Here is a 57671-nt window from a genome sequence, read left to right as displayed (position 1 = left end):
TTGTAATCGCCTTCCTGCGCGGCGATCAGATCGCCATTGCCCTCGACACCGCGGCTCTGCTCGTACCGCGAATAGGCGTACACGGCGGCGGCAAGCAACGCGACGCCGAGCGCCACCAGCAGGACGATGCGCAACACTGCGGGGCCCTGGTCGTAATCGGCCTCGACCGTTTCCAGCCACGGCAGACGATCCTCGTCGCGCGTGTCATAGTCGCCAGAATTGGCCATCCGTCACATCTCCTGGACCGCCTGCACCCCCATGATGCCGAGTCCGTTGCGGATAACCTGCCCGATCGCGTCGGCCAAGAAAAGGCGCGCGCACGTCAAGGCGGCATCGTCGGCGATCAGGAATCGCCGTGCGGGATCATCCTTGCCCATGTTCCACGCGGCATGCAACATCGCCGCCAAGTCATAGAGATAAAAGGCAATCCGGTGCGGCTCGCGCGCCGTTGCGGCAGTCTCGACGATGCGCGGGAACTGCGCGCAGAGCTTCACCAGTGCCAGTTCCTGCGTGTCAAGTTGGGACAGATCGATCGAAGTGCAGGAGATCCCCGCTTCCGCCACCTTGCGTTTCAGCGAGGCGATCCGGGCATGGGCATATTGCACGTAGAATACCGGATTGTCCTTGGACGCCTCCACCACCTTGGCGAAGTCGAAATCCATCTGCGCATCGGCCTTGCGCGTCAGCATGGTGAAGCGGACGACATCCTTCCCGACTTCGATCACGACATCGGCAAGCGTGACGAAGTTGCCCGACCGCTTCGACATTTTCACCGGCTCGCCGGCGCGCAGCAGCCGCACCATCTGCACCAGCTTGACGTCGAAGCGGGTCTTGCCGCCGGTCAGCGCCTGCACCGCGGCGACGATGCGCTTCACCGTCCCGGCATGATCCGCGCCCCAGATGTCGATCAGCGCGTCCGCGCTTTGCGCCTTCTGGTAATGATAGGCGAGATCGGCGCCGAAATACGTCCAGTCGCCGCTCGACTTGCGGATCGGCCGATCCTGATCGTCGCCGAATTGCGTCGAGCGGAACAGCGGCAGCACCACTGGCTCCCAATCCTCTAGCTCCTGCCCCTTGGGCGCCTCCAGCACGCCATCATAGATCAGGTTGCGCGCGCGCAATTCCTTTTCGGCCGCTTCGGGCTTGCCCGCGGCCTGCAATTCGGCTTCCGACGAGAACAGATCGTGATGGATACCGAGCAGCGCCAGATCCTGCTTGATCAGCACCAGCATTGCCGCGACCGCCGCCTTGCGGAACGGCACCAGCCAGTCGCTCTCCGGCGCCTCGACATAGCGGTCGCCGAATTCCTGCGCCAACGCCTGCCCGACCGGTACGAGGTAATCGCCCGGGTACAGCCCTTCCGGAATCTCGATCGTCGCGCCCAGTGCCTCGCGGTAGCGCAGGTGCACCGAGCGGGCGAGCGTATCCACCTGGCCGCCGGCATCGTTGACGTAATATTCGCGGATCACCTTGCTGCCGGCAAATTCCAGCAGGCTGGCCAGCGCATCGCCGACCACCGCGCCGCGGCAATGCCCCATGTGCATTGGTCCTGTCGGATTGGCGGAGACATATTCGATGTTGACGGTCGTCCCCCGCCCCTGAGTCGACCGCCCGTAATCGTCGCCCGCATCGGTGATCGCCGACAATTCGGTGCGCCAGATATCCTCCACCAGCACCATGTTGATGAAGCCCGGCCCGGCGACCGATACGCGTTCGACCTCGTCCAGTTTGGCCAGTTCAGCGGCAATCTTGTCGGCCAGCGCACGCGGATTGGTGCCGGCAGGCTTGGCCAGCACCATCGCGGCGTTGGTAGCCAGATCGCCATGCGTCACGTCGCGCGGCGGCTCCACCGTCACTGCGGCACGGCTGAGCCCGGCCGGCAGGTCACCCGCGGCGACGAGCGTGTCGAGCACGGTCTCCAGATGCGCGGTAAAACGGGTGTACAGGGTCATGATGGGTCCGGTCGATTGAAGCGAGCGCGGCCTTTAGCCGAATGGACCGGCGGACTCAAATAACTGCCCGTGACGCATGCGTTTGCTGCAACTGGTCGCGCGCACTTTGCGATTGGCGGCTATGCTGCACTGCAATATTCGTGGCTCAACAAGCATAGCAGCGGCTGAGGATGCTGATCCGGCTTTCGACCCAATCGAAAGGACCCAAGATCATGACCAAGCTGTTCGCCGCCTTCGCGCTTGCCGCCACCATCGCCGCCCCCGCTTTTGCCCAGGAAGCGTCGCCCGAGCGCAGCTTCACGCGCGACGGTGTCACCTATGTCTACACCGCGACCAAGGTTGGTGACACGACAGTGCTCGCCGGCCGCGCCTCACCCGTCGGTGGGCCGTTCAAGCTGACCGTGCGCGGCAAGCAGGTCAACGGTCGCGCCGGTGGCGTTCCAGTGTCGTTCGCGGTCGACCGGCCACTGGCCCGCTCCGCCACGACGCTCGCGGCGCGCTAAAGTGATAACTTAAAACCTCTACCCGTTCGTGCTGAGTAGAGACCGAGTAGGCCGAAGGCCGTATCGAGGGCTCGTATCGAAGCACCTTGGAGCGCGCGGGCGCGTGGCCTTCGACACGTCCTCTCAATGCGCGATTGGCGCTACTCGATCGCTAGTCAGGACGAACGGGGGGTGAGCGTACCCCAAGTCATCACGCGCTAGAACCCTTCGGGCAGATCGACCGGACCGACCGCCTCGCGATAGCGGGTGACGGCGTACCGGTCGGTCATGCCGGCGATGAAGTCGGCGATGTGACGGCTGCGGTCCGGCTCCTGCCGTGGCAGGCGGGACCAATCATCGGGCATCAGTGCTGGATCGGCGTGGTAGGCGGTGAACAACCCCGCTACCACGCCGTGCGCCGCATCGGCCGCTGCCAGCTGCCGCGGATGGTGGTACAGATTGTCGTACATGAAGCGCTTCAGCAGCCGCTCGTCCTCGCGCATCGCGGGGGAGAAGCCGACCAGCTGACCCGCCGCCCGGACATCCTCGGCATTGGCGATGCCCGCGGCGGCTATGCGGCGCCTGGTCTCGTCGATCACGTCGTTGACCATGGCGCCGATCTGGCTGCGGATCAGTTCGCCGACCAGCCGCTGGGGCGCGATATCGTCGTTGCTGCGGCACACGGCCTTCCAGCCGCCGGCGACGAACGGCACGGCCATCAATTGCTGCACGTCGAGCAGCCCGGCGCGCAGGCCATCGTCGATGTCGTGATTGTCATAGGCGATATCGTCGGCGATCGCGGCGACCTGCGCCTCCAGGCTCGGCCAATGCGTCAGGTCGAGCGGGAACGCCGCATCGGCTGCCGCCAGTGCCCAGCGCGGCTCGCGAATCGGGCCGTTATGCTTGGCCAGCCCCTCCAGCGTCTCCCAGGTCAGGTTCAGTCCGGGCCAGCGCGGATAAGGCGAGTCGATCGTCATCAGCGCGCGCAGCGTGTTACCGTTGTGATCGAACCCGCCATGTCCAGCGAGCGCCGCCTGCAGCGCATCCTCGCCGGCATGGCCGAAGGGCGGATGGCCGATATCGTGCGCCAGGCACAGCGCCTCAGTCAGGTCCTCGTTCAGCCCAAGCACGCGCGCGATGGTGCGCCCGATCTGCGCCACTTCCAGACTATGCGTCAGGCGAACGCGAAAATGATCGCCGTCGGGCGCCATGAACACCTGCGTCTTGTGGCGCAGGCGACGGAAGCTGATCGAATGGATGATGCGATCGCGGTCGCGCTGAAAGGCATCGCGCGGGCCGCGCTGGGTCTCGCTTTGTTCTTTATGCAGGCGACCGCGGCTGCGCTCCGGGACGGATGCCCAGGGCGCAGGGTACGTCAAACCCATACCTCACGGCCGTCATCCCGGACTTGGTCCGGGAACCAGGGTCCCGCAAACGCCGCACCGGTTACCTGTGCAGCACGTTGGATCCCGGACCAGGTCCGGGATGACAGGTCGAAATGGGCAATCACTTTGCGCCCAGCCGCGAAACCTTCTGGCCTGCCTCGCTGGTGACTGAGAAGCCGGACAGCCCCTCCTTCGTCAGTGCATTGACGAACGCGCGCGCCTCGCTGTCGGTCTTGAACGGCCCGGCGAGCACGCGATTGGTCGCGCGCAGGGGTGTCGTCCAGCCGCTCTTGCCCTTGAAGGCTGCCGGTGCCTTGTTCTTCACCCGCGTCCATTCTTTGGCCAGGTCACCCTGGTTCGCGCCGCCCGCCACCTGCACCCAGATCCGCGCCGGCTCGAGCAGCTTGGGATCCTTCTTCTTCAGCTCCTCGGCCTTCTTGGCGTCTGCCAGCTTCTTGGCCTCGGCCGCCTTCTTGGTATCGGCACCTTTCTTGGTGGCCGCGAGCGTCTTGGCGTCGGCCAGCTTCTTGTCGGCAAGCTTCTTGTCCGCGAGCTTTTTGTCCAACGCGGCCTTGTCGTTGTGGCGCGTATCCGCTGCCCGCTCGTCCGCATCCGGCGCATCGGCGCGCGGCGGCTGACGCCGCGCAGCGACGGACGCGTCGACGATCGGTGCCGGCCCGGTGGGTGCCGCAGCAGCCGTCTCGACCGGCGCGGGTGCAGGATCCACCGGTGCGACATCCAGCTCGGAACCTGGAACAGTGATGTTGGCGATGATCTTCGCCAGGATCGAATCCTCCCCGCGTGCCGGTCCGGGCGCCGGCGGCAGCGTTGCCGATGGCGCGGTCAACGGTGGCGACGGCGGCGTCACCGCGGCGACCGACATGGACGGGATCGGCTGCGGTGCCGGGGAGCTGCTCGGCGTCGAGACCTGAGGCGGAGTCGATACCGCCGCGCTGACGACCGGCGCCGTCGGGACAAAGGCAGGCGACGCTTGCTTCGCAACGGCATCGACACGCGCCGGCTGGAGCACGGGCGTGACCGCCGGCGTGGGCGTCACGGTGGCGGCCGCGCCCGGCGTTACCGCGGAAGGCACCAGCACTGGCGCCGGCCGCGGCTCGACCACCACGGGGCGCGGCGTAACGACGGCGCTTGCCGAGGCGGCTGGCGGCACCGCCCTGATCGGTGCTTCGCTGATGATGCGCGGCGTTTCTACCACCCGCGTGTTCGTCTCGGGCACCGGACGGACCGGCACCGCCGACATCGTCATTGCCGGCACGATCCGATTGTTCGACGCGAGCGACACGGACGGCAGCGCACGCGCCGGCGCCGTGGGCACGTAAGCCGGGCGTCGCACCTGCTGCACGTAGACCGGTGCCGGCAACGCCCCGGTCGAGGCAAGCGCCGACCCTTGATAGGCGGGCGGCTGCGGCAACGGCACGGGCGCCGGGGCCGAGGCGAGTTCGATCTTCTCGCGCCGTCCGCGGCGGCGCTCCTTCTTGCGGTCCGCCTTGCTCGGCTGCGCGGCAGCCAAGACTGCTACCGGTGGGGCACGTCCGGGCTCGGGTGCCAGCGCCGGCAAGCGCGGCGCGAGCCGCGCGTCCGCCAGTCGCGCCGGCGACGGGCGCACTTCGCCGAAATGCACCGCAAAGGCGCGATCCACCGGCCCGAGGCGCGGTAGGCGATCGAAGAACGGCTGGAGCCCCTGCGCCATGCCGCCGGGCATCATGCTCGTCGCGATCTTGGTCGCGCCAGCCGCATCGCCCGTCATGGCCAGGATGAAGGCACGCGTGCGCCACGCGCCGCGGTCGCTGCGGCGGAGCAACGGATCGATCACCGCCAGCGCTTCCTCGCGCTTGGCCGAAATGCCCAGCGACAGCGCATAACGCCGCAGCGTCTCGTCCGCCGGGCCGTCGCGCAGCGCCAGCCGGTAATCGCGCTGCGCCCTCTCCTGCTCCCCGAGCAAATCATAGGCCAAGCCGCGGTCGGACGCGAACCGTCGCACGTCGCCGCGCAATTGCTCGGCTTGGCCGAATTGCAGCAGTGCCTCACCCGGCCGGCCAGATTGCACCAGCAGGCTACCCTTACCGGCCTTGATCCTGGGATTGCTCGGGTCGATTCGCTCGGCACGCGCAAAGAAGCCGGCGGCGGCGGTGGTATCGCCGAGTTTCAGCGTCAGTTCGCCCGCGCGCACCATCGCCGCCACATCGCGTGGATTGGCGCCGAGCAGGCGCATCTCGGCGGCAAGCTCGTCCGCATCCGGCGTTGCCTGCTGCACGAAGCCCTGCGCCCAGGCGGACATGGGTGCCACGGCCGCCAGCGCACAGGCCAGCGCCGTCACGGCTATCTGAGGGAGTCGAAAGGATTGCATCACTGCTTCGGGGTAAACGCCAGCCAGGCCTAACCGGCAATGGCCGGCGGCGCCGCCAAGCGACGGAACGACACGAACCGGCGACACACCGGTTCGCGTCGTTGCCGGGCTACCTCACTGATTGTTCTGGCGGTGCAGGAAACGCGGGATATCGATCGCATCCTTGTCGGCCGCATCGGCCTCCTCGTCACGCGCCGCGCCGCGCGTCGCACCCGACATGCGCTCGAACAGCGTACCACCGAGCTTCACGCGCGGCGCACCGGCCGGCGCTTCCGCCGGCGTCTCGGCGGCAGGCGCACCCGGCGACAACCAGCGACGACGCTGGCTGCCATCGGCGACATCCTGCGCCGGCAGCGCGACCGAATCGTCGCCGAAGGTAAGTGGAGCGCGCACCGGCGGTGCTTCGCTCTCGCTGCCGAGCACCAGTTCGTCGGCCTCTTCATGCTGCGGCGCGAGCGGCGCAGCCTTTTCCGGCTCGGCTGCAGGCGTATAGCTCGGCGCTTCGTCGCGCGGCAGCACGGGGGCCGCCTGCGGTTCGACCGTCGGCGCCGGCTCCATCACGGAAGCGGCAGACGCGGCGGGTGCCTCCGGCTTCTTCGTGCCGGCAAAGCTGAACGCGCGCGGTGCGGGCGCCGTTGCCTCGGCCGGGCGTGCGGTCGCCTCGATGCCGGTGGCGACCACCGACACGCGGATCTTGCCCTCCAGGTCCTGGTTGAAGGCCGACCCCCAGATGATGTTGGCGTCTTCGTCGACCAATTCGCGAATGTGGTTGGCCGCTTCGTCGACTTCCAGCAGGCGCATGTCGTCGCCGCCGGTGATCGAGACGATCACGCCCTTGGCGCCCTTCATGCTCACGCCGTCGAGCAGCGGGTTGGCGATCGCCTTGGATGCGGCCTCGATCGCGCGATTGTCGCCCGATGCCTCGCCTGTACCCATCATCGCCTTGCCCATTTCCTGCATGACGGAACGGACGTCGGCGAAATCGAGGTTGATCAGGCCGGGCATGACCATCAGGTCGGTAATGCCGCGCACGCCCTGCTGCAGCACCTCGTCCGCCATCTGGAACGCCTCCTTGAAGGTGGTGTTCGCATTGGCGACCAGGAACAGGTTCTGGTTGGGGATGACGATCAGCGTATCGACATACTTCTGCAGTTCCTCGATCCCGGCTTCGGCCGCCTTGGCGCGGCGATTGCCCTCGAAGGCGAACGGCTTGGTCACCACGCCGACGGTCAGGATGCCCATGTCACGCGCCGCCTTGGCGATGACCGGGGCCGCGCCGGTGCCGGTGCCGCCGCCCATGCCCGCGGCGATGAACACCATGTGGCTGCCCTCGAGCATCTTGGCGAGGCTGTCGATCGTCTCTTCGGCGGCCGCGCGACCGATCTCCGGCCGGCTACCGGCGCCCAGGCCCTGCGTGATCTTGGCGCCCAGCTGGATGCGCTGCGATGCGCTCGACTGCTTCAGCGCCTGCGCATCGGTATTGGCAACCAGGAAGTCGACGCCCTGCACTTCGGCCGCAATCATGTTGGCGATCGCGTTGCCGCCTGCCCCGCCGACGCCGATCACCGCGATGCGCGGGGTCAGTTCGTCGACTTCCGGTGCCAGAAATTCGATGCTCATCTGCCTATCTCCACCGTGCGCCAACACTCCGGCACAAAAAAGTTCGTAATCCGCTTCCTGCACCAACCCTTGGGCGCGTTCCAGCGTGAAAGATACCAGTTGCGGTATTTGTTCAATAATTGGCCCGCGCCATGGCGATCAGCCGCCGGATCGCGCCCAACCCCTTGGGCCGGTGGACCATCTGGTGCTTGCCCGCCAGCGCGCGCAGATCGACCGGATCGGACGCGGCATAGAAAGCCAGTCCCGCCAGCGTCGCGAAAGCCGGGCCCGAATGCGCCTCGGGCAAGGCGGTCAGCCCGCGCGGCCGGCCGATGCGCACCGATCGACCCAGCGCCTGCTGCGCATAATCGGCCACGCCCTTCAACTCGGCGCCCCCGCCGGTCAGCACCACCTGCCGCCCTACGGGTCCGGAGAATTTCAGCTCGGTCAGCGCCTTCTGCACTTCGCCCACCAGATGATCGAGCCGCTGGCGGATCACCGCGATCAACTGCGCACGCGTGATCCGCGTGCCGTCGCTCTGCCCCTCCTCGCCGCTGATCGGCGCCACGTCGATCATGTCGTGATTGTCGCGCGGCGAAGCATTGGCCGAGCCGTAGAAGCATTTCATCCGCTCCGCCTGCGCGCGGGACGTGCCGAACGCGCTGGCGATATCGTCGGTGATGTCCTGCGCCCCGAACGGGATCGAGGTGAGCCCGACCAGCATCCCCCCGGCGAACAGCGACACGTTGGTGATCCCCGCGCCCAGCTCGACCAGGGCCACGCCCAGTTCGCGCTCCTCGTCGCTGAGGCACGCCATGCCGGTCGCCACCGGCGAGGCGATGATCGACTTGACCTCAAGATGCGCATTGGCGACGCACAGCCCCAGATTGCGTACCGGCGATCCATCTGCCGCGACGACATGGATATGCACGCCCAGCCGGTCGGCATGCAGCCCGAGCGGCTTCTTCACGCCGGTCAGCCCGTCCAGCGTGTACAGCGCGGGCTGCGCGTGCAGCACCATGCGGCCGGCGGGATCGATCGACTCACGGCCGGCATGCAGCAGCGCATCAATGTCGGACTGCTCCACCCGGTGCCCGCCCAGTTCGAACTCGATCGACGCGACATCGCTGACCAGCCCGCCGGCGGAAAAGCTCACCCACACGTTCTGGATGTTGACGCCGGCGATCCGCTCCGCCTGCTCGACCGCCTCGCGCACCGCCGCCTCGGTCGCGTCGGCATCGGCGATATAGCCGCGCTTCACGCCGCGGCTCTCGCGCTGGCCGGTGCCGAGCACGATCAGCTCGCCGCCATCGCCCTTCTGCGCGATCATCGCCGAGATCTTGGACGATCCGATGTCCAGCGCCGTGATCAGTTCTTCCGGTGCAACCTTCGCCATGCCAGTTATCCTTGCCCCGCCGCACTAACATGTTTTTTCGCTTCGATCACTGCAGGTTGTGCAGCGGCGCCCGCTTCATTGGGGTCGGTGATCGCACGCCCGGCACTGTCGCCGGGCTTGCGCGCCACCAATTTGCTCGGGTCGCGCATGTCGAAGCGCAGCCAGCCCTTGCCGAGCAGCGGCTTCGACCCGTCGAGCTGCGCGAACTTGGCCAGCGCCGCTGCCGCCGCCGCGTCGCCCGCCGGCAAGGCCAGCGTCTCGCCGCTCTCGAAGGTCAGGTTCCAGCGCCGGTTGCCGACCCAGGTCGCGGCCTTGACCAGCGGCTTCAGCGCCGGCGCCGCTTTCAGCAATTGCTGATACGCCGCTTCCTGCTGGTTCGCGCCCGGCCCGATCACCAGCGGCAGATCTGGCATCGCGTCGGCGCGCACCGGCTCCAGCCACACGCCGTCGGGGCCGATCAGCGACAATTGCCCCTTGTCCTGCCACACCGCGGTCGGCTTGCGCTCGACCACGTGCACCAGCAGCGTATCGGGCAGGCGGCGCGAGACATGCGCATCCTCGATCCAGCCATATTGCAGCAATTTGGCGCGGACATCCTCCAACCGCACCAGCGGCATCGCACGCGATTGCTGGTCGAGCGCGACGGCATAGACCGACATGCGGTCCATGCGGCTGAGGCCCGTCACCTCGATCTGCTCGACGCGAAAGCCTGCCCGGCCGACGCCTTCCGCCAGTGCCGTGCCGACCGCCGATGGCACGCCCATCCACACCGCCAGCGTGCCCAGCCCCGCCATCACCGCGCCGGTGATTGACCAGGTCGCGATGCGGTGCACCGTCGCTTCGCTGACCGGCAACGCGGCGATGCCGCGGTCGATCATCGACACACGCGGCGCCCGCTTCTGCACCGGCCGCCGCGCCGGGCTGCGCTTCAGCGTGCGGCTGCTCATGGCACCCCGCTCCCTAGGCAGTCATTCCCGCGCAGGCGGGAACCCATAATCTCGAACGTCGAAGATGGAGAAGCGAGGTCAGCCAGTATGGATCCCCGCCTGCGCGGGGATGACGGCGGGCTCGTCGGCTGGCAGCGGCCCACCACCCTCATGCCAACGCCTCGTCGAGGATCTTCTGCACCAGTTCGGCATAGCTCATGCCGTTATGCCGCGCTTGCTCCGGCACCAGGCTGAGCGGGGTCATGCCGGGCTGCGTATTGACCTCGAGCAGGAACAGCCCCTCGACGCCGCACTCATCGTCCCAGCGGAAGTCCGACCGCGACGTGCCCTTGCAGCCGAGCACGCGGTGCGCCTCCAGCGCCAGCGCGTTGCACGCGGCGGTAATCTCGTCGGGCACATCGGCGGGATAGATATGCTCGGTCAGGCCGTCGGTATATTTCGATTCGTAATCGTAGAAGCCGCTTTTCGGGCGTAGCTCGGTAACGCCCATCGCCTGGGCGCCGATCACTGCCGTCGTCAGCTCACGGCCACGGATGAACGGCTCGGCGAGCAGTTCGTCGAACTCGTTCCACGGGCCGATGCTCGCCGCGGCGATCGGATTGCCGTAATTGCCCTGGTCGGTGATGATCGCCACGCCGACCGAGGATCCTTCGTTGACCGGCTTCAGGACATAAGGCCGCGGTAATGGATCGCCCTCGAACAGGGTCTCGGTCCGCACGATCCGCCCGCCGGGCATCGGAATGCCATGCGGGACCAGCGCCTGCTTGGTCAGCACCTTGTCGATCGCGATCACCGAGGTGGCGAGCCCGGAATGCGTGTAGGTGAGACCCATCAGATCGAGCAGCCCCTGCACCGATCCGTCTTCGCCGGGCGTGCCGTGCAGTGCGTTGAACACCACGTCGGGCGCGGCGTCGGCGAGCCTGGCGGCGACATCGCGGCCCATGTCGATCCGCGTGACGCGGTGCCCGAGCGATTCCAGCGCCTCGGCGATCCCTTCGCCCGACATCAGCGACACTTCGCGCTCGGCCGACCACCCGCCCATCAGGACGGCGACGTGCAACCCACTCACGACGTCACCCCGACCCGTTGAATTTCCCACTCCAGTTCCACCCCCGAATGCGCCAAGACCTTGGCCCGCACGTCTTCCCCCAATGCCTCAATCTCCGCGCTCGTCGCGGCGCCCAGATTGAGCAAGAAATTGGTGTGTTTCTCGCTCACCTGCGCATCGCCGCGCCGCAGACCGCGGCAGCCCGCCCGGTCCACCAATTCCCAGGCCTTGTGGCCTTCGGGGTTCTTGAACGTCGACCCGCCGGTCTTCGACCGCAGCGGCTGCGAAGCCTCGCGCGAGGCCGCGATGCGGTCCATCTCGGCCTGGATCGCCCCCGGTTCGCCGGTTACGCCACGGAAAGTCGCGCTGACCACCACGCAACCGTCTGGCAGCGATGAATGCCGATAAGTATAGCCAAGCGCGTCCACCGCCTGCGTGATCAACTCGCCCGATCGCAGCACGACGTCGCACGCGACCAGGATCTCGCTCGTATCGCGCCCATAGGCGCCGCCATTCATCCGCACGAACCCGCCGACGGTGCCGGGAATCGAGCGCAGGAATTCCAGTCCGGCGATCCCCGCATCGCGCGCCGTCGACGATACCAGAATGCCCGATGCCCCGCCGCCACATTGCAGCGTGGTCGCATCCAGCGCCTCGACCCTGGCGAACGCCTTGCCCAGCCGCACCACCACGCCCGGCACGCCGCCGTCGCGCACGATCATGTTCGAGCCCAGGCCGAGCGCCATCACCGGCACCGCGGGATCCAGGTCGCGCAGAAAGCCGCCGAGATCGGTCACGTCCTTTGGCTCGAACAGCCACTGGGCGGTGCCGCCCGATTTGAACCAGACGAGCGGCGCCAGGGGGGCGTTTTCGGTCAGGCGGCCCTGCACTTGAGGCAGAGTAGCGCGAGCTGCGAGCGCGACGCTCATCGGTCAGCCACCCCTGATCCGTTCGTGCTGAGCTTGTCGAAGCACGTGCCCTGCAACACGCCCTTCGACAAGCTCAGGGCGAACGGGTTGGGGCAGATCCCGTAAGTCACGCGCGCCCCGCCGTGATCGCATCGGCCAGCCCAGCCGCCCACTTGGTAATGTCCCCGGCCCCCAGGCACACCACCATGTCGCCGGCCTGCACTACGCCCGCCAGAGCCTCCGCCAGCCCCGCGGCATTGGCCACCGTCGCTACCGAGCGATGCCCGCGTCTTTTCAGTCCCTCGACCAGAGCCTCGGCATCCACACCCTCGACTGGCATCTCGCCTGCGGCATAGACCGGAGCGACCAGCACCATGTCGGCGTCGTTGAAGGCCTGTGCGAAATCCTCCATCAGATTGCCCAGTCGCGAATACCGATGCGGCTGGACCACGGCGATCACGCGGTTCTCTACGCCCTCGCGCGCCGCCGACAGAACGGCCCTGATCTCGACCGGGTGATGCCCGTAATCGTCGATTACCGTCACCGTCCCGCCATCCACCGCGACCTCGCCGACCTTGGTGAAGCGGCGCTTTACCCCGCCGAACTTGGCGAAACCCTGCTGGATCGTCGCGTCGTCGATGCCGAGTTCGAGCGCCACGCCGATCGCCGCCAGCGCATTCTGCACATTGTGCCGCCCGGGCATCGGCATCTCGATTCCCTCGATCGATCGCACCGAGCCATCGCGGCTGCGCACCAGGCATTCGAAGCGGTTGCCGCCGGGGATCGGCGTCACGTTCACACCGCGCACATCGGCCTGCGCGGCAAAGCCGTACGTCACTACGCGACGGTCGCGCACGCGCGGGATGATCCCCTGCACTTCGGGATGATCGAGACACAGCAACGCCGCGCCGTAAAAGGGCACGTTCTCGATGAAATCGACGAACGCGTCCTTCACGGCATCGAACGAGCCATAATGATCGAGATGCTCGGGATCGATATTGGTGACGACCGCAATCGTGCCGTCGAGCCGCAGGAAGCTGCCGTCGCTCTCGTCCGCCTCGACCACCATCCAGTCGGATGCGCCCAGCCGCGCGTTCGACCCATAGCTGTTGATGATCCCGCCGTTGATCACGGTCGGATCGACGCCGCCGGCATCCAGCAATGCCGCGATCATGCTCGTTGTCGTGGTCTTGCCATGCGTGCCCGCAACCGCAACCGTCGATTTCAGGCGCATCAGCTCGGCCAGCATCTCGGCACGCCGCACGACGGGAATGCGCCGTTCGAGTGCCGCATAGACTTCCGGATTGTCGCGCTTGATCGCGGTCGAGGTCACGACCACTGCCGCATCCCCCAGATTGGCGACATCGTGGCCGATCGCGACCTGGATGCCGAGCGCGCGCAATCCCTCGACGGCATAGCCTTCGCCGACATCGGATCCCTGTACCCGGTACCCCAGGTTATGCATCACCTCGGCAATGCCCGACATGCCGATCCCGCCGATGCCGACGAAGTGGATCGTGCCGATATCCGTTGCGACACCCCTCATGCGAAGCTCGGCTTTCCGGTCGGCAGCGGCACGCCGATCGGCAGGGCGCTGTTGGTTTGATCGAGGCTCTCGACGAGATCGGCGAGATCGCGTGCGGCATCGGGCCGTCCGCAACTGCGTGCGCGGCCGGCGGCATTCTGCAGCGCCAGCGGGTCGAGCCCGAGCCGCTGCATCTGCTTGGCGAGTTCGACCGGGGTAAAGGCGCGCTGGTCGATCGTCCGTGCGCCGCCGGCCTGGGTCATCTCGCGGGCATTGGCAGTCTGGTGGTCGTCGGTCGCGCCGGGCAACGGCACCAGGATCGCCGGCCGGCCCGCACAGGTCAGTTCCGCCAGCGTCGAGGCACCGGCGCGTGCGATCACCAGATGCGCCCAGGCGAGTTGCTCGGGCATGTCCGGCAGATAGGTGGCGAGTTCGGCCGCGATCGACAATTCGGCATATTTGGCGCGCGCCGCGTCGATATCCTCGATCCGCGCCTGGTGCGTCACCTGCAATCGCCGCCGGAAACTGACCGGCAGCAGCGACAATCCGTCGGGCACGATCTGGCTCAGCACGCTTGCGCCCTGGCTGCCGCCGGTCACCAGCACGCGGAAGATGCCGTCTTCCTCGAGCAGCGGATAAGGCTGCGAGCGGAGCGCCAGCACGGCTTCGCGCACCGGATTGCCGACGAGGCGCGCCTTGCCCCGATACTTGTCCTTCAGCCGTTCGACATCGGCATAGGAGGTCGCGATCGCGTCCACCCGGCCGGCGACCAGCCGATTGACCCGGCCGAGCACCGCATTCTGTTCATGCACCGCCGTCGGGATCTTGTGGTGGAACGCGGCCAGCAATGCCGGCAATGCGGGATAGCCGCCGAAACCGATCACCGCGGCGGGCCGCTGATGCTTGTAGAGCTCGATCGCCAGCGCCCGGCCCTCGACCATCGCGCGCGCGGCCTTGGCCCAGCCGATCGGTCCGCCTGCCAGACGACCGGCGGGCAGCACGTGCGTCTGCACGCCGCCTGGGCCATTGTCGAACAGCCCCGGAAACCGCACGCCGCGCGCGTCGCTGATCAGCGATACGTGGTGCCCGCGCTTGCGCAACTCTCCCGCCAGCGAGGCAGCCGGCACCATGTGCCCGCCGGTGCCGCCTGCGGCCAATACGAAATGCTTCTGCCTGCTCACTGCACGAACCTCATTCACCGCTCCACCGCGCGATATAGGGGGAGCGCGACACGAAGGGGTTCCGCCGCGTAAAGGCAAGCAGCAATCCCATACCGATCGACAAGGCGATCATCGACGATCCGCCATAGCTGATGAACGGCAGGGTCATGCCCTTGGACGGCGCCATGCCCGTATTCACCGCCATGCTGATCAGCGCCTGCGCCCCGAACTGCGTGGCGAGCCCCGCCGCTGCGAACAGGCGGAACTCGTCCTGCTCGTCGAGCAGCTTGACGAACACGCGCACCACGATCGCCAGGAACAGCAAGGCGATGATCGCGCAGGCGAGCAGCCCGAATTCCTCGCCGATCACCGAATAGATATAGTCGGTATGCCCCTCCGGCAGCCGGAACTTCATCGTGCCCCCGCCCGGCCCCGTCCCGCGCCAGCCGCCATTGGTGATTGCGTTATACGCGGCATTGGTCTGGAAATTGTCGGACGCCCCCTCGCCCGCGCCAGGGAAGAGGAACGCATCGATCCGCACCCGCGCGGTATCGTAGAACATATAGGCGGCGATCAGCCCGACCGGCACGCAGCCGATCAGTCCCGCCATCACCTTGGGCGACGTGCCCGAGATCATCAGCAGCGCGATCCACACCGAGCAGAACACCACCGTCTGCCCGAAATCCGGCTGCAGCATCAGCAGCACCGCGACGAAGGCGGTCATCGCGCCGGTGATCACCACCACCGGCATCTCGCCGTCCTGCGCGCGCAGCGACAGGATCCACGCCACGCTGACGATGAAGAAGGGCTTCAGGAATTCGGACGGCTGCATCGCCGACACGCCGAAATCGATCCAGCGCGTCGCGCCGTTGCGCTCGAAGCCGATGAACGGCACCGCGATCAGCAGCAACAGGCACACCCCAGCCCCGATCAGCGCCATGCGCTTGGCCAGCGTCACCGGCAGCATCGAGGTGACGATCAGCACCGGCAGCGACACGCCGACCCAGCCCAATTGCCACCACAGATAGAATAACGGCGGAATGTGATGCTTGTCGTCGGAATAACGCTGTGCCGCCGCCGGTGATGCCGCGCCGACCGCGATCAGCCCGATCGCGATCAGCAGCAAGGCGAGCAGCAGCAGCACCCGGTCGATATCCCAGAACCACATGCTGATCGCCGACCGGTCGCCGCGGCCGCCGCGCTCCTTCATTCGGCGCCACATGCCGTCTCGTTCGGGCACACGCAGATCGGTCATGCCAACGCCTCCACTGCGGCGCGGAACTGGTTTCCGCGATCCTCGAAGTCGTCAAACTGGTCGAACGAGGCGCATGCGGGGGACAATAGCACGGTTTCGCCCGGCTGGGCATGCCCGGCCGCGCTGCGCACCGCGTCGGCCAAGGTACCACTCTGCTCGACCGGCACGACATCCTGCAGGATCGCCGCCAGCCGCGGCCCGGCCGCACCGATCGTGTAGGCCCGGACGACATGACCGAACCACGGCGCGCACGCGTCCAGATCGTCCGACTTGGCCTGGCCGCCGACGATCCAGTGGATGTGCCCGAACGCGGCCAAGGCAGGCGCGGTGGAGTCCGGGTTGGTCGCCTTGCTGTCGTTGACGTACGTCACGCCGCCCACGGTCGCGACGCGCTCCATGCGGTGCGGCAGGCCCGCAAACGTCTCCAGCCCGCGGTCGATCAGTCCCTCGCCGACGCCCAGCGCCTGGCACGCGGCAATCGCCGCCAGCGCGTTCTGCGCATTGTGCGGCCCCTGCAGGCTCGGCCAGCGCGATTGATCCATGCACACGCCGGGCGCGATCTTGGTCAGGTCCTCGCCGCGCTTCGACAAGGACCGCGCGATCTGCGCCGAGGCATTGTCGCCGATGCCGATGATCGCGGCATGGCCCGGCGTCTGCATCGCGAACAGCCGTGCCTTGGACGCGGCATAGCCCGCAAACCCGTCATAGCGATCGAGATGATCGGGCGTGATGTTGAGCAGGATCGCCACGTCGCAATCGAGGCTCTGCGTCAAATCGATCTGATAGCTCGACAATTCCAGCACATACACGCCGCCTTCCGGCAACGGCGCCTGTTCCAGGATCGGCAGCCCGATATTGCCGCCCATCAGCGTCGGCACGCCAGCGGTGGCGAGGATATGGTGGATCAGCGCGGTGGTCGTCGACTTGCCGTTGGTGCCGGTAATACCGACCACCTTGTGCGGCGGCAGCGATGCGCGAGCCTGGGCGAACAATTCGATGTCACCGATGATGGGCACGTTCGCGGCGCGCGCCTTAGCCGCGATCGGGTGGCGGTTGAGCGGCACGCCGGGGGAGACGACGAGTGCGTCGAAGCCTGCGAGATCGATCGCTTCGAGATCGGCAACGTCCAGCACAACCGCATCAAGCGAAAGCGAGTCTTCTTGAATTACATCGACGAGTGTTTCACGCCGCGTTTCGTCGCTGTCCCAAGCGGTGACCGCTGCACCGCTTGCCACTAGTGCACGCACCGTCGCAGCCCCCGACCGCGCCAGCCCGAGCACCGCAAAGCGCTTGTCGGCCCAGGCAGCGTTGGTGATCACCGTAGCTTCAACGTCGACAGACCGGCCAGCGCCAGCACGAAGGCGATGATCCAGAACCGGATCACCACCGTCGCCTCGGCCCAGCCGAGCTGTTCGAAATGATGGTGGATCGGCGCCATCTTGAACACACGGCGGCCGGTGCGCTTGTAGAAGAACACCTGGATGATGACGCTCAGCGCCTCCATCACGAACAGCCCGCCGATGATGCCGAGCACGATCTCATGATGCGCGACGACCGAGATCGCCCCCAGCGCGCCGCCCAGCGCCAGGCTGCCGGTATCGCCCATGAACACGGCCGCCGGCGGCGCATTGAACCACAGGAAGGCAAGCCCCGCGCCGACGATCGCCCCGCAGAAGATCGCCAGGTCGCCCGCCCCCGGCACATGCGGAATGCCGAGATAGGTGGCGAACTTCACGTTGCCCGCCAGATACACGATCACCATGAACGCGACCGAGGCGATGATTACCGGCATCGTCGCCAGGCCATCCAGCCCGTCGGTCAGGTTCACCGCATTGCCGAACGCGACGATCGTGAACGCGGCGAAGACGATGTAGAAATAGCCGAGATCGATCGACACGCTGCTGAAGAACGGCAAATACAGATGCGTGCCGTTCTCGCCGACGATCATCCAGCTGGCGAGCCCGGCGATGAGGAACTCGAACAGCAATCGGGTGCGCCCCGAAATGCCCGCGACGCTCGCTTTGCGCACCTTGTCGTAATCGTCGATGAAGCCGATCGCGCCAAACCCGAACGTGACGAACAGGCACGCCCAGACGAACGGGTTCTTCAGGTCCATCCACAGCAGGATCGACAGGCCCATGCTGGTCAGGATCATCAGCCCGCCCATCGTCGGCGTGCCGCGCTTGGCGAGATGCGTCTGCGGGCCGTCGGCGCGGATCGGCTGGCCCTTGCCCTGGCGCACGCGCAGCCACCCGATAAAGCGCGGGCCGATGATCAGCCCGATCAGCAAGGCCATCGTCACCGCACCGCCGGTGCGCACCGACTGGTAGCGCAGCAGGTTGAGCAGCCCCGGAAAGCCCAGATATTCGGCGATCAGATAGAGCATTATGCCGTCCCGCTTGAGAGGGCGGCGACCAGCCTGGCCAGCCCCACCCCGTTCGATCCCTTGATGAGCACCGCATCGCCCGGCGCCAGTATATCCATCAAGCTGTCCCGGGCGGCAGCGGCATCGGGCACATGGACGAATTCCACGCGCCCCTCAAGCGCGTTCGCAAGCGCGCGCATCTCTTGACCGACCAGGATGACGTGGCCGACGCCTGCTTCCACGATCGGATCGGCAAGATCGGCGTGGTACTGCGCGCTGCGCTCGCCGAGCTCGCGCATCTCGCCCAGCACGGCAATCTTGCGGGCTGCGCGCTCGGCGCCCAGCACCGCCAGCGTCGCGCGCATCGATGCCGGATTGGCATTGTAGCTCTCGTCGATCACCAGCGCTTCGCCGTCCGGCAACTTCGCCATCATGCGCGCGCCACGGCCTTGCAGCCCGCCCAATTCCGCCAGCGCCAGCCCGGCCATCGCCAGGTCGCCGCCGACCGCATCGACCGCGGCCAGCACGCCCAGCGCATTGGACACCCAGTGCATGCCCGGTTGCGCCATCGTGAAGCTCAGCTCACGCTCGCCGATCTGCGCGGTGACGAAGGTCGCCCCCGTTGCGGTACGCATCGTCTCGATCGCCCGCACGTCGGCGCCGCCTGCCAGCCCGAAGGTCACGACGTGCGCAACATGGGGAGCAGCGGCGGCGATCAGCCGGTCGCGATGTGGGCTGTCATAGGGGATAATCGCGGTGCCGCCCGGCTCCAGCCCGGCGAAGATCTCACCCTTGGCATCGGCGATCGCACTTTCGTCGGGGAAGAAGGCGGTGTGCGCCGGGGCGATCGCGGTGACCATCGCGACATGCGGGCGTACCAAGGTCGTCAGGTGCGCCAGTTCGCCGGCATGGTTCATGCCCATTTCCAGCACCGCGAAACGGGTGGCGGCGGGCATGCGCGCCAGGCTCAGCGGCACGCCGGTGTGATTGTTGTAGCTCTTGACCGATCGGTGCGCGGCACCCGGATCGGCCCGGTCGAGCGCGGCAAACAACGCCTCCTTGGTGCTGGTCTTGCCGACCGACCCGGTGACGCCGATGATCTTGGCCGAGGTGCGTGCGCGCGCGGCGATCGCCAGCGCCTCGAGCGCGGCCATCGTGTCGGCGACGCGGACATGCGGATGCGATGTTTCCTCGCTGACGATCGCCCCCGCCGCGCTTTGCGCAAAGGCCTGATCGAGGAAACGATGGCCGTCGGTTGCCTCGCCGGTCAGCGCGATGAACAGATCACCCGAACCGACTTCGCGCGAGTCGAACGTGACGCCAGTGGCGATGAATTCGGCCGAGGCGATGCCGCCGGTAGCGGCGGCGATCTCGGTGGCGGTCCAGAGCGGCTCAGTCATTTGCAAAGGACCTCATAACTGCACAGGCCCCAATCCCCCGTTCGTCCTGAGCCTGTCGAAGGACCTGCCACAAAGGCCGCCCAACCTTGGGCACGTGCTTCGACAAGGTCAGCACGAACGGGGGATTGGAAAGCGATAGGCGCACTCACGCCGCCATCTCCCGCGCTACGCTGACATCATCGAACGGCAGCACCAGATCGCCGACGATCTGTCCCTGCTCATGCCCCTTGCCCGCCACCAGCACGATATCCTGCGCGCCTGCCATGGCGATCGCTGCGCCGATCGCCTCCCGCCGCGCGCCGACCTCGATCGCATCGGGCGCCCCCTGCAGCACCATCGCGCGAATGGCGGCCGGATCTTCGCTGCGGGGATTGTCGTCGGTCACGATCGCCACATCCGCCATCGCCGCGGCGATCGCGCCCATCGCCGCGCGCTTGCCCTGGTCGCGGTCGCCGCCTGCGCCGAACACCACGATCAGCTTGCCCGAAGCATGCGGCTTCAGCGCGGCGATCGCCGCCTCCAGCGCATCCGGTGTATGCGCATAATCGACATAGACCGGCGCGCCCTTGGCCGAGATCACCGCCCGCTCGAGTCGCCCCCGCACCGGCTGTAGCCGGGCGAGTGCCGCCAGCGTCGCCGCGACATCGCCGCCGGTCGCGATCACCAGGCCCGCCGATACCAGGGCATTGGCCGCCTGGTACGCGCCGATCAGCGGCAGGTTCACCTTGAAGGTCCGTCCCTCGGCCTCGATCACCAGCCCCTGCCCGAGCAAGGTCGGATCGCGCGACACCAGCTTGAGCGTCTCCCCCTGCATGCCGACCGAGATCACGCGCACACCCCGCGACTGCGCTATCTCGATTACCTGTGGCGACAGGGGATCGTCGGCCCACACCACAGCCGCGCCGTCAGCCGCGACGACTTCGGAGAACAGCCGCGCCTTGGCCTCGAAATAGGCCTCCATCGTGCCGTGATAATCGAGATGGTCGCGCGACAGGTTGGTGAACCCGGCGGCCCGGACCGGCAGGCCTTCGGTGCGATATTGCGACAGGCCGTGCGACGATGCCTCGAACGCGACATGGCTGACGCCCTCGCGCGCCAGCCCTGCGGTGTTCGACAGGAAGGTCACGACATCCGGCGTGGTCAGCCCGGTCGAGACCCGATCGTCGCCGGTGGTCACGCCCAGTGTGCCGATCGATGCCGCGTGGAAGCCCGCCATGCGCCACAATTGCCGTGTCATCTCGACGCACGAGGTCTTGCCGTTGGTCCCGGTGACCGCCACCGCCACTGCCGGGAACGGCGCGAAGAAACGGGCGGCCAAGGTCGCAAAGGCCTTGCGCGGATTGGTATCGGCGATGTGCACCGCGCCTTCCACGATCGCCTCGGGCCGTGCGACGATCGCGACTGCCCCGGCCTTCACTGCCGCCGGGATATAATCCTCGCCATTCACCTTGCCGCCCGTGAACGCGCCGAACACGCAACCGTCCGCGACCTTGCGATGGTCGATCGCAAAGCCGCTGATCGTGGCGGTTTCGGTGCCGCCGGTCAGCTGGCCCAATTTCATGCGGGATCTACCGTTCGTTCGCCCGGGGCCTGCCACAGTAACGGCAGCAGATCGGATTCGTCGATATCGCGTGTCGTATCGGGGATGACCCCGAGCAAGGCGCCGACCCGGCTGATGACGCGCCCGACGACCGGCGCCGCATTCCACGCCGCGGTCTTCCAGCCGCCCGTTTCCTTCGTGCCCTGCGGCGAATCGAGCATGGCGAGCACCACGTAGCGCGGACGATCGATCGGGAAGGCCGCGACGAACGTCGCCATGTTGCGCGACCGATCATACCCGCCTGCCGTCGGCACTTCGCCCGTACCGGTCTTGCCCGCGACACGGTAGCCCGGTGCCTCGCCCTTGCGGCCGGTGCCCTTGAGCACGATCAGGCGCAGCATCTGGCGCATGCGATAGCTCGTTGCATCGCTGATTACCCTGCGCCCTTTCGCGACCGGATGCCCCGGCCCCACTTTGAGCAAGGTGGACGGCCGCCACGTGCCGCCATTGACCAATGCCGCATAGGATGCGGCCAGTTGCAGCGGGGTGATCGCGATGCCGTGCCCATAGCCCGTGGTCATCGTGGTGGTCCGTGCCCAGTATTTGGGCCAGAGCGGCCGTCCCTTTTCGCGCAGTTCGATGTCGGGCTTGGTGTCGAGCCCGAGCCGGCGGAACATGGTCTGCATCCGCTGCGGCCCCAGTTCATCCGCGATCCGCGCCGTGGCGACGTTCGACGAATAGATCAGGGTCTCGGGCATGTTGAGCCAGCGCTTGGGATCGCCCGCTTCGTCGTGGATGGTGAACCGTCCCACCTTGAGCGGTGCGGTCGCATCAAACCGTCGGCTGATGTCCTTCACGACGCCGGTTTCGATGGCCGTCGCGACGGTGATCGGCTTGAACGTCGAACCCAGCTCATAGACGCTCTGGGTCGTGTTGTTGCGCAACTGCTCGCTGCCCGCCAGGCCGACCCGGTTGGGGTTGAAGACCGGCAGCGACACCATCGAGATCACCTCGCCCGTATCCACGTCGAGCACGATGCCGGCGGCGCCGCGCGCCGAGAAGGTCGCCATCGCCGTGCTGAGTTCGCTCTCCATCGCCGCCTGTACCCGATAGTCGATCGACAGCGCCAAGGGGGTGCCACGTTGCGCCGGATCGGTCAGTCGCTGCTCGAACGCACGCTCGATCCCGCCCTGCCCTTCGACGATGCGCGGGTCGTTCTTGTTCGGCCCCAGGAAGCCGAGCACGTGCGCCGCCAGCGTCGATTGCGGATACAGCCGCTCGGGCTCCTTCTCGAACACCAAAGCCGGCTCGCCCAAGGCATGGACCTGCGTCACCAGCGACGGCGACGCATGATGCTCTAGATACGTAAAGTTTACGTCCATCGACAATCGCTGATAATACCAAGCCGCATCGTGCGCCGGCATCAGCGCGGCGAGCTTGTCGGCTAGGTCCAGCTTGTCGCCCAATACCTTGCCCGGATGCACGCCGATGCCCCAAGCCTCGATCGTGCGCGCCAGCGGCTCGCCGTTGCGATCGACGATATCGGCGCGCGACCAGCCCGCGCCGATCACCGCCGTGTGGGCGGCATAGGGGTCGGTCATTACGCCCAGATAGGCCAGCCGCCCCAGTACGACCATGATCGCCGCGGCGAACAGCAACAGCAGGATCATCAGCCGGACATGTGCCACCTGCGCGAGCGCATGGCGCTGTCCGCTCGTTCGCCGCTGCGGCATAGGCCGGGCGACCAGCACGCTCAACGGGCGCGGCTTTCCGCAGAAGCGCCGCTGACGATCCCGCCAATCACCGAATCGCTGAGCAGCTTGCGATCGAGCATCGCCACCGCCTGTGACTTGCCCGGTTGTGAGCGGCCAGACGACGCCTTACCGCTCGTCACGACGCGCGGCGCCGAGGTGGCGACCGACGCCATCCGAACGGGAGCCGTAGGCGCCGTGGCGGCAGTCGCCGTTGCCGTTGCCGTTGCCGTTGCGGAGGGCGAAGCGGCCGGAGCGATCACCGACCCGGTCGGCGCGCTCAGCTGTGACGGCACGATCGCAGCGGCCATGCGAACGTCGCTACCGACGACACCGAGCGGCGCCTTGAAGTCGAGCGATGCCAGCGCGGCTTCGTCACGCACATATTGCGCCGCAACTGGCGATGCCAGCCGCAGTGTGTCGCCGTTCCAGCGCTCCAGCTGGGCGATGTTCGCGCGCGTCTCGAACTCGGTCTCCAGTGCACGGATGTCGCGCTCCGCCTGCACGATTTCGCGCGTCGTGCCGTCCAGCCTCTTGCGTTCGGCGGCGACATGCAATGGCACGATCAGCACGCTGAGCGCGACGACCACGCCAACCCCGAACCAAGCCAGCATCTTCCACGCGAACGCGATCATTTATTTGCTCCTTCAGCTGACCAGGCGGCTGCCGCCGTCCGCCGTGCCACACGTAATGTTGCCGAGCGCGCCCGCGGGTTGCGCGCGATCTCGTCCTCGCCGGCGCGCACGGCGCGGCCGACCTGCTCGAAACTGGGGGGTGCCTTGGCGTGCACCTCTGGCAGGTGGCGCGATCCGGATGGCAGCGATCCGCTGCGTTCGCGGAAAAAGCGCTTCACCAGTCGATCCTCGCCCGAATGGAAGGTGATGACGGCAAGCGTTCCGCCCGGGCGCAGCACGCGCTCCGCGGCGGCAAGACCGTCTTCCAGCTCGCCGAGTTCGCGATTCACCTCAATGCGCAGCGCCTGGAAAGTGCGAGTCGCCGGATCCTTCTTGTCGTGCGGCTTGTAGCCGAGCGCGCGGCGCACGACGTGCGCCAGTTCGCCGGTGCGCGTGATCGGCCGCGCGGCGACGATCGCCTGCGCTACCCGACGCGAGCGCGGCTCATCGCCGAATTCGTACAGCACATTGGCGATATGCACTTCATCGGCGGTGTTGACGAAGTCCGCCGCGGTGGCGCCCTCCTGGCTCATGCGCATGTCGAGCGGTCCGTCGGCCTGGAAGCTGAACCCACGCTCCGCTTGGTCGAGCTGCATCGACGAGACGCCGATATCCATCGTCACGCCGTCGACCGGCATGGCGTCGCGCACCGCCAGCTCTGCCTCCATCGCCGAGAAGGTCGCCGGCACCAGCGTGAGCGTATCATGCGCCGCTTCCAGCCCGCGCCCGGCCTCGATCGCATCGGGATCGCGATCGAAGGCCAGCACGCGCGCACCGGCGTCGAGCATGGCGCGGGTATAGCCACCGGCGCCGAAGGTCGCATCGACATGGGTCTCGCCCGGCGTAATGGCGAGCGCCTCCAGCACTTCGGCGAGCAGGACGGGAACGTGCGGTGCGGGGATCACAACGCAATCCCCTTCTGCTGACAGTGGAAGCGCGCGCAGGCCTTCACGACGTCAGCGACATCGGCCTCGATCAGCGTCCGCGGATCCCAGATCTCGAAGCAGTCGAACGTGCCGAAGAAGAAGGCGTTGGCGCCGATATGCGCCTGGAAACGCGGGAAAGCGGGCATGATAAAGCGCCCGCTGCCATCGAACGGCACTTGCTCGCCCTGCGATGCTTCGCGGCGGAAGTTCGGGTTGTGCTTGCCGTTGGCGGCCATGTAGGCCGCCTCGCGCGCCGTGGCACGGTCCTTCAGGACGGCGCGATAGCCCTCGTCATAGCCGATCAGGCACGGGCTGCTTTCGTGGACGCCGATGATGACGCTGCCGCCCTCCTTGCCATCGGCGCGAGGGCTGTTGGCGGCAAGCGCAGCACGAAGGGAAACAGGGATAGCGCACCGGCCCTTGTCATCGACAAGTCCAATACCGTCACCCTGATAATCCACCCGTTCGGTCACGCTCACCCCATTGGGAGGAGGCAAAGCTCATCGTTTCCGGAAGCGATGGTCGATCGCATCCGGGCTCCTGACAGGCGCAGGCGATAGAGTGTGCCCCTCGATACATCTGGAGCTACTGCGGGAAGCCGCGGGACACAAGGGGAAATGACGGGATCAGCGGGGAAACGCCCCGATATTTGTAGTTAAGAACCAGTGATCGAAGTATTGCGACAATGTGTTCCTGTTGCGTTCGAGGAATACGTGCTTGGTATGGTCTACGACCGCGACGCATGAGCAATGATACGGCCTGCGCGAGGTTGATCCTGCGGCGATGCCTCCGACATCCCCGCGCAGGCGGGGATCCATAATCGTCCGCCCCCACTGCTCGAATGGAAGCGTCGGCAGTAGGATGCAGCCTGCGCGCAAATGACGATGCATGGCGCGGTCCGGTATGTGACCATGCCGCACCGCCCGCGCGGCTTACCTGGCGGGCGTCCTCGCATCGATGGCCGCGACGTTGACGGTCTCGACCGCGGTGCTCGGCGTGACACCAAGGTCCGCCAGCGGTTCGCTGCCGTCCCCGGCATTGGCCATGTCGTTGCCGATCGCCATGTTGGCGACGATATCGGCGCGGGCGCCGCCCGGCACGGCGCGCTCGCGACTAGCGGTGGAGAAGATCGCCGCGGCAAGGCCGATGAGCAGCAGCACGGCGGCAAGGCCGATCATGCCCACCTTCACCCGTTGCGTTCGCTGCGTCTGATCCTGCGGTATAATCATGCCTGTGGCATAAATGTAACGCATTCCGCTCGTCCTGTCGATGGCACGCTTTACCCGTGCATTAACCAGGGCGGCACGGGCAGACCTTTGCTCTCCAGCCAAGGACGATTGTACAAGGTCGATAGGTACCGAAAACCCGTGTCGCACAGGATGGTGGCGATGCGCTTGCCCGGGCCCAGATACCGTGCCAGCCGGACCGCGCCGGCCACGTTGATCCCCGACGACAGTCCCAGGCACAGCCCCTCCTCGGCCAGCAATCGCGTCACCCATTCCATACCTTCGGCGTCGCCGATTCGAAACTGCGTATCGATCGGGGCACCTTCCAGATTGGCGGTGATACGTCCCTGCCCGATCCCCTCGGCGACCGACGACCCTTCGGACTTCAACTCGCCATGGGCATAATATTCGTACAATGCCGCACCGTGCGGATCGCTGAGCGCGATGCAGACGCCCTCGTCCTTGGCCTTCAGCCCCAGCCCGACCCCGGCGATCGTTCCGCCAGTGCCGGCCGCACAGGTGAAGCCGTCGATCCGCCCTTCCATCTGTGCCCAGATTTCCTCCGCCATGCCGGTGATATGCGCGCGGCGATTGGCGATATTATCGAACTGGTTGGCCCAGATCGCGTTCGGCGTCTCCTCGGCCAAGCGCCGCGACGTGTGGACGAAATGGCCTGGGTTCGAATAGGGCGCCGCCGGCACCAGCACCAGCTCCGCCCCCAAGGCCCGCAACGTGTCCATCTTCTCGCGCGATTGCGTCTCGGGCATGACGATGATCGTCCGGTACCCCTTGGCATTGGCGACCAGCGCAAGGCCGATCCCGGTATTCCCCGCCGTCCCCTCGACGATCGTCCCACCGGGCTGGATCATGCCGCGTGCCTCGGCATCCTCGACGATCGCCAGCGCCGCGCGATCCTTGACCGACGCGCCGGGATTAGCGAACTCGCACTTGGCAAAGATATCGCACCCGGTCGCCTCACTCGGCCCCTTCAGCCGGACGAGCGGGGTGTTGCCTATCAAAGCGAGCGTATCGGATGTGGTGTGCATCGGCTCTAAATAGGCCGCGAGGGCGATCCGGCAATCCATCCTTTGGTGCCCGCCCGCATAGCATCGCTTTGCCACCGTGATCGCGCGCAATGGTTGCTAGCCCGTCGCTGGACCCCATCTACGGCGCGACAACCGGGGGAAATCATCATGGCGACCGAACTTTACGATCTTACCGTACCGGCATTCCTTCGCGGCTTCGGCGCAATGTCCGCTTTTCTCACCAAAAGCGAGGCCTGGGCCGGCGAGCAAGGCATCGACCCCGCCGACCTGCTCACCGCGCGTCTGTATGAGGATATGGCCCCGCTCACCGCCCAGGTGCAACGCGCCAGCGACTCCGCCAAGTTCACCGTCCTGCGCATCGGCGGCGTTGAGGCCCCGGCTATGCCTGACGAGGAAGTCACCTTCGCCGATCTGCAGGCACGCATCGCCAAGACGGTGGACTTGCTACGCTGGGTCGCGCCTGAGGCAATGAACGGGCAGGAGGACAAGCCGGTAACGCTCACCACGCCCACCCGCTCGCTCGAATTCACCGGCCGCAGCTACGCGCTCGGCTTCGTACTCCCGAACTTCTATTTTCACCTGACCACGGCTTACGCAATCCTGCGCATGAAGGGCGTGCCGCTCGGCAAGCTGGATTATCTCGGCCGCGCCTGAACCGGCACGCAGCATGACGACGCCACAAACCAAGCGCAGCTTCCCGCCTGTGGTGGATGCTGACACGCGCCTGTTGGTGCTGGGCAGCCTGCCGGGCGATCGATCGCTGGCCGCGGCGCGGTATTATGCGCACCCGCAGAACCAATTCTGGCAGCTTATGTCGGCGGTGATCGATGTCGACCTGCCAAGCCTGGACTACGATGCGCGACTGGCGGCGTTGCGCACCGCGCGGGTGGGCTTGTGGGATGTTGTCGCCAGCGCGGCGCGGCCCGGCAGCAGCGACGCCGCGATTCGCGATGTCGTCGGTAACGATCTGCCCGCGTTGATCGCGACATTGCCGGCGCTACAGGCGGTCGCATTCAACGGCGCGACCGCGCATCGCCATGGCATGCGGCTGTTGGGCACTGCCGCGGAGCGGCTGTCGACGGTCGCGCTGCCCTCGAGCAGCCCGCTGCACACGGTTGGCGTCGAGGCAAAGCTGCCGGCTTGGTTGGCGCTGCGGGTGTTTCTTTAGCTTGGGCGCAACGACTTAGGTTTTGCTTCATCCCCACCGTTCGTGTCGAGCGACGTCGAGACACCAGTCAGGTGCAGGTGTCTCGACGTCGCTCGACACGAACGGGGTGGTTCAAGGTCAATCCTTGTCGAAGAACAAATCCGCCACGCTCTGCGCGATCCGCGCCGGGCGGTGCGTCTTGGCATCGACGCAGCACCAGCTCGATTGCACCTCGGCCAACACTTCCTCGCCGCGCTTGATGATCGTCTGGTAGAAAGCGCGTGCGCCCTGCACCTTTTCGAGCAGCACGGTCGCGATGACCTCATCGTCGAGGAACGTCGGCTTGCGGTAGGTAATCTCGTGCTTCAACGCGACCCACAGGTTCGCCGCGACGGCCTCGGCCGGCGCGAAGCGTTGCCAATGGCTCACCACCGCATCCTGCACCCACTTGAGATAGCTGGCATTGTTGACATGACCCATGAAGTCGATGTCGGCGGGATCGATCCCGATCGGGAAGCTATGGGGAATGGCGTGGCTCACGCATCGGCCCTAGCAGGTAAACCGTTACTACGCGATGACTTTTACGGTTTTCATGTTGCTGGCTGGCAATCGATCTTACCTGTTCCAGACTATTACGTTCTGCTAATGTTCCAAGATGGAGTGTTGTTCCGAGTCGCTGGCGCATGACGCCGAACACGGTCGGAGCGATGGTACTCCGGCCCCGGCTGAGCGGTTGGCGAGCGACGTCTCGCGCGCCGGGCACGATCTTCCGCCCCGGCCGCTGCGGTGGCTGTTCCTCGATCTCAACAGCTATTTCGCCAGCGTCGAGCAGCAGATCGATCCTGCCTTACGTGGCAAGCCGGTGCTGGTGGCGCCGATCGACAGCGACACCACGGTTGCCATTGCTGCCAGCGTGGAAGCGAAGCGGTACGGCATCTCCACCGGCACCCCGGTGTGGGAAGCCAAGAGGTTGTGCCGCGACCTGATCGTTACGCCCGCACGGCACGAGGAATATGTCCGGTTCCACGACCGGATCGTAGCGGAGATCTGGCGCCAAATCCCGGTGACGATGGTGTGTTCGATCGACGAGGTCGCGTGTCGCCTGCTCGACAATGAGAACAGCGTCGCCGCCGCCACCGCTTTAGCCCGTCGCATCAAGGCCGGTATCCTCGCCAATGTTGGCGAGTGCCTGACCAGTTCCATCGGCATCGCACCCAACCGGCTGCTGGCCAAGCTTGCATCCGACATGCAGAAGCCGGACGGTCTCGTCGTGCTGGATGCCGCGACATTGCCCCAGCGCCTGTACGACATGCCGCTGCGCGATATCTGCGGCATTGGCGCGAAGATGGAGCGGCGTCTCGCGCGCGATGGCATCAACGACATTCGCCAATTGTGCGAGCGCCGGCCGCGCGATGCCGGCACCGCCTGGGGCGGGACTAACGGCGACCGGCTGTGGTACCTGCTTCACGGCGTCGACCTGCCGGACAAGCCGACGCAAAGCCGCAGCATCGGGCACAGCCACGTGCTGTCGCCGGGCAAGCGTGGGGTAGAGCCGGTCCGTCTCACCGCGCGGCGGCTGGCATTGAAAGCAACCAGCCGGCTCCGCCGCAAAGCGTACCGCAGTCGGCTGCTCGTGCTGCATGCCCGCTTCGAGGATGACAAATCGACCTGGCGCGCGAGCCAGAAACTGGCGGCGACTCAGGATAGTTTTGCCGTGCTGGCCGCACTGGAATTGCTGTTTCCGCGCCTGATCGCTGCCGGACGCACGCGGCCGGGCGATTTCCAGATCCGCATGATCGGCGTCACGCTGGCCGAGATCGAGCCGCTGGCGGGCGAGCAGGCATCTTTGTTCGAGCGGCTCGATCCCGACGATCCGCTCGCGCGTGAGACGCGCACGCTGTCGCTCAGCCGCGCGATGGATCGGATCAACGAACGGTTCGGGCGCAATGCGGTCAGCCTTGGGCCGCAATCCGGCGGGCGCATCGATCGCGTCGGCACCAAGATCGCTTTTGGCCGCATTCCCGATCTGGATGAATTCCACGAATGATCGGGCCTGAATGAACCAACATGAATGTTGCGCTGCACATACCAAAACGCATTGTTTCTACTCGGCCGCTTGACGATCCGTTCCGCGTGCGCGAAGCAGCGCGCGCATGAAAACGCTCCTCCCCAGCCTCGCCGCGGTCGCGCTTCTCGCGCTCTCCGCTTGTGACAACAAGGACCCGCAAGTGGTCAGCAGCCAGGCGCCGGACCCGCAGGCCGCAGCGCTCGCCAACGCTGCCCCGGTCGAATTGCCGCCGTCGATCAAGGCGGACGTCACGTTCCGGTGCAACCCCGGCAACAGCTTGGCTTTCGTCACCTTCTTCGAAGGCGACAAGCAGGCTTTGGTCCGCACCGACAAGGCTGGAACCGCGACCAAGCTGACCGCCGAGGAAGCCGGCCAGCCGCTGAAGGCCGAGGGTTATGAACTGACCGGCACGCCGAAGCTCGCGACGCTGACTTTGCCGGGCAAGGGCAAGCTGACCTGCAAGGCCTGATTTTTCGCATCTGAACATGTCGGCCGGCGGAGCGATCCGCCGGCCTTTTTCTTGCGCGCCGGGCTTCGCTGCGTCACCATGCCGCCATGGCGACCATCGCGATCTACAGTCTGAAAGGCGGCGTCGGCAAAACGACGATCGCGGTAAACCTGGCCTATGCATCGGCGACCTTGTCGTCGCGCCGCACCTTGCTGTGGGATCTCGATCCGCAGGCTGCCTCCACTTACCTGCTCAGCAGCGCCCGCACGCGGGAGCAGGCGCAATCGGTATTCTCCAAGGACGTCGAGCCGCAGAAGCTCATCCGCCATACTGCGATCGACCGGCTCGCCCTGCTGCCGGCCGATCCGTCGCTACGTGGGCTCGATCTGCTGCTGCACGAACTCGACAAGAAAAAACGGCTGCAGAAATTGCTGACCGGCCTGGGCGGTGCGTTCGACCGGATCCTGCTCGATTGCCCGCCGGGCCTGACCCGGACGAGCGACCAGATCATGCATGCCGCCGACGTGATCGTCGTGCCAGTCATCCCTTCGCCGCTGTCCGAACGCGCCTTGGCCGAGGTGATGAAGCACCATGATGGCAAGGCTGTGATCCTGCCGGTGCATTCGATGGTCGATCGCCGCCGCAAGCTGCACGCCGAGGCATTGGCCCGACACCCTGACTGGCAGGTCATTCCCATGGCGAGCACGGTGGAGGCGATGACGGTCCGTCGTGCGCCGGTCGCCAGCTTTGCCGGCCGATCGGCCGCCGCGCAGGGCTTCGCCATGTTGTGGCAGGCAATCGAACGCCGCCTGGCGACGTGACGCATACGCCGTCAGCCGCACCGTACGACGTCGTAGCGCTCGATGCACAGCTCGTCCTGCGAGCCTATAGCGTCGGGGTTTTCCCCATGGCCGATGCGCGCGATGCGGACAGCGTGTATTGGGTAGAACCGCGCCGACGCGCGATCCTGCCGTTGGACCGCTTTCACCTGGCGTCCTCGCTACGCAAGACGCTCGTCCGTGATCGGTTCCGGATCACCGCCGACATGGCCTTTTCCGAGATCATCGCGCTTTGCGCCGAAGCGGCGGAAAACCGCCCCGACACCTGGATCAATGGCCAGATCGAGCAAGTGTATCACGAACTACACCAGCTCGGCTTCGCGCATTCGATCGAGGTTTGGGACGGCGACGCGCTCGTCGGCGGATTATACGGGCTGGCGCTCGGCCGCGCCTTCTTTGGCGAATCGATGGTCAGCCGTGCACGGGACGCGTCAAAGATCGCGATCGCCTGGCTGGTCGCCCGGTTGCGGGTTGGCGGGTTCGAACTGCTCGATTGCCAATTCATGACCGATCACCTCGCCACGCTCGGCGCGGTGGAGATTTCGCGTAAAGCTTACGTGGGATTGCTGTCGTCCGCCGTCGACGAGGCGGTCGGCTCGGGCGTGCGCGCCGCGCGGGGTGCGGCAGGTGATTTCCGCGCGCTCGATCGTGGCGTCTCCGCGCCATTCTCGGTCGATCCACCGCCCTTGACGGAGTTCGGCCCGCCTTCGGGAAAAGTCATTGCACAGCTTTTGACCCACACGTCGTAGACTGGGTGCAGCACCACGTTCAGGCCGGGCCGTTCCTTGTACAGCCAGCCGGAAAAAGTACGCCGCCAAGCACGATCCTGTCCGCGAACGTCCAGCTGCACGAACGCGCCGGTATAAGGCTGCTGTTCCCACGGCGCGGTACGCTCGCACGCGCGCAGCCGCACCACGACATCGCCGACACGCACCGCTTGTCCGGGCTTCAGGGTCACTTCGCGCGCCAGGCCGTTGCGCTTGTTGAGCAGACCCAGGATCGCAACACGGCGCGCCATCGGCGTCGCGCCGAACGAGGGGTCGACACCGCTGGAAAGATCGACGTTGGTGACGCCCGTCTGCGGCAATTCCTCGTCGAGCGCCGTCTGCATGTCAGGCTGCGGACGATTTGCCACTACGGCCTTGCTGTCCTGCCAGCTATCGTATCCGAACCACCCCCCCGCGCCCAGGCCGGCGACGAGCGCCGTCCAGCCGAGCCAGTCGCGGCGTGTCACGCGTCCGGCGTCCAGGCTTCGTAATCGCCAGTAGCAGGGGCGCGCTTGCCGCCCTTTTCCAACGCGCCCGCGGGACGATAGGCGAGCGACGTGCCGGTCATGTTGGCGACGGCAGGTTTCTCCCACGTGCGCGGTGCCGGCAGCCCGCGGTCGGGCAGATCGTCCACCTGATGGTGCAGCCAGCTGAACCATTCGGGGGCGACGCGGCTGGCGTCGTTGGAGCCGTTATAGATCACCCAGCGGCGCGGGTTGCCGTTGGTGTCGCTGCCACCCTGATAATAGACGTTGCCAAGGGAATCCTCGCCGACCCGCGCCTTGCCGCGCAGACCGAACCAGGTGCCGATGGTGGCGCCGTTCCACCAGGTGAATGGATTGAGATTGATGCCCATGCGCGTCCAATAGCCGTGAGAGGAGGTTTCTGGCAACGCGTCATAATTGCCGATGGTGCCAGGCGGCTGCGTTCAGCGCTTAGGGCCGCCCGGCCAGGTGACGCTATCCCCCTCGGCAATGCCCAGTTCGCTGGCGCGACCGCCATTGATCTCCAACACAGCGGCGACCGGCTCGCCCGAGGGCACCGGCGTCTCCGAGAAAGGAACGGTATTCTCGGCGATGCGCGCGATCGTGCCGTCGGCGCGGATGAAGATGATGTCCAGGCTGCTCGGCGTGTTCTTCATCCAGAAATTCGCCTCGCGCGGGCCGCCGCCTTCTGCCGGATAGGGCGCGAAGAGCATGCCCTGATCCTTGGGGATGCCGGTGCGGAACATCAGTCCTTTTTCCTGATCGGCCGGGGTCTTGGCGAGTTCGACCGAAAAAACATGCGCACCGTTCGTGCTGGTGATCGTCAGCGCGATCCTGCCGTCTGTCTTCTGCACCGGGTCGCTGGCCAGGCCCGGGATCGTGCCGGTCGCCACCAGCGCCCCACCGCCGATGCCCAGCACCAGCAAGGCCGCAACGGCCGCCTTAGTCGCTGCGATCATGACGGCGATCCTCCTCGATCTCGACAGCGAGCGGGCCCTTCTGACCCGAAACGATCCGCGCCCGCAGCCTTTGATCGGGATCGACCTCGATCACTCCCGCCCGGCGCAGCGTTTCCATGTGCACGAAGATATCCGCAAAATCACTCTCGCGCACCAGGAAACCATAACCTTTCAGGCGGTTGAACCATTTGACGTGCACTGGCTCGAACGGGCCAGCCTCGTCGATCAGCGCCGCCGGGTCGATCCGGTCGATGGACGAGCGCGCGCGTTGCGGCGGATCGACGGCGTTGGTCAGGTCGATCGACAGTATCTCGCTTGCCTGCAGACCGCGATCCCGCATGACTGCCACGCATTCGAGCCGCGCTCCTTCCGGCAAGCTGCGCCGGCCATGCGGCTGAAGGACGGAAAAATGCACCAGTATGTCGCCGATCGCAGGATCGTCGGCAACGATGAAGCCGAACCCCCGCGTCACATCGAACCATTTCAGCGTACCGGCAAATACCGCCTCGCCGGCCACGGAATCCGCTGTCGGAGAAGCGGGGCCAGCCCCCCCGTCATCCCACCCATCAACAGCCGGTTCCGTGTCTATGCGCATGTCAAATCCCCCGCGCCGCCTCATACACGCTAGATTTAAGGAGAGACAGATCAATCCTGGCGCTATTCAGCGCATAATGTACCGATATCGTCACCCGGCGCCATGCTGGCGATCCGGCGCGACAGCGTAAAATCATGCCCAGCCCGGATCATCGCCCCGATCTGCTTTTCGCGCTGCGGCCGCTCCGCCGGCTCGGCGGCAAATGGGCCGATCCGCTTGCGCCGGGCAAAGTTGAGCGCCGTTGCCAGTGCGCGATCCTCGATTGCAGGAGCCAGCGCCTCGGCATCCTCCTCGCCGATTCCTGCCTCGCGAAAAGCACCGACGACGCGGCGTTTGCCCAGCCCACGCCGCGCCATAGCGCTCGCTCGCGCCTCGCCGAACGCGCGATCATCGATATAGCCGAGCTCCGCCAGCTTGTCCGCGAGCGCAGCGGGATCGGACGGCTCCCCTTCCCACCCCCGCTCCCGGATCTTGCGTGTCAGGTAGGTCGCCAATCGCAACCGCGTGGTTGCAAAGCGCTCGACATATCGCAATGCCAACCGTTCCAGCGCAGCCGCATCCAACGGCGGGATCGGGCGACGCTCCTTGCGCGAGGAACGGGCATCTGAGCGGCCGTTCGTATCGGCGCGGCCGTCGGCTTTGGGATCGTGTCGCGTCATGCGCCATCATTGTGCCACAGTCGCAACGGATTTTGAACGTTGGTGGATCGTACGCGGTACGTTTCCAGTGGAATGGCTGATGGCCGCCATCTAGGGCACGAACGATGACGAAGAACGGTTTGCAGCAGAATAGTGGAATTTCGGCGATCGAGGCCACCCCGACAGGTGACGCATTGCCGCGGCGCTTTGCCGATTTCGAGACCCTGGGCGCAGCACTGGATTATGCCGCGAGCGGCGAGCGGGGCCTCAACTTTCATGATGCGCGCGGCACGCTGACCCGCGCTTATCCGTTCCGCGAGATGCGTGACGAAGCGCTGGCCATGGCGCGCCGCCTGATCGATGCGGGTGTGTTGCCCGAAGACCGCATCGCGTTGGTTGCGGAGACGGGGCCGGAATTCGCCGCCTTGTTCTTCGGCGTGGTGTACGCCGGCGCATGGCCGGTGCCATTGCCACTGCCGACCTCGTTCGGCGGCAAGGATTCGTATATTGAACAGCTGCGCGTGCAGCTGTCGAGCTGCGATCCGACGATGCTGGTCTATCCCCCAGAACTCGCCGAGATGGCCGGCGCCGCCGCGCACCATGCCGGGGTAGAGGGCGTGGACTGGTCTGAACTCGGCTCGCGCGACGCACCCGAGGCAACGCTGCCCCAGGCGCGCGGCGACGACATCGCCTATCTGCAATATTCCAGCGGCTCGACCCGCTTCCCGCACGGTGTCGCCATCACGCACCACGCGCTGCTCAACAATCTCGCCGCGCACAGCCACGGCATGGAAGTGGTCGACACCGACCGCTGCGTCTCCTGGCTGCCCTGGTATCATGACATGGGGCTGGTCGGCTGCTTCCTCTCACCGGTCGCCAACCAGGTCTCGACCGATTACCTCAAGACCGAGGATTTCGCGCGCCGGCCGCTCGCCTGGCTCGACCTGATCAGCCGCAACACGGGCACCACGCTCTCCTACTCGCCGACCTTCGGCTACGATATCTGCGCGCGCCGCATGTCCTCGCAGACCAAGGCCAGCGAGCGGTTCGACCTGTCGCGCTGGCGCGTCGCCGGCAATGGCGCCGACATGATCCGCCCGGACGTGATGCAGAGCTTCGTCGACGCCTTCGCCGATGCCGGGTTCCAGGCCAGCGCCTTCCTGCCAAGCTATGGCCTGGCCGAGGCGACGCTGGCGGTGTCGATCATGCCACCGGGCGAAGGCATCCGCGTCGAACTGGTCGAGGAAACGCAACTCTCGGGCGTCGCCGCCGGCCAGGACCGCCCGCAGCGGTTCCGCGCGATCGTCAATTGCGGCAAACCCGCGCGCGACATGACGATCGAGATCCGCGAGGAAGACGGCACTCCCCTGCCCGAGCGCGCGATCGGCAAGGTATGGTGCGCCGGCCCGTCGCTGATGGTCGGCTATTTCCGCGACGAAGCGGCCACCGCCGCGTGCATGACCCCCGATTCGAGCGGGTGCGTCTGGCTCGACACCGGCGACATGGGCTATCTCAGCGACGGCTACATCTACATCGTCGGTCGCGCCAAGGACATGATCATTGTCAACGGCCGCAATCACTGGCCGCAGGACATCGAATGGGCGGTCGAACAATTGCCCGGCTTCAAGGCCGGCGACATCGCCGCCTTTGCGATCACCACCCCCGGCGGCGAGGAAACGCCAGCCGTGCTGGTCCAATGCCGCAGCTCCGACGACGCCGAACGCATCCGCCTGCGCGAGGAAATCCGCGAACGCGTGCGATCGGTGACGGGCATGAACTGCGTGATCGAACTCATCCCCCCCCGTACCCTGCCGCGGACGAGCTCCGGCAAGCTCAGCCGGGCGAAGGCGCGGAACTTGTATCTGAGCGGGGATATCAAGCCTTACGATATCGCGGCTTGATGGCGGATCTTTTCGTGCCCGTTAGTCCTGAGCCTGTCCAAGGACGGGCAACACTAGCTAGTCGATAGGCGCTACTCACCCGAGGAAGTCGGCGAGCGTCAATACCAGGTCGCGGCGGTCGCGGCGGGCGCGGCCGCTTTCCACAGTGAGCGGCAATTTACCCCCGGCGGGCTCGTACATCCGCTCGACGAGCATGTTGAAATCGGCGCCGATCAAAAGGTCGCCAGCCTTCAATCCGGCCGAATCGGCCGGGCTGCCGGCGCCGACGACGGTGATCCTTGCGTCCCTGCCGCTGCGCTCGATCCACATCCCAGCGCGGTTGTACCACTCGCGCTGGGCGGGGAGCCCGTTGCTCTTGAGGTACAGCGCCTTTTCTGCCGACGCCGTGGCCATGTTGAAGCGGCGGAGGATCGGCAGGCCGATGATCCCGGCATCGAACAACTCCCATTCCGGATGCTCAAGGATGGTGACGATCACGCCCTCGATCACCGTCCCGGCTAAACCGAGCGATGGTGCGCGGACCACACGTGCCTTGCCATCGGGCGCGGCGGGGGACCAACGCGACGCATCCCACAGGCCAGCCGCTTCCGCCGTCTTGCGATATATCTGCATCGCACCCGTCCAACCCGTATCCAGCCCGAAGCGGAAGGACTTGCCGCCAAGAATGGCGTCGGCGAGCAGGAAAGACGATCCATTGCGATTGCCGTAGCTGACGATCGCCTTGTCATAGCGAGTCCACCCCGTTCGATCGGGCGTCGCGCCGCGGCGGATGCGCCATTCGCGGTTTGCGAAATCGAGTTCTCCATCGACGGCGGTCAACATCCCAGCGGCAAGCGACCCCACCGCGCCGTCACGAAAGTTGAACTTCTCCACACCCGCAAACGCCGCGCTCGGCTGACGCAATTGACCGCCGAATACGAGGTCGGTCGCTTCGTAGATCGGATAGGGTTTGCGCGCACCCCGGAGCGCCAGCGTGCTAGGCCCGAGTTTCCGCAGCTTCAACGTCTCGACCAGCTTCATGTCGATCAGCCCGATCGTGCCGCCAGTGTCGAACACGAAGCGGAATGGCCCATGTCCTGCGAGACCGCATTCGACCAACACGCGAGTGTCCGTCAGCGTCACCGGTATCCGCCAGATGGCCTCTTCGGCCCTCGCTATCCTCGGGAGCGAAGCGGCCACTCCTGCCCCCACCAGGAACATGCGACGATGGATATGCGTCATGTCACCCTCCAACGACTCGGTGCGATGGCAGAGGGAGCTATCGTGCCGGGCGATGCTCCGCAATCGATCGTGGACGGATCGCGGCGCTCCGTGCGGCCGATGCAGCAATTGCCCCCATCTGCATGAAATAACGGCCCCAAAATGGCATCCAATCTAACCATCTGCTAACCACCGTGCGGTATATCGCTGTGGTGAGTACCGAACCCTCCTCCCAATTCGCCCGTGCGCGGATCGACGCGCGCGCGTTGCTCGGCCTGTATGACCCCCCCGATTCGACTGATTGGGGCCCGATCCGCGCGGCACAGATGAATGCGGGATCGCAGCTCGCCTTGTTCCTGCTCGCGACCAACGTGATCGGCGCGGCTCTGGTCGCCCTGTTGCTGGCGCCGCTCCTGCCGATCTGGGCAATCGCCAGCTGGGGCGCAGTGACCGCCGCCGTTGCAGCGGCGGTCACCTTTCGCCGTCTAGCCGCACGCCGGCAAAGCGCACGCACGGCGACGTTGCGTGACGTGCGGGATACGATGCGGGACGGGATCGCACTGGCGGTGGTCTGGTCTATTCCGCCGCTCGCGGTCAGCATGCGCGCAGAGGCAAGTGCGGCGTTGGGATTGTGGATCATCCTGTCGATCCTGATGACCGCCTCGGCCGTAGCGATGGCGGCGCTGCCGCTCGCCACGATCAGCTTTCTCGGCATCCTGGGCGTTGCGATGGCCGGGATGCTATGGTTCGTCGGCGGTCCTTTATTCTCCGCGGCGATCCTGCTGTTCACCGCCTTGTTGATCATCGGCTGCTTTTCGCGCGCCCGAGCGCTAGTGGTGATTCGCGCCGGCGAGATCGCGCTGGCGGAACGCGACCAGACGGTCAGCCTGTTGTTGCGCGAGTTCGAGGATCATGGCGCCGACTGGTTGTGGGAAACCGACGCGCAGCGGCGCGTGGTCCGCGCCTCACCACGCTTCGCCCATTCGCTGGGGCTCGATCCGCTGTCGATCAACGGCATGCCGTTCCTGCAGGTGCTCGCCGGACCCACTTGGGAATCTGGTAACTTTTCCACTGCCTTGCGGCTACTGGCCGACAGGCTTAAGAACCGCGAGCCGTTTCGCGATCTGCTGCTTCACGTCACGATCGACGGCCAGGAGCGGTGCTGGCAGATCACCGCCAGCCCGCGCCAGGATGACGAAGGCGCCTTTGTCGGCTTCCGCGGCGTGTGCTCCGACGTCACCGAACAACGCGCCTCGGCCGACAAGATCAGCAAGATGGCCCGCCTTGATACGCTGACCGGCCTGCCGAACCGCCTGCTCATCAACGAGGCGCTGAGCCACGCAATGACCGAGGCCGACAAGTGGGGCAGCCGCTGTGCCTTCATGATGATCGATCTCGATCGCTTCAAGGCGATCAATGATACGCTGGGCCATCCGATCGGCGACCGACTGCTCGGACGCGTGTCGGAGCGACTCAGCCAATTGGTGACCGATAACGAGATGATCGGACGGTTGGGCGGCGACGAGTTCGCGGTGGTCGTGCGCGACGCGAGCAACCCCGCCATGATCGAGCGCCTTGCTCGTCAAATCATCGAGACATTGTCGCGCCCCTATGACCTGGATGCGCACACCCTCTTCATCGGCGCCAGCATCGGCGTGGCGACCGGCCCGCGTGACGGCCGGACGGCGGAAACGCTGATCCGCTCCGCCGATCTGGCCTTGTACCGATCGAAGGATGCCGGCGGCGGCACGTTCCATTGCTACGAACCGCAATTGCATGTCGAAGCCGAGGAGCGCCGCGTCCTTGAAATGGCGTTGCGCCAAGCGTTGGCCAATGGCGAGATGTACCTTGCCTACCAACCCGTGGTCGCCGCCGACAGCGGCCGGCTCACCGGCTTCGAGGCGCTGGTACGCTGGACGCATCCGCAACTGGGCACCGTCCCGCCAGGAAAGTTCGTACCGCTTGCGGAAGACGCGCGGCTGATCGCGCCGATCGGCGAGTGGGTGCTGCGCACGGCATGTGACGAGGCCACGCGTTGGCCCGATCCGGTGCGTGTTGCGGTCAACGTCTCGCCGGAACAGTTACACAACCCCGCTTTCGTCGCGGTAGTCGCCTCGGCGCTGGCGAACAGCGGCCTGCCGCCCGAGCGGCTGGAACTGGAGGTGACGGAGAGCGTATTCCTTAAGGAAGGCACCTGCGCAATCCAGGTGCTGGAGCGCATCCTCGACCTCGGGGTGCGGCTCAGCCTCGATGATTTCGGTACCGGCTACAGCTCGCTCGGCTATCTCAGCCGCACACGCTTTTCCTCGATCAAGATCGATCGCAGCTTCGTGACGCAGGCGTCGAGGGGCGTGCCGGAGGCGATCGCGATCATCCGCGCGGTAGTCGCGCTGGCACAGAGCCTGGGCATGGCTACGACCGCCGAGGGTGTGGAAACCGAGGACGAGCATCTCATGGTCCAGGCGCTCGGCTGTACCAAGATCCAGGGCTATTATTTCGGTCGGCCGCTCCCCGTCGACGAAGCGCGTGCGATCGCTACCCGCAGCCAGGCCGTGGCTGCCGCGGCGTAAGTGCGCCTCATCCGCGTGCAACGGGCTTGCCGGGCGTGATGGAGGTGGGTATGGAGGCGGGGCGTAGGGGTGTAGCTCAGTTGGTTAGAGCGTCGGTCTCCAAAACCGAAGGCCCTCGGTTCGAGTCCGAGCTCCCCTGCCAGCTTGATTTCGATCGCGGCACGCGCTACGCCGCATCCATTCCGAAATTGGAAATCTCGTCATCGGGCCTTGGCAGGTCCGGGCGGCGGGCCCATGTCCAGATTTCGGCGCATAGAACATGAGTGACAGCAACGTGGCGAAGACGACACCGATCGAGTTCATCCGTCAGGTCCAGGCCGAGACCAAGAAGGTCGTCTGGCCGACCGGGCGCGAGACGGTGATGACCGGGGTGATGGTGGTCATCATGACGACCCTGCTCGCGATCTTCTTCTTCGGCGTCGACAAGATGTTCCACGGCATCGTCACATTGCTGCTGTCGCTCGCTACCAAGGGTTGAGATCATGTCGCGCTGGTACATCATTCACGCTTACTCCGGCTTTGAGGGCAAGGTGCGCGATTCGATCATGGCCGAGGCGACCCGCATGGGCCTCGACCAGCTGGTCGAGCAGATCGAAGTGCCGACCGAAACCACGACCGAGGCCCGCCGCGGCAAGAAGATTGCGGTCGAGCGCAAGTTCATGCCGGGCTATGTGCTCGCCAAGCTGAACATGAACGACGACGTGTATCACCTGGTCAAGAACACGCCGAAGGTGACCGGCTTCCTCGGCAGCATGGGCAAGCCCCAGCCGATCAGCGAGGCCGAGGCCGCGCGCATGCTGAACAGCAAGGAAGAAGCGGCCGCTGCCCCCAAGCAGAAGATGAAGGTCGATTACGAAATCGGCGATTCGGTGAAGGTGCTGGACGGCCCATTCGCCAGCTTCAGCGGCATCGTGGAAGAGCTCGACTTCGACCGCAGCCGCGTGAAGGTGTCGGTGTCGATCTTCGGGCGCGCCACGCCGGTGGAGCTTGAGTTCGAGCAGGTCGAGCGACCGAAATAAGGCTATGCCTTATTTGGGGTTCGCACAGGATTAGCGAAGCTAATCCTGAGACGACGCCCGACCGGCCGGCGGGCAACGCCCCGGCCGACGACGCGGGCTTTGCCCGCGTCCGCCTCATACGCCTTTTGCGTTCACCACGTGGCGATCCGTTCCTGATCGGAAGCGTGACATTGAAGTCATCTGCTCGTCCTCCGCTTGGAGAGTGGCGTGTTCTTGGCAGGTCCTTCGACAAGCTCAGGACGAACGGGGGGTGGGCATGACCTTAGTTCCGTTCGCGTCGAGCGACGTCTAGAAGTCGGCGCGCCGGATCGGTGTCTCGACTTCGCTCGACACGAACGGTGGGGAGCGGATCATCTTGACGTCATCATGCCGTAGTTACCACGCCATCTTTCCGCGCTAAGCTCATGCTCATGCGCGTCCGCCTCCTGCTCTACGCTACGCCCTTCGCGCTTGCCGCCACGCCCGCTCAAGCGCAGCAGCAGGACGAGCAATTATGGCTACAGGTCAACACCAACGTGCCGATAGCCGAGCACGTTCGCGTGACGGTGGAGCAGATCGCGCGTTTCAGTGATCGGCAGGAGGGGCTGTACCAAACCGAGTTTGGCGGCCTGCTCGGCTATCGCGCCAGCAAGCAGATCGAACTGGGCTTCGGCTATCGCTGGGTCGGCGCACATAATGGCAATAATGGCGCGAACGAGAACCGGCTGCGGCAGCAAGTGGTCGGCACGTTCGGCCCGATCACCACGCGCTTTCGCGTCGACGAACGCTTCAACCCGCGCGGTGACGAGATCGGCTTCCGCATCCGCCCGCTGATCCGCTACAATCACGCGCTCGGCCGCAAGGGGCTGGCACTGTTCGTCAGCCATGAAAGCTTCGTGCTGCCCAACAGCACCACATGGGGCCAGCGCCGGGGCTATGAGCGGATGCGCAATATCGTCGGGCTCACCGTGCCGCTCGGCCGGCAAGTGTCGAGCGACATCGGCTATCTCAACCAATACCGCCTGGGCCGAGGCGGCGCGCGCGCGCAGATGGACCATGCGTTGAGCCTGCAACTGACGATCAACCTGCGCGCGTTCAGCGGATCGCACGTGCAGGATTAGTCGGAGCCGCATAGGATCAGCGAAAGCTAATCCTGTGACGGTGCCCGACCGGCCAGCGGGGCCGCGCAACAAAAGTGGCGGCGGCACGCGCCTATTGCCGGTGCCGCCGCTATCATCCCAGCCGTTGCCTTACCGCGCCGGCATTCTTGGCGCCTTCCAGACGCTCCTCGATCGCGCGGTCGCGCTCGGCGGATTGGGCGGTGATGCGATAGACCAGCACGCGTGCGTCGGTGCCGTGGCCCGGGCCGATCTGGTGGCTGTCGTACAGGATGACGATGCCCTTTCGTCCGTTGGGATCGATCGGCGTGAACATGACCGCCTTCACCTGCAGGATGAAGAGATTGCCGGGCTCGTCGGGGCCGGCGAGTTTAAGGCAGCGACCGCCGCCGATGCTCAGCAGGCCGGTGAACGGGCCATTGGGCTCTGCGCCCGTGTTGAGCAGCGTCAGGGTGACCTTGGCGAAGGGGCCGGCCGATCCGGAGACCGTCGGATGCGCGAGGCCGTATCGCGGGGACTGCCGCATGGCAGGGCATTGCGCTGCTGCGGCTGGCGCGGCGACCGGCGCGAACATCAAGAGCGGCGCCAAGCACTTTGTGACCTTCATCTCGCTGTCTCCTTCGCTGCCTGGCGTATGACTATTGTCGTTTGTTTCATGCGCGGTCGGGAGTGTCGAGCCTGTCGGGACATCATCCCCAGCGCAGGTGTCTCGACTTCGCTCGACACGAACGGGGGAACGGGGGACGGGGGAGCGATTGGGGGCACGGAACACGAGCGGGGCACGGGACACGAACGGGGGCGGGAACGGAGTCGGGAGGTATCTCGATCCGATCACGTGCGCTTCAGGCGCCACCCGCCGAACAACGCCCTGCTTTCGTCATACGGCGCCTGCCCGCTCGCCTTGCTCCACCCCGTCACCTGGTCCAGCGCGGGGAGTTGTGGCGGGGGTGGTTCGTGGGGGGATGGGTGCACGCGGGCGGCGGCGCGGGCGGCTTCGGCGATGCGGTATTTCTCGCGTTCGCGTTCGTTGCGGGCTTCGGCCATGATCGCGAGACGGTAGAGCCGGACCTCGTGCGGTTCGCCCAGGCGGCGCTTGAGGTGCTGCGGTTCGGCCCAGGAGCGCGCTTCCTTCTGGTGCAGGTACAGCAATTGCAGCGCCTGGTTGACCGTCATCTGCGGCATGTCGGGCGGTGCGTTGTGGCGCCAGGCATCGTCGGCATGAGATTCGATTTCCTGGCTGGCGAGCAGCGCCATCTCGACGCGCTGATAGCCCTGTTGCAGCGCCAGGCGCATCTCGCGCGCGAAAGCGGGGCTCTGCTTGCGGCGATGGTAGAAGGCGCTGTGCGAGAAGCCGGCGGCGGTGGCCGACAGGCGGACGTTGGCGGTGGCGGAGAGCGCGGCGAGGAAGGCCTGTTCGTCGGCGCGGGTGAGGCGTTGCGGCATCGCGCGGCGGAGCTGGAGGCGGCCGGATTTGGTGCGGGTGGGGCGGGGTTCGTTTGCCGCCGGGCGGGTCGTGTGCGGAGAGGCCCCTCCACCATTTGCCGGAAGGGGCAAATGGTCCCCCTCCCCCGTTGGGGGAGGATTTAGGTGGGCGTGCGCGACCGCCAAAGCGGCGTCCCAGTCGGCGGCGAAGGCGGGGTGTTTGTTGCGGCGTCTGGTGAAGGTGCTGCGGTGTGCGCCGAGCGTGCGGGCGGCGTCCCTGGCATTGCCGGTGCGACGCAGCTCGGCGAGGAAGGCGGCGTTCTGGAGCGCCTGGTCTCGGGTGAAGGCTCGCGGCATGGCTGGGATGTAGCGCAATTTCCCCGCGTGCAAGCGGGCGCGGTGGCGATTGTTGGAGAGGGCACGGCGCGTGCCATGCCCTCTCCCGGCGCGGATCAGAAGCGGAAGGCGGCGCTCACCCCCCATTCGCGCGGGCGGCCATAGCTGGCCTCGGCCAGGCCGAACGCGCCCGAGACGTTGCCCGAGACGAGGTACAGCGTGTCGGTGAGGTTGGTGCCGAACACCGACAACGTGACCGCCTTGTTGGGCAAGGTGTAGTTCAGCCGTGCGTTGAGCAGGCCGTAGCCGTCGTCGGTGATAATCGGCGAGTTGGCGACGTCGTGATAGATGCGGCTATACTGGGTGTAGTCGACGCGCAGGGCCGTCTCGCTGCCATTGGCGAATTCGTGGCTGACGTCGATGCCGGTGGTAACGGTCCATTCGGGCGCCTTGACGAACTTGGTATCGAGCGTGATCGGCAGGATCTGCGTGGGGCCCAGGCCCTGGCCGACCGCGGTGTATTTGGCATCGAGATAGCCGACCGCGGCGTTGAACGAGAGCCAGCGGGCGGGGCGCATCACCGTCTCGAATTCGGCGCCGTTGATCTCGCCCTTGGCGGCGTTGGCGACGAAATTGGTCGGCGTCTGGTTCACCGTCAGCTGGATGTCCTGATATCTGGAGTGGAAGGCAGCGAGGTTGGTGGTGAGCTGCCCGTCCAGCCACTGCGCCTTGAGGCCGGCTTCGTAGGTGGTCAGCTCCTCGGGCGCATATTGCGTGACCTCGGCATCGCTGACGAGCGGGCGGCCGTTGAACCCGCCTTGCTTGAAGCCGCGCGAATAGGACGCGTAGAGCAAGAGATCGCGCGACGCCTTGTAGTTGATGCCGAACCGCGGCGTGAACTTCTCGAACGTGGCGGATTTGGTGACGTTGGTGAACTCGACGAGATCGCGCTGGCGCACGTTGATCGAGGTGAAGGTCTTCTTGTCGCTGGTGTAGCGGCCGCCGAGCGTGATGCTGAAGCGGGGGACGATCTCGACATCGACCTGGCCGTAGGCGGCGAGGCTGCGGTTGTTGGTGTAGTTGCGGATGAACACGGCCGGGGTGAAGGGCGGCGGCGCGGCGGGCGCCTGCAGCCCGATGGCGAGATCGGCGGTGGCGATGTCGGAGGCCTTTTCCTTGAAGAAATAGCCGCCGAACACGTAGCTGATGCGGTCGTTCCAGGCCTTGCCGGTGAGCTGCAGTTCCTGGCTGAACTGCCATTGCTTGTCGCGGTTGGTGGTCTGGCGGAAGACGAAGGGCGTGTTGTCGCCGTCGCGGGTGAAATAGGCCTTCATGTCGCGATAGGCGGAGATCGACTTCAGCGTCGCGCCGCCCAGGTCATAGGCGACCGTCGCCTGCAGCCCCCACAGATCGAGGTCGTTGTCGTTGGGGCCGCCGGCCCAGGTCTCGAACGGGCTGGCGGTGATGTAGCTGGGGTTGAGCGTCGGCTGTCCGTTGGGAGCGATGATGCCGCGACCGGGGGCGACGAACTGGTTGTAGTTGGTCAGGAACGGAATGCCCGTGATGCCCGGCGCGTTGCCGACGGCGAGCAGATCCGAGGGCGCGGAAGTTTCGCGGGCGCGGGTATAGTCGCCGCCGATGTCGATCGTCAGGCCGCTGCCTGCGGGCTGGATGCGCAGCTTGGCGCGCACCATCTGCGCCGAGCGATCACCCTGCGTGTCGCCGTCTAGCAGGCGCTTGACATAGCCGTCGCGGTTGAGGGTCGCCGCCGAGATGCGCAATGCGGCAAGGCCAGGGGCGATCGGGATGTTGACCGCGCCCTTCACGTCGATACGGTCGAAGCGGCCATAGATGCCCTCGATCCGGCCGGAGGCGCTGTCGAGATCGGGCGCGGTGGTGTTGATCAGCACGGCGCCGCCGATCGTGTTCTTGCCGAACAAGGTGCCCTGCGGCCCGCGCAGCACCTGCACGCTGTCGATGTCCACCGCGTCCATCACGCCGCCGATCGAACGGGCATAATAGACGTCGTCGACATAGAAGCCGACGCCGGGATCGCTGAAGATCGCGAAGTCGTTCTGCCCGACGCCGCGCACGAAGACGGTGGCGTTGTAATTGCCGCCAGAGAGCGCGGCGGCGCCGTCGAAGCGGATGTTGGGGGTGAATTTGGCGATCTCGTCGAGCGTGGAGACGTTGCGATCCTCGAGCGCGGCGGCGCTGAAGGCGGTGATCGCGACCGGCACGTCCTGCAGGCGTTCGGCGGTGCGCCGCGCGGTGACCAGGATGTCGTTGCCATCGGGCTCGCCGACGTCAGGCGCGGTCGCCGCGGCGGGATCGTCGGGCGTCGTCTGCTGCGCCAAAGCGGGTGCCGACAACAAGGCGGCGACGACGCCACCGCTCAACCAGATAGCCTTCATTTGATCCTCCTGAGTATCGCTCGTCTTGTTGATGGTGCTTGCGGAACGATGGCGGTGTGCGAGTCGCGAACCTTGAGCAGCAGGCGGAACAGGTCCGTGCGCTCGGCGTCGCTGAGCGACCCGAAGATGCTGGTTTCGTGCTCGGCCATGATCCGCGTCACTTCGTCGCGGAGTGCCTGGCCTTGCGCCGTGAGATGCAGCGCGTTGCTGCGCCGGTCGCGCCCGGGCCGGCGCTCGACTGCACCCAAGGCGACGAGGCCGTTGACGGCGGCCATGGTGCTCGCGCGGTTGATGCCCAGCACGCGGCCGAGCTCGGCCTGATCGCAGCCGGGATGGAGGTGGATGTAAACAAGTGCCGTGGCGCGGCCGGGGGGCACGCCGACGTCGGACATCATCTCGTGGAGCAATTCCATCGACAGCATGTCGACGCGGCGAAGCTGATAGCCGATGCGACGCGCGATCTCGCCGACCTCCGCATCCTCGCGCTGCATGCCCCCTCCCCCAATGATGTATTATCGTTATTGGCCATTACTGTATGTGTGACATACGTTAGTGGCAAGTGGCTTTGGTCGGGGCGGCGGGTGCTTGGTGGAGTAGGGTTGAAGCTGTGACTTCTTTGTCGCGTAGCGGCGACAATGTGGGACTGTTGTGGCCGCAAAAGCGCGACCGGGGTTTGTGGGTGCTTGCACCAGCCGTCCGTCACCCCGGACTTGTTCCGGGGTCCAGCGTGCTGCACGCCCGGCGATCAAACCACCGGTCGCATCGCAAGCCGCTTGGAGGACCCCGGAACAAGTCGGCGGTTGTACCCGTCGAACAAGTAAATCGCCGTCATCCCCGCGTAGGCGGGGATCCATATACTCGAACGTCTGCATTTCAGCGGCTAAGCCCGCTACTATGGATCCCCGCCTTCGCGGGGATGACGATCCACGTCTCAAAGGGATAGTTGCCGAACAAGTCCGGGGTGACGGGGGTGCTATGCGTCATTTCCGCTCAAACGGTAATCAACCCCGGCTGACGCTGCTTTCCGAGAGGTTCGAGATTATGGATCCCCGCCTGCGCGGGGATGACGATCGGGGCCTGCGGGACGAGTAAGTGTTGCTGCTGTGCACGTTTTCGGTTATGGGCGCCGGCTTCCAACGCTATCGCTATGGAAATCCTGCGGGAGGGCGCTGCGGCGTTCGCTTGTACCGCTAAACTTGGAAAAGAGTGACATGGCTAAAAAGATTACCGGCTATATCAAGCTGCAGGTCCCTGCAGGCAAGGCCAACCCCTCCCCGCCGATCGGCCCTGCTTTGGGTCAGCGCGGCGTGAACATCATGGAATTCTGCAAGGCGTTCAACGCATCCACCGGCGACCAGGAAGCCGGCACGCCGCTGCCGACCGTGATCACCGTCTATGCCGATCGTTCGTTCTCGTTCGAGACGAAGACGCCGCCGGCATCGTACCTGATCAAGAAGGCCGCGAACATCAAGTCGGGCTCGAAGGAGCCGGGCAAGGTTTCGGGCGGCAAGATCACGCGCACGCAGCTGGGCGAGATCGCGACCGCAAAGATGAAGGATCTGAACGCCAACGATCTGGTCGCTGCGACCAAGATCATCGAAGGCAGCGCGCGGGCCATGGGCCTCGACGTGGTGGAGGGCTAAGCACATGGCATTCAAGAGCAAGAAGCAAAAGGCATCGACGGTCGATTCGACCAAGCTGCACGGCATCGACGAAGCAATCGCCTTGGCGAAGTCGGGTGCGACATCGAAGTTCGACGAGACGATCGAAGTGGCGATGAACCTGGGCGTCGATCCGCGTCACGCCGACCAGATGGTCCGCGGCGTGGTGACGTTGCCCAAGGGCACCGGCAAGACGGTGCGCGTCGGCGTGTTCGCCAAGGGTGCCAAGGCTGACGAAGCCCGCGCCGCCGGTGCGGACGTGGTCGGTGCGGAAGACCTGATGGAGCTCGTCCAGGGTGGCACGATCGATTTCGACCGCTGCATCGCGACCCCGGACATGATGGGCATCGTCGGTCGCCTGGGCAAGATCCTGGGGCCGAAGGGCATGATGCCGAACCCGAAGCTCGGCACCGTGACGATGAACGTCGCAGCGGCCGTCGAAGCGGCCAAGGGCGGCCAGATCGAATATCGCGTCGAGAAGGCCGGCATCATCCATTCGGGCATCGGCAAGGCGTCGTTCCCGGCGGAAGACCTGCGCGCGAACTTCGATGCGCTGGTCGATGCGATCGTCAAGGCCAAGCCCGCTGGCGCCAAGGGCAAGTATGTCCAGAAGGTCGCCGTGAGCTCGACGATGGGCGCCGGGATCAAGGTCGATACCGCGGATGTGGTAGCGGCGTGATTTAGGTACCTGGCGTGCTGCTGGTGGCGGCACGTGGGGATAGAGATAGACGGGTCGCAGGGTTTTTGCCTTGCGGCCCGTTTTCTTGTCTGGGGTGTTCGCCGGCGGAGGCCGGGGTCCGGTTGGGGGACGTCGGGGGTAAGCGTTGCGCTTTGTTACTTGGACCTTTCCGACTGGGCCCCGGCCTTCGCCGGGGAGCTAGTAAGAAGGTTAGGTGGGGTGCCGCACTGCAAAGGCAGGCGCTCAGGACAGGCATCGAGTGGCGCGAAGCGCGTATCGAGAGGGCGTATCGAAGGACCCGCGATACCGCGCTCCGACGTGCTTCGATACGAGCCCTCGATACGGCCTGCGGCCTACTCGTTCTCTACTCAGCACGAACGGGTGGGTAGCGGGAGTCGACGCTCTAGCGCAGTGCAGCCGCGGTCAGGCTCGTGCAGTCCAGCGGATCGGGTAGCGGCGCCATTTTCGGGCGCTTGGGGCCGAGGCCGAGGGCCGAGCCGATCGAGCGGGTGACGACTTTCAGCACCGATCCGGCCGAGGGCTTGGCGCCGGCGACGCCGAGACCGGCGACCGTCACGCTGGGGGCGCTCATCGTGCCGCCGATGCGGATCGGGTCGGCGATCTTGAGCGCGCTGCCGTTGCGCGTGGCGCCGGCGAGGGTCAGCTGCACCCGTTCGCCATCGAGGATCACGTGGCCGGTGCCGCGGCCGACCGAATTGCCGGTGTCGATCGCGATCGGGCGGGCGGCGAACACGCCGTTGCGCCCTCGGAAATCGGCGATCATGCAGCGCAGCGGCACGCGGTCGCTTTGCTGGTGGATGACATGGCCGATCGCGCGGCCGAGATCCTGGCCGAGCACGTCGGCGACGACGGTCTTCACCGATCCGCGCGTCGCGACCATCGCCACCTTGCCATCGCCGTGCGCCAGCGCCTCGCGCACGGTGTTGCCGCGGCCCGACAGCAGGATGCGCCCGCGCACCGCGCCCGAGATGATGTCGGGCTTGCCGATGATTGCCTCCAGCGACGCGCCATCGAAGCGCATGTCGACGGTGAGCTTGGGCAGGCCGGAGCGGTGCGCCACGCGGACGGTGCCGGTCATGCGGCCGCTTTGCAGCGTGGCGACGATGTTGCTCGCGGTCAGCACGCGATCGTCAAGCGTCAGGTTGGTGCGCAGCGCGCGGAACACCGATCCTTTTCGCGCCAGCAGCCGATCAGCGACGAAGGCGATGCGCCCGTCGGTGCGCTTGATCTTGGACAGATTGATGCGCGTGGCCGGCACGATGCGCGGGCCGATCCGTGCCTGCAGCGCGGCGCCCTCGGCCAGGCCGCGCGTGCTCGACAGATCGTCGAAGTCGAAGCGGCTGGCATGGATGCGGCCGTCGATCTTCGTGCGGCCGTCCTGCTTCACGACGCTGGCCTTGCCGGTGAATTGCGAGCGGCCCATCTGCGCCTGCAGATCGTCGACGAACCAGTCGCGATCGATATGGCGGATCTGCGCGTGGAGATCGATCGGCTGCGTCTCGAACAGCCCGGCCTCGATCATGCGATCGAGGTTTTTCAGCGTCGGCGCGCGGGCGTGGAGCTTGGCCGAGAAATGGTGCGTGTCGAGCGTGCCGTCCATCGTGCCGGTGCCGCTGAGATGGAGCGCCGGCGAGACGAAATCGACCGCGAAGGGATAGGCCGCGTCGGGATCGACACCGGTGACGCGGCCACCGCGCACCTTGATCGTCGCGGGCATGTCGCGGAATTGGCCCTGCCCGTCGATGCGCAGGCCGCCTGCATCGACGGCGAGCGGCCCGGCGAGCGTCAGCCCGCGCTTGGCATCGGCGAGCGTAAAGCGCGTGTTGCTGACGGTGAGTTCGGCAAGCCGCGATGACTTGGTGTCGGCGGTCCGGCGATCGTCGCGCTTGCGGGGATCCCAATTGCTGCGGCCGGTGGCGTCGCGAACCAAGGCGACGCGGGCGCCGTGGACGGCAAGATGATCGGGGCGGAAGCGGCCGATGATCGCGGAGAAGACGGGGATGCGCAGGCGGATGCGATCGACGCGGACGAAATCGCCGCGGCCGGCCCAGGCCGGTTGGCCGATCGTCAGGTTGCGGATCGACACGGTCGGCGAGAAGGAGAAGATCGCATCGCGCTCGACCGCGCCGACATGGACCGGTGCGCCGTAGCGATCGGACAGGCGGCGTTCCAGCTGTGCGCGGAACATGCCGACGGGAAACATCGCCAGCGCCAGGGTGGCCAGCACGACCATGATGATCAGCACGCCGGTGGCGATCAAGGCGCGTCGCCGTGCGCGGCCCGGGCGGGGCGCGGTGATCGTGTTGCTAGCGTTATGATCCATCGCAGGGCTCAACCCCGCGGCGCGCCATCGGTTGCGTCGATTGCCACGTGGGCGATGGGAGGTCGGTGGGGACCGGGCAGTGCCCAGCCCCCTGCCCGATCAGAGACCGACGATACCGCCATCGTTCTTGGTGATGACGATCGTCGACGAGCGCGGGCGCGACGGGGTCGTCACCGCGCCGGCCTGGTTGGCCGGCCAGCTGCTGGTGATGTTGGCTGGGCCGCCATTCTCACCGGGATGCTGGATGTTGACGAACAGCGACTTGCCGTCCGGCGTCGAGAAGATGCCGGTGATCTCGCACTCGCGCGGGCCGACCAGGAAACGCTTGAGCGTGGCGCCGGGCGCCTTGCCGATCCGCGTCGCCTGTGTGCCGGTGCCGGCGCTGGTCGTGTTGGTGATCGTCTTGGTCGTGCCGTCGCCGACCTTGCCGGGAATGGCAGCGAGCAGCATGCAATTGGTGACGTCGGTATAAGCGCCGTCATCGGTTTCGATCCACATGATCGGGGTGGTGTTGCCGCTCGCGTTGCTGGGCAGGCCGAACCACAGGCCGTCGGGCGACGAGAAGTCGTTGGTGGCGTCCAGCCCCGACAGGTTGATGTTGGCCGCATCGAGATCGCTGCCGGCACCGAAGGCATAGATATCCCAGGTGAAGGACAGTGCTTCCGAGGTGTCGCCGGTTTCACGCAGGCGAATGATGTGGCCGTTGGCGTTGCCGGTGGTGGTGGTTGCCGTGACGGTCGGGTTGGTCGCTGCGGCGCGCGGATCGGCATAAGCGCGCGGGTTAGCCGCGTCGGTATTCGCCGGAGTCCGCGACGAGTTGTTGGTCAGCGTCAGGTACATCTCGCCGGTGGCGGGGTTGACCGCGGTCCATTCCGGACGATCCATCTTGGTCGCGCCGAGCACGTCGCCCGCCAAGCGCGCGTTGATTAGCACGTCGGCCTGATCGGCAAACGGATAGACCGTGCTGGCGGCGGTCAAGCCGCCCTGGCCGAACACCAGTGGCAACCACGTGCCGCTGCCATCGGCATTGAGCTTGGCGACGTAGAGGATGCCGGCGTCGAGATACTTGTCGCCCATCGCGAGACGATCGGCATTGGTAGCGTCGGCGGCGGCCCATTTGGCGGTCGAGACGAACTTGTAGAGATATTCGTTCTGAGCATCGTCACCCATGTAGAAAGCGGGTGACACGCCGACGACGGTGCGGCCGATGACGCAGCCTTCATGGTTCATGCGGCCGAGCGCGGTGCGCTTGCGCGGCACGGACGTGGCGTTGAATGGATCGATCTCGACGACCCAGCCGAACTGGAACGCTTCGTGGCGGAAATCGCCGGTGCCGTCCGCAGCGGCAGTGGCCTGCGCGGTGATGTTCCAGCGCGCGTAGATCGTGTTGTTCGCATCGGCCGGGACGACCGTCGCCCAGTTGTTGTTGCCGTCGAGCGGCAGCGCTTCGCCTGTTGAGTTGTTGCGGCCGTAGGCCATGCCGTAGCGGTTGAGAGAAATATTTTCTTTCGATGCACCTGCGGCGGTACGAACCGCTGCGTCCGTCAAGGCACGACGGAAGTAGCCGGCCCAATTCTCTTCGTTGGTCAGGTACGTGTTCCACGGCATGGTGCCATTGGCACAATTGTTGATCGTGCCGCGGCTGGCGGTGCCGTCCTTCGAATAGACCGTCTTCAGCAGCGCGTTGCCCTTTGCCGGGCCGCTGAACGTCATCGGCGTGAGTGGGGTGATGCGGCGGTTGAGCGCGGCGGTCGGCGAGTAGCTCCAAGCGGTCGCGCGGTTGACCTCGATCACCGACACGCCGTGGCACTCCATTTCCTTCAGCGCCTCGGCCTCGGGACGAGCGCCGTTGACGGAGGTTGGGCCGTTGACGTGCAGATAATTGCGGGTGATGTTCTCGTGGTTCATCACCAGCAAACCGCGCGTGTTGCTGGTCGGGTCGGGCGCGGTGCCGGCGGCGCTGAGGCCGAAATAGGTCATGCCGTCGTGATGATCGCCGGCGCGCTTGGAATAGGTGTCGTCGGTGCCGTCATTGGCGAACGCGCCGACGCCGGTCGCGATCGGATCGCCCAGGCGGTACAGCACGGTGACGGTGTAGCCGGCGGGGACGGTGACCAGATCGTTGCGGTTCTTGGCGACCGCGGCGAAATCGACGATTGCGGGGCTGACCGTCACGGTCGTGTCGGCGGTCGCCGGGATGTTGTCGCGGCTGGTGGCGGTGAAGCGGAACACCAACGGCGTGGCGGCGGCAACGGCGGGCGCAGTGAACGTGGCGGTGCCGGTGGTCCCTTGCGCCAGCGTGACGGCCGGGCCGCTGACCTGCGTCCAGCTGGCGGTGCTGGAGGTGCCGGTGACGGTGCCGGTCAGCGTGACCTGCTTGCCCGCGGTCGTGGCAGCGGCGGCGCCGGCACCGACGGTGACCGTATCGGCCGCGCCATCCGACCCACCATCGCCGCACGCCGTCAGCAGCATGCCGCCGAACACGGCGGTGGTTGCCGCAGAGATACCACCGAACAAGGTCTGACGGCGCGAATAGCGCGACGCGATCAGATCGTTCAGGTGCAGATTGTTGCTGCGATTGGTGTCGATATCGCCATCGTCATAGGCCGTGATGCCGTCGAATGTCTGCGTCATGGTGAAGCCCCCCCGGAGAAATGGTCTTAGCGACCGTCTTCCCCCTAGTGGCGTCACAAACTGACAGGCGCGCGGCTTCCCGGCGTCAGTTCCGCGACTCTGGCGTGACAAAATCACGACAGGATGTGCGATTGGGACTTAATCGCAGATGCGCCGACGGGGGTCAGGTGCAGTTGCGAGCGACGGCGTTCGTGCGGCCGAATGGCGCCGGCGGGGTGCTTCCGCAAGGGCTGTGCATAATTTCTTCACCCTGACGTACCGCGTCGGTTGCCGAACATCATCCAGTTCTCCCGCGAAAGCGGGAGCCCAGGGCCACAAGCGGGGTCGCGGGGGACCCTGGACTCCCGCTTTCGCGGGAGAACAGTGGGTTGAGACGCCCCAGGGGGATCGGCGGCGCGTTCGGGGTTACTAGGCCCCCGCCCCGCATTGACTTTGCCGCACGTTCCGCTAACAGGCGCGCTCTCTCGTTTGCCGGTGCGCCGGGATTCGAGAACCGTCCGAGACAGCAGGTGGCCGGGATTTGCCCGACCTTAATGTCCTGCCTAGACGGGGAATGGATTTTCCGCTCGGTGTGCACGCGCGCCGACGGTCTGCTTGCCGCATCGCTGCGGCCGAGTATCCCCATGCCCCTATCGACGGACAACCCGGATGCGCGGGGTGTTCCCATGCGTCCGGTTTCAACCGGCCCGTTGGCTTGCGCCACCGGGTCAGACGGGCGCCCATCGAAGTATGACTTTGCTGGGACCCTAACGTGGAGAATGGCATGGATCGCGCTCAAAAGACCGAGCTCGTCGCCGAGCTGAACCGCAGCTTTGCCGAGGTCGGCGTGGTGGTTGTCACCCGCAATCTCGGCATGACCGTTTCGCAGTCGACCAAACTGCGCAACGCGATGCGTGATGCCGGCGCGACCTACAAGGTCTCGAAGAACAAGCTTGCCAAGATCGCACTCGATGGCACCGATTACGGTTCGCTGAGCGACATGCTCACCGGCCCCGTCGGCCTTGCCAGCTCGATCGATCCCGTCGCGGCCGCCAAGGTGGTGGTCGATTTCGCGAAGACGAACGACAAGTTCGAAATCGTCGGCGGGGCGATGGGTGCGACTGCCCTCGACGTAGCAGGCGTGCAAGCGCTCGCGACACTGCCCTCGCTGGATGAACTGCGTGCCAAGATCGTCGGTCTCCTCGTTGCCCCGGCAACGAAGATCGCCACGATCACGCAGGCTCCGGCAGCGCAGCTCGCGCGCGTGCTGTCCGCCTATGCGGAGAAGGAAGCAGCCTGAGCTTTCCCAAGCTCAGGGCTTACTCGAGACTATTCAAGTTGAACTGAACCGATGGGGCACGTGCCCCGATACTGGAGATATAACATGGCAGACCTGAACGCGCTGGTAGACAGCCTGAGCGAACTGACCGTCCTCGAAGCCGCTGAGCTTTCGAAGATGCTCGAAGAGAAGTGGGGCGTTTCGGCCGCAGCAGCGGTTGCAGCACCTGCAGCTGGTGGCGGCGGCGCAGCAGCCCCTGCTGCTGAAGAGCAGACCGAATTCGACGTCATCCTGACCGGCGACGGTGGCAAGAAGATCAACGTCATCAAGGAAGTCCGTGCGATCACCGCGCTCGGCCTGACCGAAGCAAAGACGCTGGTCGAATCGGCTCCCAAGGCCGTCAAGGAAGGCGTGTCGAAGGACGAAGCCGCCAAGATCAAGGCGCAGCTGGAAGCAGCCGGCGCGACCGTCGAGGTCAAGTAAGCCGCAAGCGGAGAGACGATTTAGCCACGGCTAGATCGCACTCCCGCAAGGCCGGCCGGCGGCGCGCATGCGTCGACCGACGGGCATGGGCCTTGCCCATGCCGGCCCGCAGCAAGAAGGGGCGGCTCCAGCGATGGAGCCGCCCTTTTCTGTTTGGGGGATGGCTACGGGATGGCAATGGGCGCCCATCTAAGACCTGCTGGTGCCTGCCCGGCCTTCGCAAGCCTTCCAAATAGGACAACCATTCCTGGTCACGCCCGCTACCAACAAACGGGCCATGGCCGCTGATGCCAACAGCGGACACCTGACCGGATTCTCACCGACCGGGAAAGCGGACGTTTGTTCGTGGTCCTAGCGTGCTACGCTTAGCGCACGGAGGATGATCGGTGGAATTTCTGGTGCTCAGATTTCTGACAATCGCGATAGTCGGAGTGCTGATCGCCCTGATGCTTTACGCCGGAGAACCAGCCGAGCTCTGGTGGTGGCTGCTCGCACTGCCCTTCGGAGTCTGGATCGTCGGCCCTGCGGTCATTCCATACTTCTTTGCACGACAATGCAGGACAAGACGCTGGTTTGTTCATGTGATGCTAGCGCTTCTTACGGTGTCCAATGCCTGGTCAGCCAGCATATATTATCATGCGTTCTTCGTCTCAACATCGTCCACCGCCGCTCTCGTCATGATTTTCGTGCCGCTGTACCAGTGGACGTCTATAGTGTGCCTCGGCGTGCTAGGCGGTGTTGCAATTATCTGGTCTAATAGGCGCAAATCTCCCGCTTGAAGCATCGGCAGCTTACTGATGTTTTCTATGGGAGTCGCCCGTCCGTAAGCGCCCAATCCCTGCCGTTCGCGAGTTCCACAGACTTAATCGTAAGCGGACGTTGGTTCAGTCTTTGAAGATGGCTGGTTGACAGTTTTCGTGTTCCCCAACATTCTGTCTCACTCTGTCATGCTGCTGAAAATGGATCGTGCCGCCGGTTGGAGGGAAGCCATGAAGATAGACGCCGTGAAGATCATCATCCTTGTTGCGTTGCTTCTGCCTGAAATCGCCGACGCGCAGACGTCCTCGGTCCCGATGATCTCGATGAGCATGCCCAACGACCTTAGCTTCAGCCGGTCGATCGAACTCTTTCCGGATCGCGGTTCGCAGGAGACACCGACGATGCGGCGGCAGAAGCTGGCCCGCGCAATCGCGTTGCGCGAGGAAGCGGCGACGTTGCTCCGGCAGGATGGCGGCACACTCACCGCCCGGCACCAAGCCTATATCCGCGGCAAAGCCGACGCTATCCGAGCATACGGGCGGTCACGGGCACCGGTCGGTATCGTGCCCGTCCCGGGCTCCACGAGCGGCCGATCCCGGTAGCGGGCCAGTTCCGACGCGCGGGCGGCAAGTCCTTTTTTCAAATCTCGGTCGTCTTCAGAACAGCCACTCACCTAACGGCAGCTATTCGATGCTAACCTCTCGTTAGCGGCCGGTCGGCATTCCGCCACTTTCGGCCATGGCAGCTAACGCCCAATTGCGGACGTAGGCGTGTCGTGGCATCCCACGCGCATGGCGGCATTACACAAAGTCACATCCGATCGGAGGAGCGGGCATCCAATTGCTCCTATGTGGTGGCGGGCGATGCCCTTCTTCGTGGGCTATGCGTGGTTGATGGCAGCGATGATGTTAGCCTGCGCCTACCTCTACTTGCGGGGTGGACAGCCGACAAAATCTGTTGCCGCGATCGCGGTAGGGACGCTTATTCTTCTGTTC

Annotated in this window: 53 protein-coding genes, 1 tRNA gene and 1 pseudogene (2 of these 55 only partly in view); 20 read left to right on the top strand and 35 right to left on the bottom strand. The window is 65.8% G+C overall.

Going from position 1 to position 57671, the window contains the following annotated elements; all coding sequences use genetic code 11:
• Both NV382_RS18885 and argS read right to left on the bottom strand, forming a co-directional pair.
• On the bottom strand, positions 1-227 hold the start of the coding sequence (locus tag NV382_RS18885; protein WP_260598372.1) for an SPOR domain-containing protein. The gene continues 508 nt to the left of window position 1, outside the view; 227 of the gene's 735 nt are visible here — the first part of the coding sequence; it begins with the start codon at positions 225-227; its stop codon lies beyond the left edge, outside the window.
• A 3-nt stretch (positions 228-230) separates the two neighbouring features.
• Positions 231-1952: an arginine--tRNA ligase gene (gene argS, locus NV382_RS18880; RefSeq protein ID WP_260598371.1), complete on the bottom strand. Its 1722-nt coding sequence runs from the start codon at positions 1950-1952 to the stop codon at positions 231-233.
• A gap of 212 nt (positions 1953-2164) precedes the next feature.
• Between argS and NV382_RS18875 the strand changes: the two genes are divergently transcribed.
• Complete coding sequence (locus tag NV382_RS18875; protein WP_260598370.1) at positions 2165-2455, top strand: hypothetical protein; 291 nt, start codon at positions 2165-2167, stop codon at positions 2453-2455.
• Between the two features lie 197 nt (positions 2456-2652).
• Here the strand turns inward: NV382_RS18875 and NV382_RS18870 are convergent, their stop codons facing one another.
• The 20 genes from NV382_RS18870 to NV382_RS18775 form a co-directional block, all read right to left on the bottom strand.
• Entirely contained in the window at positions 2653-3813 is a 1161-nt protein-coding gene (locus NV382_RS18870) for a deoxyguanosinetriphosphate triphosphohydrolase (RefSeq protein ID WP_260598369.1), read from the bottom strand.
• A gap of 127 nt (positions 3814-3940) precedes the next feature.
• Positions 3941-6157 (bottom strand): SPOR domain-containing protein, encoded by a 2217-nt coding sequence (locus NV382_RS18865; RefSeq protein ID WP_260598368.1) that lies wholly within the window; start codon positions 6155-6157, stop codon positions 3941-3943.
• 144 nt (positions 6158-6301) lie between these two features.
• Positions 6302-7807 carry a cell division protein FtsZ gene (ftsZ, locus tag NV382_RS18860; RefSeq protein ID WP_260598367.1) on the bottom strand — a complete coding sequence of 502 codons (1506 nt, stop codon included), beginning with the start codon at positions 7805-7807 and terminating at the stop codon, positions 6302-6304.
• Between the two features lie 112 nt (positions 7808-7919).
• Entirely contained in the window at positions 7920-9182 is a 1263-nt protein-coding gene (ftsA, locus tag NV382_RS18855; RefSeq protein WP_260598366.1) for a cell division protein FtsA, read from the bottom strand.
• A gap of 5 nt (positions 9183-9187) precedes the next feature.
• Complete coding sequence (locus tag NV382_RS18850; RefSeq protein WP_260598365.1) at positions 9188-10129, bottom strand: cell division protein FtsQ/DivIB; 942 nt, start codon at positions 10127-10129, stop codon at positions 9188-9190.
• Positions 10130-10277: 148 nt separating this feature from the next.
• Positions 10278-11171, bottom strand: coding sequence for a D-alanine--D-alanine ligase (locus NV382_RS18845; RefSeq protein ID WP_260600483.1), 894 nt, complete (start codon positions 11169-11171; stop codon positions 10278-10280).
• Positions 11172-11194: 23 nt separating this feature from the next.
• Positions 11195-12106 carry a UDP-N-acetylmuramate dehydrogenase gene (murB, locus tag NV382_RS18840; protein ID WP_260598364.1) on the bottom strand — a complete coding sequence of 304 codons (912 nt, stop codon included), beginning with the start codon at positions 12104-12106 and terminating at the stop codon, positions 11195-11197.
• Positions 12107-12212: 106 nt separating this feature from the next.
• On the bottom strand, positions 12213-13631 hold the full coding sequence (murC, locus tag NV382_RS18835) for a UDP-N-acetylmuramate--L-alanine ligase (protein ID WP_260598362.1): 1419 nt from the start codon (positions 13629-13631) through the stop codon (positions 12213-12215).
• Positions 13628-14791 (bottom strand): undecaprenyldiphospho-muramoylpentapeptide beta-N-acetylglucosaminyltransferase, encoded by a 1164-nt coding sequence (gene murG / locus NV382_RS18830; RefSeq protein ID WP_260598361.1) that lies wholly within the window; start codon positions 14789-14791, stop codon positions 13628-13630. The genes murC and murG overlap by 4 nt, the downstream gene beginning before the upstream one ends.
• Positions 14792-14801: 10 nt before the next feature.
• Positions 14802-16025 carry a peptidoglycan glycosyltransferase FtsW gene (locus tag NV382_RS18825; protein WP_260598360.1) on the bottom strand — a complete coding sequence of 408 codons (1224 nt, stop codon included), beginning with the start codon at positions 16023-16025 and terminating at the stop codon, positions 14802-14804.
• On the bottom strand, positions 16022-17344 hold the full coding sequence (gene murD / locus NV382_RS18820) for a UDP-N-acetylmuramoyl-L-alanine--D-glutamate ligase (RefSeq protein ID WP_260598359.1): 1323 nt from the start codon (positions 17342-17344) through the stop codon (positions 16022-16024). The genes NV382_RS18825 and murD overlap by 4 nt, the downstream gene beginning before the upstream one ends.
• Positions 17341-18411, bottom strand: coding sequence for a phospho-N-acetylmuramoyl-pentapeptide-transferase (gene mraY, locus NV382_RS18815; RefSeq protein WP_260598358.1), 1071 nt, complete (start codon positions 18409-18411; stop codon positions 17341-17343). The genes murD and mraY overlap by 4 nt, the downstream gene beginning before the upstream one ends.
• Complete coding sequence (locus tag NV382_RS18810) at positions 18411-19790, bottom strand: UDP-N-acetylmuramoyl-tripeptide--D-alanyl-D-alanine ligase (protein WP_260598356.1); 1380 nt, start codon at positions 19788-19790, stop codon at positions 18411-18413. Before NV382_RS18810 ends, mraY begins: the two co-directional genes overlap by 1 nt.
• Before the next feature lie 145 nt (positions 19791-19935).
• Positions 19936-21351: a UDP-N-acetylmuramoyl-L-alanyl-D-glutamate--2,6-diaminopimelate ligase gene (locus tag NV382_RS18805; RefSeq protein ID WP_260598355.1), complete on the bottom strand. Its 1416-nt coding sequence runs from the start codon at positions 21349-21351 to the stop codon at positions 19936-19938.
• Positions 21348-23087, bottom strand: coding sequence for a peptidoglycan D,D-transpeptidase FtsI family protein (locus NV382_RS18800; RefSeq protein ID WP_260598353.1), 1740 nt, complete (start codon positions 23085-23087; stop codon positions 21348-21350). The genes NV382_RS18805 and NV382_RS18800 overlap by 4 nt, the downstream gene beginning before the upstream one ends.
• Positions 23084-23716, bottom strand: coding sequence for a hypothetical protein (locus NV382_RS18795; RefSeq protein ID WP_260598352.1), 633 nt, complete (start codon positions 23714-23716; stop codon positions 23084-23086). The genes NV382_RS18800 and NV382_RS18795 overlap by 4 nt, the downstream gene beginning before the upstream one ends.
• Positions 23713-24660, bottom strand: a complete 948-nt coding sequence (gene rsmH, locus NV382_RS18790) for a 16S rRNA (cytosine(1402)-N(4))-methyltransferase RsmH (RefSeq protein ID WP_260598351.1) — start codon at positions 24658-24660, stop codon at positions 23713-23715. Before rsmH ends, NV382_RS18795 begins: the two co-directional genes overlap by 4 nt.
• Positions 24657-25154, bottom strand: coding sequence for a division/cell wall cluster transcriptional repressor MraZ (locus NV382_RS18785; RefSeq protein WP_260598350.1), 498 nt, complete (start codon positions 25152-25154; stop codon positions 24657-24659). Before NV382_RS18785 ends, rsmH begins: the two co-directional genes overlap by 4 nt.
• A gap of 459 nt (positions 25155-25613) precedes the next feature.
• Positions 25614-25934, bottom strand: coding sequence for a hypothetical protein (locus tag NV382_RS18780; RefSeq protein ID WP_260598349.1), 321 nt, complete (start codon positions 25932-25934; stop codon positions 25614-25616).
• Between the two features lie 26 nt (positions 25935-25960).
• Entirely contained in the window at positions 25961-26953 is a 993-nt protein-coding gene (locus NV382_RS18775) for a cysteine synthase A (RefSeq protein WP_260598348.1), read from the bottom strand.
• A 147-nt stretch (positions 26954-27100) separates the two neighbouring features.
• Here NV382_RS18775 and NV382_RS18770 point away from each other — a divergent pair, with 147 nt between their 5' ends.
• Both NV382_RS18770 and NV382_RS18765 read left to right on the top strand, forming a co-directional pair.
• A complete protein-coding gene (locus NV382_RS18770) occupies positions 27101-27607 on the top strand; it encodes a DUF1993 domain-containing protein (RefSeq protein ID WP_260598347.1) in 507 nt (168 codons plus the stop codon).
• Positions 27608-27620: 13 nt separating this feature from the next.
• Positions 27621-28121: a DNA-deoxyinosine glycosylase gene (locus tag NV382_RS18765; RefSeq protein ID WP_260598346.1), complete on the top strand. Its 501-nt coding sequence runs from the start codon at positions 27621-27623 to the stop codon at positions 28119-28121.
• 117 nt (positions 28122-28238) lie between these two features.
• On the opposite strand, the gene NV382_RS18760 is transcribed toward NV382_RS18765, so the two are convergent.
• A complete protein-coding gene (locus NV382_RS18760) occupies positions 28239-28580 on the bottom strand; it encodes an acyl-CoA thioesterase (protein WP_260600482.1) in 342 nt (113 codons plus the stop codon).
• Between the two features lie 253 nt (positions 28581-28833).
• Between NV382_RS18760 and NV382_RS18755 the strand changes: the two genes are divergently transcribed.
• The 4 genes from NV382_RS18755 (at position 28834) to aat (ending at position 32204) form a co-directional block, all read left to right on the top strand.
• A complete protein-coding gene (locus tag NV382_RS18755; protein WP_260598345.1) occupies positions 28834-30147 on the top strand; it encodes a Y-family DNA polymerase in 1314 nt (437 codons plus the stop codon).
• Between the two features lie 106 nt (positions 30148-30253).
• Complete coding sequence (locus NV382_RS18750; RefSeq protein ID WP_260598344.1) at positions 30254-30637, top strand: hypothetical protein; 384 nt, start codon at positions 30254-30256, stop codon at positions 30635-30637.
• A gap of 86 nt (positions 30638-30723) precedes the next feature.
• Positions 30724-31437, top strand: coding sequence for a ParA family protein (locus NV382_RS18745; RefSeq protein ID WP_260598343.1), 714 nt, complete (start codon positions 30724-30726; stop codon positions 31435-31437).
• Positions 31438-31523: 86 nt separating this feature from the next.
• The gene (aat, locus tag NV382_RS18740; RefSeq protein WP_260600481.1) at positions 31524-32204 is read left to right on the top strand and encodes a leucyl/phenylalanyl-tRNA--protein transferase; all 681 of its coding nucleotides are present in this window, start codon (positions 31524-31526) and stop codon (positions 32202-32204) included.
• Between the two features lie 35 nt (positions 32205-32239).
• On the opposite strand, the pseudogene NV382_RS18735 reads toward aat, so the two are convergent.
• From NV382_RS18735 to NV382_RS18715, 5 genes and pseudogenes are all read right to left on the bottom strand, one after another.
• A pseudogene (locus NV382_RS18735) lies at positions 32240-32473 on the bottom strand (DUF2155 domain-containing protein); the annotation flags it as partial.
• 212 nt (positions 32474-32685) lie between these two features.
• A complete protein-coding gene (locus NV382_RS18730; protein WP_260598342.1) occupies positions 32686-33078 on the bottom strand; it encodes an NADH:ubiquinone oxidoreductase subunit NDUFA12 in 393 nt (130 codons plus the stop codon).
• 72 nt (positions 33079-33150) lie between these two features.
• Positions 33151-33666: a DUF192 domain-containing protein gene (locus NV382_RS18725; protein ID WP_260598340.1), complete on the bottom strand. Its 516-nt coding sequence runs from the start codon at positions 33664-33666 to the stop codon at positions 33151-33153.
• Positions 33650-34261 carry a cold-shock protein gene (locus NV382_RS18720; protein WP_260598339.1) on the bottom strand — a complete coding sequence of 204 codons (612 nt, stop codon included), beginning with the start codon at positions 34259-34261 and terminating at the stop codon, positions 33650-33652. Before NV382_RS18720 ends, NV382_RS18725 begins: the two co-directional genes overlap by 17 nt.
• Before the next feature lie 62 nt (positions 34262-34323).
• The gene (locus NV382_RS18715; protein ID WP_260600480.1) at positions 34324-34824 is read right to left on the bottom strand and encodes a regulatory protein RecX; all 501 of its coding nucleotides are present in this window, start codon (positions 34822-34824) and stop codon (positions 34324-34326) included.
• Between the two features lie 200 nt (positions 34825-35024).
• Here NV382_RS18715 and NV382_RS18710 point away from each other — a divergent pair, with 200 nt between their 5' ends.
• Positions 35025-36800 carry a fatty acyl-AMP ligase gene (locus tag NV382_RS18710; protein ID WP_260598337.1) on the top strand — a complete coding sequence of 592 codons (1776 nt, stop codon included), beginning with the start codon at positions 35025-35027 and terminating at the stop codon, positions 36798-36800.
• Between the two features lie 75 nt (positions 36801-36875).
• Here NV382_RS18710 and NV382_RS18705 read toward each other — a convergent pair whose 3' ends face one another.
• A complete protein-coding gene (locus NV382_RS18705) occupies positions 36876-38021 on the bottom strand; it encodes a hypothetical protein (RefSeq protein ID WP_260598336.1) in 1146 nt (381 codons plus the stop codon).
• Positions 38022-38212: 191 nt separating this feature from the next.
• On the opposite strand from NV382_RS18705, the gene NV382_RS18700 reads away from it, so the two are divergent.
• From NV382_RS18700 to NV382_RS18680, 5 genes are all read left to right on the top strand, one after another.
• On the top strand, positions 38213-40570 hold the full coding sequence (locus NV382_RS18700) for a putative bifunctional diguanylate cyclase/phosphodiesterase (RefSeq protein WP_260598335.1): 2358 nt from the start codon (positions 38213-38215) through the stop codon (positions 40568-40570).
• A gap of 65 nt (positions 40571-40635) precedes the next feature.
• Positions 40636-40712 (top strand) — tRNA-Trp (locus NV382_RS18695).
• A 132-nt stretch (positions 40713-40844) separates the two neighbouring features.
• Positions 40845-41048: a preprotein translocase subunit SecE gene (secE, locus tag NV382_RS18690; protein WP_260600479.1), complete on the top strand. Its 204-nt coding sequence runs from the start codon at positions 40845-40847 to the stop codon at positions 41046-41048.
• 4 nt (positions 41049-41052) lie between these two features.
• A complete protein-coding gene (gene nusG, locus NV382_RS18685; protein ID WP_260598333.1) occupies positions 41053-41589 on the top strand; it encodes a transcription termination/antitermination protein NusG in 537 nt (178 codons plus the stop codon).
• A 410-nt stretch (positions 41590-41999) separates the two neighbouring features.
• Positions 42000-42689: a DUF2490 domain-containing protein gene (locus NV382_RS18680; protein WP_260598332.1), complete on the top strand. Its 690-nt coding sequence runs from the start codon at positions 42000-42002 to the stop codon at positions 42687-42689.
• A 112-nt stretch (positions 42690-42801) separates the two neighbouring features.
• Here the strand turns inward: NV382_RS18680 and NV382_RS18675 are convergent, their stop codons facing one another.
• The 4 genes from NV382_RS18675 to NV382_RS18660 all read right to left on the bottom strand — a co-directional run bounded on the left by NV382_RS18675 (position 42802) and on the right by NV382_RS18660 (position 47349).
• Positions 42802-43293 carry a hypothetical protein gene (locus NV382_RS18675; RefSeq protein WP_260598331.1) on the bottom strand — a complete coding sequence of 164 codons (492 nt, stop codon included), beginning with the start codon at positions 43291-43293 and terminating at the stop codon, positions 42802-42804.
• A 224-nt stretch (positions 43294-43517) separates the two neighbouring features.
• Positions 43518-44465, bottom strand: coding sequence for a hypothetical protein (locus NV382_RS18670; protein WP_260598330.1), 948 nt, complete (start codon positions 44463-44465; stop codon positions 43518-43520).
• Between the two features lie 95 nt (positions 44466-44560).
• The gene (locus NV382_RS18665; RefSeq protein ID WP_260598328.1) at positions 44561-46858 is read right to left on the bottom strand and encodes a TonB-dependent receptor; all 2298 of its coding nucleotides are present in this window, start codon (positions 46856-46858) and stop codon (positions 44561-44563) included.
• Positions 46855-47349 (bottom strand): MarR family winged helix-turn-helix transcriptional regulator, encoded by a 495-nt coding sequence (locus NV382_RS18660; protein ID WP_260598326.1) that lies wholly within the window; start codon positions 47347-47349, stop codon positions 46855-46857. The genes NV382_RS18665 and NV382_RS18660 overlap by 4 nt, the downstream gene beginning before the upstream one ends.
• A gap of 720 nt (positions 47350-48069) precedes the next feature.
• Here NV382_RS18660 and rplK point away from each other — a divergent pair.
• Positions 48070-48501, top strand: coding sequence for a 50S ribosomal protein L11 (rplK, locus tag NV382_RS18655; protein WP_260598324.1), 432 nt, complete (start codon positions 48070-48072; stop codon positions 48499-48501).
• Between the two features lie 4 nt (positions 48502-48505).
• Entirely contained in the window at positions 48506-49198 is a 693-nt protein-coding gene (gene rplA, locus NV382_RS18650) for a 50S ribosomal protein L1 (RefSeq protein WP_260598323.1), read from the top strand.
• Positions 49199-49601: 403 nt separating this feature from the next.
• On the opposite strand, the gene NV382_RS18645 is transcribed toward rplA, so the two are convergent.
• Together NV382_RS18645 and NV382_RS18640 are read right to left on the bottom strand one after the other, a co-directional pair.
• Positions 49602-51542, bottom strand: coding sequence for an AsmA family protein (locus tag NV382_RS18645; RefSeq protein WP_260598321.1), 1941 nt, complete (start codon positions 51540-51542; stop codon positions 49602-49604).
• Positions 51543-51641: 99 nt separating this feature from the next.
• Positions 51642-54176 (bottom strand): PhoX family protein, encoded by a 2535-nt coding sequence (locus NV382_RS18640; protein ID WP_260598320.1) that lies wholly within the window; start codon positions 54174-54176, stop codon positions 51642-51644.
• A 763-nt stretch (positions 54177-54939) separates the two neighbouring features.
• On the opposite strand from NV382_RS18640, the gene rplJ reads away from it, so the two are divergent.
• The 5 genes from rplJ to NV382_RS18615 form a co-directional block, all read left to right on the top strand.
• Entirely contained in the window at positions 54940-55455 is a 516-nt protein-coding gene (rplJ, locus tag NV382_RS18635; protein WP_260598319.1) for a 50S ribosomal protein L10, read from the top strand.
• A gap of 84 nt (positions 55456-55539) precedes the next feature.
• On the top strand, positions 55540-55917 hold the full coding sequence (gene rplL, locus NV382_RS18630) for a 50S ribosomal protein L7/L12 (protein ID WP_260598318.1): 378 nt from the start codon (positions 55540-55542) through the stop codon (positions 55915-55917).
• A 386-nt stretch (positions 55918-56303) separates the two neighbouring features.
• Positions 56304-56696, top strand: coding sequence for a hypothetical protein (locus NV382_RS18625; RefSeq protein WP_260598317.1), 393 nt, complete (start codon positions 56304-56306; stop codon positions 56694-56696).
• A gap of 138 nt (positions 56697-56834) precedes the next feature.
• Entirely contained in the window at positions 56835-57278 is a 444-nt protein-coding gene (locus NV382_RS18620; RefSeq protein ID WP_260598316.1) for a hypothetical protein, read from the top strand.
• Positions 57279-57539: 261 nt separating this feature from the next.
• On the top strand, positions 57540-57671 hold the 5' portion of the coding sequence (locus NV382_RS18615) for a hypothetical protein (protein ID WP_260598315.1). It continues 93 nt past the right edge of the window; only the first 132 of its 225 coding nucleotides appear in the window; the start codon lies at positions 57540-57542; its stop codon lies beyond the right edge, outside the window.

It is taken from the genome of Sphingomonas endolithica (genome assembly GCF_025231525.1).
In the GTDB taxonomy this organism is placed as follows: Bacteria; Pseudomonadota; Alphaproteobacteria; order Sphingomonadales; family Sphingomonadaceae; genus Sphingomonas; species Sphingomonas endolithica.
This window is presented reverse-complemented; position numbering and strand designations above follow the sequence as displayed.

What these genes read in the sequence shown, in the direction of transcription:
- NV382_RS18775 (WP_260598348.1), bottom strand. Translation starts at nt 26,953, where the DNA reads ATGCACACCACATCCGATACGCTCGCTTTGATAGGCAACACCCCGCTC.
- rplK (WP_260598324.1), top strand. Translation starts at nt 48,070, where the DNA reads ATGGCTAAAAAGATTACCGGCTATATCAAGCTGCAGGTCCCTGCAGGC.
- NV382_RS18765 (WP_260598346.1), top strand. Translation starts at nt 27,621, where the DNA reads ATGACGACGCCACAAACCAAGCGCAGCTTCCCGCCTGTGGTGGATGCT.
- NV382_RS18665 (WP_260598328.1), bottom strand. Translation starts at nt 46,858, where the DNA reads ATGAAGGCTATCTGGTTGAGCGGTGGCGTCGTCGCCGCCTTGTTGTCG.
- NV382_RS18810 (WP_260598356.1), bottom strand. Translation starts at nt 19,790, where the DNA reads ATGACTGAGCCGCTCTGGACCGCCACCGAGATCGCCGCCGCTACCGGC.
- NV382_RS18760 (WP_260600482.1), bottom strand. Translation starts at nt 28,580, where the DNA reads ATGGGTCATGTCAACAATGCCAGCTATCTCAAGTGGGTGCAGGATGCG.
- ftsZ (WP_260598367.1), bottom strand. Translation starts at nt 7,807, where the DNA reads ATGAGCATCGAATTTCTGGCACCGGAAGTCGACGAACTGACCCCGCGC.
- NV382_RS18825 (WP_260598360.1), bottom strand. Translation starts at nt 16,025, where the DNA reads ATGACCGATCTGCGTGTGCCCGAACGAGACGGCATGTGGCGCCGAATG.
- NV382_RS18720 (WP_260598339.1), bottom strand. Translation starts at nt 34,261, where the DNA reads ATGCGCATAGACACGGAACCGGCTGTTGATGGGTGGGATGACGGGGGG.
- NV382_RS18805 (WP_260598355.1), bottom strand. Translation starts at nt 21,351, where the DNA reads ATGAAATTGGGCCAGCTGACCGGCGGCACCGAAACCGCCACGATCAGC.
- NV382_RS18675 (WP_260598331.1), bottom strand. Translation starts at nt 43,293, where the DNA reads ATGAAGGTCACAAAGTGCTTGGCGCCGCTCTTGATGTTCGCGCCGGTC.
- rplL (WP_260598318.1), top strand. Translation starts at nt 55,540, where the DNA reads ATGGCAGACCTGAACGCGCTGGTAGACAGCCTGAGCGAACTGACCGTC.
- NV382_RS18710 (WP_260598337.1), top strand. Translation starts at nt 35,025, where the DNA reads ATGACGAAGAACGGTTTGCAGCAGAATAGTGGAATTTCGGCGATCGAG.
- NV382_RS18795 (WP_260598352.1), bottom strand. Translation starts at nt 23,716, where the DNA reads ATGATCGCGTTCGCGTGGAAGATGCTGGCTTGGTTCGGGGTTGGCGTG.
- NV382_RS18875 (WP_260598370.1), top strand. Translation starts at nt 2,165, where the DNA reads ATGACCAAGCTGTTCGCCGCCTTCGCGCTTGCCGCCACCATCGCCGCC.
- NV382_RS18780 (WP_260598349.1), bottom strand. Translation starts at nt 25,934, where the DNA reads ATGCGTTACATTTATGCCACAGGCATGATTATACCGCAGGATCAGACG.
- murC (WP_260598362.1), bottom strand. Translation starts at nt 13,631, where the DNA reads ATGAGGGGTGTCGCAACGGATATCGGCACGATCCACTTCGTCGGCATC.
- rplA (WP_260598323.1), top strand. Translation starts at nt 48,506, where the DNA reads ATGGCATTCAAGAGCAAGAAGCAAAAGGCATCGACGGTCGATTCGACC.
- NV382_RS18645 (WP_260598321.1), bottom strand. Translation starts at nt 51,542, where the DNA reads ATGGATCATAACGCTAGCAACACGATCACCGCGCCCCGCCCGGGCCGC.
- NV382_RS18730 (WP_260598342.1), bottom strand. Translation starts at nt 33,078, where the DNA reads ATGGGCATCAATCTCAATCCATTCACCTGGTGGAACGGCGCCACCATC.
- NV382_RS18660 (WP_260598326.1), bottom strand. Translation starts at nt 47,349, where the DNA reads ATGCAGCGCGAGGATGCGGAGGTCGGCGAGATCGCGCGTCGCATCGGC.
- NV382_RS18850 (WP_260598365.1), bottom strand. Translation starts at nt 10,129, where the DNA reads ATGAGCAGCCGCACGCTGAAGCGCAGCCCGGCGCGGCGGCCGGTGCAG.
- NV382_RS18770 (WP_260598347.1), top strand. Translation starts at nt 27,101, where the DNA reads ATGGCGACCGAACTTTACGATCTTACCGTACCGGCATTCCTTCGCGGC.
- argS (WP_260598371.1), bottom strand. Translation starts at nt 1,952, where the DNA reads ATGACCCTGTACACCCGTTTTACCGCGCATCTGGAGACCGTGCTCGAC.
- NV382_RS18845 (WP_260600483.1), bottom strand. Translation starts at nt 11,171, where the DNA reads ATGGGCGGGTGGTCGGCCGAGCGCGAAGTGTCGCTGATGTCGGGCGAA.
- mraY (WP_260598358.1), bottom strand. Translation starts at nt 18,411, where the DNA reads ATGCTCTATCTGATCGCCGAATATCTGGGCTTTCCGGGGCTGCTCAAC.
- NV382_RS18705 (WP_260598336.1), bottom strand. Translation starts at nt 38,021, where the DNA reads ATGACGCATATCCATCGTCGCATGTTCCTGGTGGGGGCAGGAGTGGCC.
- NV382_RS18725 (WP_260598340.1), bottom strand. Translation starts at nt 33,666, where the DNA reads ATGATCGCAGCGACTAAGGCGGCCGTTGCGGCCTTGCTGGTGCTGGGC.
- NV382_RS18670 (WP_260598330.1), bottom strand. Translation starts at nt 44,465, where the DNA reads ATGCCGCGAGCCTTCACCCGAGACCAGGCGCTCCAGAACGCCGCCTTC.
- NV382_RS18680 (WP_260598332.1), top strand. Translation starts at nt 42,000, where the DNA reads ATGCGCGTCCGCCTCCTGCTCTACGCTACGCCCTTCGCGCTTGCCGCC.
- NV382_RS18640 (WP_260598320.1), bottom strand. Translation starts at nt 54,176, where the DNA reads ATGACGCAGACATTCGACGGCATCACGGCCTATGACGATGGCGATATC.
- aat (WP_260600481.1), top strand. Translation starts at nt 31,524, where the DNA reads ATGGCCGATGCGCGCGATGCGGACAGCGTGTATTGGGTAGAACCGCGC.
- ftsA (WP_260598366.1), bottom strand. Translation starts at nt 9,182, where the DNA reads ATGGCGAAGGTTGCACCGGAAGAACTGATCACGGCGCTGGACATCGGA.
- rplJ (WP_260598319.1), top strand. Translation starts at nt 54,940, where the DNA reads ATGGATCGCGCTCAAAAGACCGAGCTCGTCGCCGAGCTGAACCGCAGC.
- NV382_RS18745 (WP_260598343.1), top strand. Translation starts at nt 30,724, where the DNA reads ATGGCGACCATCGCGATCTACAGTCTGAAAGGCGGCGTCGGCAAAACG.
- murB (WP_260598364.1), bottom strand. Translation starts at nt 12,106, where the DNA reads ATGAGCGTCGCGCTCGCAGCTCGCGCTACTCTGCCTCAAGTGCAGGGC.
- nusG (WP_260598333.1), top strand. Translation starts at nt 41,053, where the DNA reads ATGTCGCGCTGGTACATCATTCACGCTTACTCCGGCTTTGAGGGCAAG.
- NV382_RS18750 (WP_260598344.1), top strand. Translation starts at nt 30,254, where the DNA reads ATGAAAACGCTCCTCCCCAGCCTCGCCGCGGTCGCGCTTCTCGCGCTC.